This window comes from Roseomonas populi, from assembly GCF_024594815.1.
In the GTDB taxonomy this organism is placed as follows: domain Bacteria; phylum Pseudomonadota; class Alphaproteobacteria; order Acetobacterales; family Acetobacteraceae; genus Roseomonas; species Roseomonas populi.
Genome location: NZ_JANJOU010000003.1, coordinates 379,025 through 433,384 on the forward strand (window position 1 = coordinate 379,025; position 54,360 = coordinate 433,384).

A 54,360-nucleotide genomic window follows, 5' to 3' on the forward strand; every position below is an offset into this window, starting at 1 on the left:
CGGCTCCGCGCCGATGCGCGCCGAGTTCCCGGCCGGCCTGGGCGTCCTCATGCCGATGAGGGTCTGAACGCCATGGATCAGCTGCCGCTGGACCTGCTCACCGGGTCCGAGGACATGGTGACCGCCTCCCGCCCATGGCCGGAGGAGTGCACGCCCGCGCTGCGGCGGGTGCTGGAGAAGGCGCGGTCGTGCGGCTGTGTGCGCCGCGCCGGGATCTACGCGGACCGGCCGCAGGAGGACGCCGCCAAGGAGCCGGGCTTCGACTGGCAGACGCCGATCGACCGCTGCGTGGCGCTCGGTTGGCTCAACGCCGGCGAGGCCTTCAACACCTACGTGCTGACGGCGCAGGGCAGCGCGCAGCTGGCCAAGGCCGCCGATGACGTTGGAGGCGCCCCATGAGGCTGGCCGAAGCCCTGGCCTGGATGGGCGCCCTGGCCCTCATCATCGCCGCCCCGCTGATCTTCGGGGCGACCTTCATCCAGCTGCAGGAAGGCGCCCGCGCGCTGCTGCGAGGTGCGCTGTGAGGTTCGGATCCGTCTGTTCCGGCATCGAGGCCGCCTCCGTCGCCTGGGAGCCGCTCGGCTACCGCGCCTCCTTCCTGTCGGAAATCGCGACCTTCCCCCGCGCCGTCCTGGCGCACCACTACCCGCGCGTGCCGCTGCGGGGCGACTTCACGGAGATCCAGGCCGGTGAGCATGCTCCAATCGACCTTCTTGTTGGAGGAACCCCTTGTCAGTCGTTCTCCGTCGCCGGGCTGCGGGGAGGCTTGGCCGACGAGCGCGGAAACCTGGCCCTCGAATATCTGCGACTGGCTGATCGACTGCGCCCCCGCTGGGTGGCGTGGGAGAACGTCCCCGGCGTCCTGTCCAGCGTCAGCCACGCCGCGCCCGATCCGTGTGCGCCGCCGCCACCGCTGGATCTGGGACGCGACGGTGCAGAGCTGGAGACTGAAGACGAGTACGGCGCAGAAGAGCTCCACGCCTTCCACTGCTTCCTCGCCGGACTTTCAGAGCTCGGGTATGGGTTCGCATACCGGGTTCTTGACGCTCAGCACTTCGGCTTGGCCCAGCGACGGGCGCGCGTGTTCGTTGTCGGATATCTTGGAGACTGGCGACGTGCCGCCTCGGTTCTACTTGAGCCCGCGAGCCTGCGCGGGGATCCTGCGCCGCGCCGTGAAGCGGGGGAAAGAACTTCCCCGACCCTTAGCGCTCGCACTTCAGCAGGTGGCGGCCTCGGCACCGACCACGACATCAACGGAGGGCTGATCGGACCGGATATCGCGGCGACCCTGCGCGTGCCGTCTCATGGCGCGACGTGGCGCGGTGATGGCTGCGACAACCTCGTGGCAGCTGACACGGCCCGCTGTCTCACGGCGAAGCGCGGCTACCGCAGCGACGGCGAGAGCGAAACCTTCGTTGCCACCACCTTGAGGGCTTGGGCTGGTAGTCGTGGGGTGGAAAGTGACTACACCGACACACTGATCCCATTCGACACGACGCAGATCACCAGCCCCTTGAACCGCAGCAATCCCAAAGGCGGAGATCCGTGCCATCCACTGGCCGCGGGCATGCACCCGCCCGCCGTCGCCTTCGATATCCACGGCGTACCGGCGGCACGGGGCGCGAGCACGACGGAAGTGCACACCGCATTGCGGGCCCGCCCGCCGGGCACCAGTGAGGCCAGCACCACCACCGTCCTTAACACTGGCGCTGCGATCCGCCGCCTCACCCCACGCGAGTGCGAGCGCCTTCAGGGCTTCCCCGACGACTACACCCGGATCCCCGTCCAGCGCCTCCCATCCGAGCCGCGCGGCAAGCACTTCCGCGACTACCCCGACCACTACGAGCGGAATGCCGACGGCAGCTGGACCCGCTTCGCCGCCGACGGGCCTCGGTATCAGGCGCTCGGCAACTCCATGGCCGTCCCCGTCATGCGGTGGATCGGCGCCCGCATCCAGCAGGAGGACAACCGCTGATGAGCGACACCCTGCCCAGCACCCGCAGCAAGGCCGAGATCCGCGCCGACGAGATCGTGGCCGAGTACGAGGCCTGCACCTCCTTCGAGGACGTGCGGCGGACCATGCGCCGCGCCCAGGAATCGATGGATGCCCTGGCGCAGCTGCCGGACACCCGACACTGGAAGCGCGCCGGCGCTGCCCGGGCCGAAGCCTGGCAGCGGTACGCCCCGACGCCGGAGGTGACGCCATGAGGGGGAATGCCCGCCCGCCGGTGCCGCGGCCGCCAGCGCCGGTCCGCCACCCGGACGTGCCCCAGGTTGTCCGCTGGGACGGCCTGGTCCCGGCCGAGCACCGCGGCGCCTTCGCCCACAAGATCACCTCCCAGTTCGGCAGGCCGATGGCCGCGCGCTGGTGCCCCGACATGATCGCGGCCGCGGGCGGCTACTGGTGGGTGGAGGGGCAGCAGGGCGGCCTCTCGCCCAGCCAGGTCTCCGCCAACGGCTGGGCCTATGGCGGGCCGCTGCTCGATCAGGCCCACCGGGACCTGGACGCACGGGTGGAGCGGGCCGCGCATCGGCTATTCAGCGCGGTGCAGGCGTTCCGTGGGCTGCCGATGCTGAAGGGGCTGATCCGCCTGCGCCGCGCGCCGGAGTTCGCCGCGCTGGCCGATACCTGGGCGGACCTGAAGCTCGCGAAGGATGCCCGCGCCATCGCCGGGCACTCGCCCGTCACCGAGATCGAGACCAGCGCTGCCGGCGCCGGCGAAGAGGGAGCCGCGCCATGTGCATGATCGACATTGGCGAGCGCGCCGACGCCAGCATTAGTCATGCCCGCAAGGCCCGCAAGGCGCATCGCTGCTGCGAATGCTTCCGGAGGATTGCCGCCGGGGAACACTACCACGTCGAGAAAATACTTTTCGACGGACGGTGGGACACCTTCCGCACCTGCTCCCAGTGCCGCGTAGCCCAGCTATGGCTAGCTGAGAACTGCGGCGGCTACGTCTTTGAGTGCGCCCGCGAGGAGATGCTGGAGCACGCGCGCGAGTACAGACCCCTCGCGTTCGGGCTGTACCGCGTGGCCGTGGGCATGCGACGCGGGTGGCGCCGCTTCGGGCGCGACGAGATCATGTCGCCTCCCAAGATGCCCGGCAGCATCGCGAGTGTAGTCGAACCCCGCGCCGCGCTAGGCCGCCACGCATGAGCGCCGCCGAGAGCGATGAACTGCTGCGCCTCGCTGAGCGGGTTGAGGCGCTGACGGGAGCGGACGCGCGCTTGGAGGCGGAGATCGACTGTGCCGTCCGGCACCCTCATCTGCGGCCCGCAGAGCCGACCGACTTCGATGGCCAGTACGGCTACAGCCCCGGCAATATTAAGACCGAGCATGGCTTCCTCATGTCGAGCAACTACACCTCCAGCCTGGACGCCGCGCGATCGCTGCTGCTGCCCGATCACTGGATGAGGGCGGAAGGCGTCGGCGCCGCTTGGTATGTCCTCGTGCATCCGACTTGGGATCACGGCCTCGAGTGGGCGCCGACCTATGCTGCCGAAGCGCAGACGTTGGAACTCGCCCTAACCGCCGCCGCCCTCCGCGCCCGAGCAGGCCAGCGCCGAGAGGGGAGCGGGTGATGGCCGTAGCACTGCATGAGGCTGAGCTCTACGCCCGCCTGGACGCCGCCATCGCGGCCGCCGGGGGCAGCCAGGATGCCTGGGCCCGCGCCGCCGGCCTGCCCGCTTCCTACGTGTCGGAGGTGCGCGGCGGGAAGCGCCCCTTCAGCGCCCGTCTGCTGGCGGCCCTGCGCGTCCGTCGCGTCGTCTCCTTCGAGGACATGGGCGAGGCTGGGGACGCCAGCGCCCCAGGCGCCCTGGTGGCGGCGCTGACCGCGAAAGACCGGCAGACGCTGCTGTGGCTCCGGCAGGACGGCACGCCGCGGAAGAGGACCGAGGCGGATCCGAGCGGGTGGCGGCCGCTGCGGGAGGACCTGAAGCGGCTGCAGGCCATGCGCCTGGCCGTGGACGGGCTGGACGGGTGGACCGCCACCGACGCGGGGCAGGAGACGCGCGCGGCGCTGGTGGAGAAGGAGGGTGACGCCCCATGAGCATGATGGGTGACCCGAGCCGCTTCGCGCCGGCGCCGCCGATGGTGACGCTCGATCGGCTGCTGAAGCTGGAGCAGGTGATCGAGATGACCGGCTTGTCGTGCTCCACCATCTACAAGTGGCAGTCCGAGGGGCGCTTCCCCCGCGCCGTGTTGCTCGGCTCACGTGCCGCGCGCTGGGTACAGTCTGAGATCAGCGCGTGGGTGCACGAGCAGCGGACGGAGGGGAAGCGCGCGTCGATCCGGCCCAAGCCGGACGCGCCCGATCTGTCGACGCCACCGGGTATGCCGCAAGCTCAGCGACGTGGACGCGGCCGCCCACGGAAGGCATGATCCGCACCGGCACAGCGCCGACGCTCCAACTTCCTGCCAGCGTCGGCGCGACCGGGTATAATACCGGGTACGAGCGCGGATTAGGGCCGAACGCCCCGCAGAGATAACAGGCACTTAGACCCGGCGGATATTCGGATGGTCCAGCAAGGGCCGGCCGCTGGTGGTCAACTCGCAGTCGGCGGACAACAACGTCGTCGCCGGCGTGATGCTGCCCACGGGGAACGGCAACGCGGTCGAGGTCATCGACGGCGGCCTGGTCCTGATGGGCTGCGACATCTACGGCGGGATCTACCTCTACGACAACGCGGACAACCTGCAGATCCTGGGCTGCGACATGCGGGTCGCCGCCGTGACGGGCCAGAGCGTTGCGGCGATCCAGAAGGCGCAGATCTCCGGCAGCCGCATGAGCAACGCGGTGGGCGTGGCGCGGACCATCGGCGGGCAGGCGGAGCTGGCGGCCATCTCCTCCTCCGGCCTCATCGAGACCCGTCTCTCGGCCCGCGCCGACGGCGTGGTGGCGGTGCACCGGCGCAACGCCTCCTCCGGCGCCATGCTGCGCCTGCACGGCAACGCGGACACGGCGGCCGGGGCCATCAGCGTGGCGGGGACGGATATCTATGTCGCGGGCGATCCGGCGCTGAACCCGAACCCGAACTACATCTTCGGCAATTCCGGCATGACGCAGCCGCTGACGCTGCGGCTGCGCCGCCTCTCGGCCAGCCCGGCCGCGAACGACCGCATCTTCGCGCTGGAGGGCACGGGCCTCAACAGTGCCGCGGCGGAGGTGACCTATGGGCGCGTGGCGACGGTGGCCGAGGGCGTGACGGCGGGGGCGGAGGCCGGCGCGCTGGTGTTCGAGACGCGCGCCGGCGGCGCGATCGCGGAGCGGATGCGGATCGCCTCCTCCGGCGCGGTGACGCTGGCCGGGCCGCTGACCCTGGCCGCCGACCCGTCGCTGCCCCTGCAGGCCGCGACGAAAGGCTACGTGGATGCCAGCTACGTCTCCCGTGCCATGCCGAGCGTCGTCACGGCCGCCGCCACCGCGCTGGGCTTCGGCGCGCACAATGCGCGCATGGTGATCGCCAATCCCGGCACCACCCTCTCCCTGGACTGGTCCGCCACGGGCAACGGCTTCGCCTGCATGGTGGTGAACCGGACGGGCGCGAACCTCGCGATCGCACTTACCGGCTTCTCCGCGGGCATTGTGAACCCGGACGGCTACACGAAGGTCCGGGCCGGGGCCGTGGCGAGCCTGCTGGTCTACACGCCGGATGGCGGGACGACGCGGCTCTGCCAGCTGACCGGAGGGGGGGCCGCCTGATGATCGGATCCACCGGGGTCCTGCACAGCTACGACCAGGGCGGGCCGGCCGGGATCGCTTCCCCCAACGCGCTCGTCTCGGCGGGCAGCCTTGCGTCCGGGGTCACCTTCGCGCGCGCCTCGTCCGGCCTCCTCCTGGGAACGGACGGGGCATCCTGGCAATCGGCGGCCGCCGACGCGCCGCGCTTCCAGGGCGCATCGCGCCGCCTGCTGCTTGAGGGAGCACGGACGAACTCCAATCCGAACTCCCGCTTCGAGGGCGCGCAGAACGGCTCCGGCAATTACGGCACGGGGTGGACGGCCTTCGACCCCGCCACGCCGACGGCCGGCCTGTCCCGGACCTGCCTCGGCAACACGACGATGTTCGGCCTGCCGGGTGTCCTGGTGCAGATCGCCGGCACCACGACCGCGGCGGCAGTGATGGGATTCCAGCTGAACGCACCCATCAACGCCAATCCGGGAGACCTGTGGACGACGAGCATCCATGGCGCGATGGCATCGAGTTCGGGCGCGGCCGGGCAGGCGAGCTTGAGCACATACATCCGCCCGAAGGACGCATCCTTCGCTGACACACAGGGAGGCATCCTGCGCAGCGTGCCGGTTGCGCTGGCGGTTGGGGCACTGGCGCGGGCCATCCACTCCAGTCCCGCCCTGGCCGCCGGCACGAACCGGTTCCAGAGCGGGTTCAGCATCAGCTACCCGGCCGGGGTCACAGTGAACGACACCGTCTTCCTGGCGTGCCACCAGCCGGAGTTGGGGGCCTTCGCGTCGTCGCCCGTCCTCTCCCCGGCCGGCACCATCGCGGCCAGCACGCGCGCGGCGGACGTGGCGGGCTTCGCCCTGTCCGGCGCCGCGGCGGCGCAGGGCACGCTCGTCGGCACCTTCCTGCTGCCGCAGGCCGCCCCGGCCGGCGCCGACCAGGGCCTGCTGACGCTGGACGACGGGACGGCGGGCAACCGCATCGGCCTCCGCAACGCCGCGGGCGGCCTGGCAATCGTCCCTGTGCGCGCCGCCTCAGGGGTGGAGACGGTGGGGGGCACGGCCGGCACCGTATCGGCCGGCACGTCCTTCAAGGCCGCGCTTGCCTGGGATGCGGGCGGCATCGTGGCCTGCGTGGCGGGCGGCGCGGTGCAGTCGCTGCCGGGCGCGCCGCCGGCCCTTACCCGCATCCTCTTCGGGCAGGGCCGGGGTGATCTCGCCTCGCTGCTGTTCGGCGAGATCGGCCCACTCAACCTCCATTCCACGCGCCTGGCGGATTCAAGCCTGCAGGCGCTCACCTCCGGCTGAGGATCGCAGAATGACCGACTACCTGGACCTGCGCTGGCACGGGCCGGCGCGGAGGATGAATGCCGCCCTGGCGGCCCTGCCGCCGGCGGCCGTGCAGGCCGGCCCGCGCGTGCTGGACGGCATCGCCTACGTGCTCCGGCGAGAGAGCGAGGCGCGGCCCCTGCCGGATGGGTTGGAGGTGACCGGCGCCGAGCTCTCGGCCGCCATCGTCGGCGTGATCGCGTGACGGCCGGGGCCGTGCGCCCGGCCGGGCCGCGGCCCTCTACCAGGCCCATCGCGCGGGGACGGCGCGGCGCCGCCGCCCCATCCTGCTCGCCGGCCGGCCCCGCCCGGCGGGCACCCACCCTTTCCCCTAGCGGAGAACCCCCATGTCCGACCTGACCGACTACGCCCGCAACCTGCTGGCCCGGGCCGTCTGCGCCCGCGCCCCGGGCCTTCCTTCTGCCGTCTACGCCGCCCTGGGCACCGCGGGCACGGCCGCGGCGGGGCTGACCGGGGAGCCGGTAGGCAACGGCTACGCCCGCCAGCGCGTGACCTTCACCGGCACCGGCGCCCAGAGCAACGCGGAGGCGCTGCGCTTTGTCTTCTCCGCCAGCACCGGCACGCTGGGCTATGTGGGACTCTATGACGCGGCCACGGGCGGGAACCCGCTTCTCGTCTCCCCGCTCAACACGGCCGTCGCCGTGACCGGCGCGGGGACGGTGACGATCGCGGCCAGCGGCCTTGTCGTGAACCCGACCTGAGGGGAGCAGGGGGAGAGCCTGCGCCCTCCCCCGCTTCTTGACGCTTTCATGAAGATCACCCGCCCGGGGCTTTCGTGTGCTGGGCAAGGTCCCATGATGCGGCGCCTTTTCCGTGGGCGCTTCCTCCGCGGGCCGCGTCAGGGGTGAAGACGACGTCTTGGATCTGATTGCCACCCTTCTCGGCGGCCTCGGGCTTTTCCTGGCCGGGGTGCGCGGGCTTGGCGCCGCGCTGCAGGGGATGGCCGGGCGGCGGCTCCGCAAGGCCGTCGCGCGCGCCACGCGCGGGGGGCTGAGCGCGGCCCTGACGGGCGCGGCGCTGGGCGCGCTGACGCAATCCTCCAACGCCGTCACCTTCGTCGCCGCCTCCATGGTGCAGGCGGGGCTGCTGCCGCTGGCGCGCGCCCTGCCCGTGGTGGCCTGGTGCAATCTGGGCACGGTGGTGCTGGTGCTCGCCGCCTCGCTGGACCTGCGGCTGGCGGCGCTGTGGCTGATCGGCGTCGCGGGCTGCGCCGCCACCTTCGGGCGCGGGGGCGGCGGGCGGTGGAAGGCGGCGCTGGAGGCGGCCTTCCAGCTCGGGCTGCTCTTCCTCGGCCTCGTCATCCTGAAATCCGGCGCCGCCCCGCTGCGCGAGGCTGGGGCGCTGCGCGATGCCATGGAACTGGCCGGCCACGCGCTGCTGCCGCCCTTCCTGCTGGGCACGGTCGTCGCCCTCGTCGCGCAATCCTCCTCCACCATCACCATCCTCGCCATCGCGCTCGCGGAAGTGGGGCTGCTGGATGGTGCCCAGGCCGGGATGGCCGTGTGCGGCGCCTCCCTCGGCTCCGGCCTTTCCGTCCTGCTGCTCGCGGGCGGGCTGCGCGGGGCGGCGCGGCGGCTGGCCACCTTCCAGGCGCTGTTCAAGGCGGCCGGGGCGGCGCTTCTCGCCATTCCCTTCGTCGTCTGGCACGTCGGGCCGGGGCTGCCCGTGCCCTTCGCGGAGATGGACCTGCCGCACCGGCTCGGCCTTCTCTTCGTCGCGCTGCAACTCGTGCCGGCGCTGCTCCTGCCGCTCATCAACCCCTACCTGCCGAAGTTGCTCGAGCGCCTCTCGCCCACCACGCCGGAGGAGACCCTTTCCCAGTCGAAATTCCTCTACGATCAGGCGCTGGACGACGTACCGACGGCGCTGGACCTTGCCGGGCAGGAGCAGGCGCGGCTTTTCGGCCGCCTGCCCTGGTTGCTGGACGGGGTGCGGGAGGAAGGGCGGGGCGGGGCGGACCGCGCCACCGTCTCGGCGGCGGGCGAGGCGGTGGAGCGGCGGATCGCGGCTTTCCTGGCGGAGGCGCTGGCGCGCTGCCCGCGCGAGGAGCTGGGCCGCGCCGTGGCGCTGCAGAACCTGAACGGCGTGCTGGCCCCGCTGCGCGAGGCGTCCGACGAGCTGGCCGCGGCGCTGGAAACGGCGGCGCGGCGCGACGCCGGCGATCCCGTGCACGCGCTGGCCACGCCGCTGGCAGAGGCGCTGCACCTGCTGCTGACGGAGACGCACGAGGCCGCGCTCTCCGGCGATGCGACCGATGCGGGAACCCTGGCAGAGCTTGCGGCGGACCGCTCCGCGATGATGGACGGGCTGCGGCGCCGCATCGCCCGCGCCGGGGCCGACTTGCCGCCGGAAGGGGTGGACCTGCTCTTCCGCGTCACCGCGCTGTTCGAGCGCGCGGTGTGGCTGATCCGGCGCGCCGCCCTCCTCCTGCCGCCCACGCGCGGCGGCTGGGCAGTGCCGGCCGAGGCTGAGGAGGCCGCCTAGCGCCAGTCCCGGCTTGAGGGAAAGGCGGGGTTGCGCGGGTTCGGGCGATGGTCGATGCCGCGCGTCACCTCGTCCGCGCGGGCCATGGGCATGCGCGCGGCGCCTAGGCGATGCAGCCCGTCCAGAAGATCGGAGCGGTCCTCGAGACGTCGGCCGAGGATGTGCACGATCGGCACCGCGGCCTCCTCGTGGCGCTCGATCCGGCCTTCCACCAATAGCAGGCGCGCGGCCACCACGGCGGCGCGGTGGGCGGCGATGGTGTCCTTCTGAAGAACCAGGTTCACCGTGCCGAACTCGTCCTCCAGCGTGAAGAAGACCACGCCTTTCGCGCTGCCCGGGCGCTGGCGCACCAGCACCAGCCCGGCGAAGCGGATAGACTGCCCCTGGCGCGCGGCGGCCACGGCCCGGCTGTCGCGCAGGCGCAACTCCTCCAGCGCGGGGCGCAGCAGGGCCAGCGGATGGGCGCGGAGCGTCAGGCCGGTGGCGCCGATGTCCAGCACCGTTTCCTCCCCGCTCGTCTCGGCGGGCAGGCGCGGCGCCGCCTCGGCCGCGGCGAAGAGCGGAAGGGGTGCCATGTCCCTGGCGGATGCGGCGCGCTCCACGGCTGCCGCCTCCCACAGCGCGCGGCGGCGGTCCAGGCCCAGGCCGCGGAAGGCGTCGGCCTGGGCCAGGGCTTCCAGCGCCGGGCGGTGCAGCCCGGCGGCGGCCAGGGCGGCGGGGGTGGCGCGCCCGCGCAGGGCGATGGCCTTGTTCGCATCCTCCTTCGACAAGCCGGAGACCAGGCGCAGGCCAAGGCGCAGCGCCCATCCCTCCCCTTCCCTCTCCAGCGTGCAATCCCACTCGCTGACGGTGACGTCCGGCGGGCGCACCGCCACGCCGTGCTCCCGCGCATCGCGCACGATCTGGGCGGGCGCGTAGAAGCCCATGGGCTGGCTGTTCAGCAGCGCGGCCGCGAAGACGGCGGGGTGGTGGCACTTGATCCAGGCGGAGACGTAGACGAGCTGCGCGAAGGAGGCGGCGTGGCTCTCGGGGAAGCCGTAGCCGCCGAAGCCACGGATCTGCTCGAAGCAGCGATGCGCGAAGTCCGGCTCGTAGCCGCGCGCGATCATGCCCCCCTCGAATTCCTCCCGGAAGGTGTCCAGCTTCCCGTCGTGCTTGAAGGAAGCCATGGAGCGGCGCAGTTCGTCCGCGCGGGAGGGCGTGAAGCCCGCGGCGACGATCGCCATCTCCATCGCCTGCTCCTGGAAGAGCGGCACGCCGAGGGTTTTTTCCAGCACGGCCTTCAGTTCCGGCTTCGCGTATTCCGGCTTCTCGATCCCCGCGCGCCGGCGGAGGTAGGGATGCACCATGTCGCCCTGGATCGGGCCGGGGCGCACGATCGCCACCTCGATGACGAGGTCGTAGTACTGCCTCGGCCGCATGCGCGGCAGCATGTTCATCTGCGCACGGCTCTCCACCTGGAACACGCCGATGGAATCGCCGCGCGAGAGCATCGCGTAGGTGGCGGGGTCGTCCTGCGGCACCGTGTAGAGCTGAAGGCGCTCCCCCGTGCATCCCTCCAGCAGATCGAAGGCCCGCTTGAGGCAGGAGAGCATCCCCAGCCCCAGCACATCCACCTTCAGCATCTCCAGCACGGCGATGTCGTCCTTGTCCCACTCCACCGTGTGGCGGTCCTCCATCGCCGCCTTCCGCACGATGGCGAGTTCCGTCAGCTTCCCGCGCGCGATGACGAAGCCGCCGACATGGGTCGCCAGGTGGCGGGGGAAGCCGTGCAGCTCCTCCGCCAGGTCCAACGCCATGCCGAGGCGCGGATCGGCCTTCGGGTTCAGCCCGGCCTCGCGCGCCACGTCGCGCAGCCCGTCCATCCCGTCGTGCCAGGAGGCCTTGGCGAGGCGGCCGGTGATGTCCTCGGACAACCCCATCACCTTGCCCACCTCCCGCACGGCGCTGCGGGTGCGGTAGCGGATGAGGGTGGCGGTGATCGCGGCGCGGTCGCGGCCGTAGCGCTCGTAGATGTGCTGGATCACCTCCTCGCGCCGCTCGTGCTCGAAGTCGATGTCGATGTCCGGCGGCTCGCCGCGCGCGTCGCTCAGGAAGCGCGCGAAGAGGAGGCGGTGGTGGTCGGGATTCACCGAGGTGATGCCGAGCGCGTAGCACACCGCCGAGTTCGCCGCCGATCCGCGCCCCTGGCAGAGGATGCCCTTCGAGTCCGCGAAGCGGACGATCTCGTGCACCGTCAGGAAGTAGGGCGCGTAGCCGAGGCGCGCGATCAGCGCCATCTCCTCCGCGATCTGCGCCGCCACCTTGGGCGATGCGCCATCCGGCCAGCGCACCCGCACCGCCTCCGCCACGCGGCGCTCCAGCGTTTCCTGCGCGGTCAGGCCGGGCTCGACGATCTCCTCGGGGTACTCGTAGGTCAGGTCGCGCTTCAGGTCGAAGCGGCAGGCCGCCACCACGCGCAACGTCGCGTCCACGGCCTCCCCGAAGCCCTCGAACAGGCGGCGCATCTCCGCCTCGGGCTTCAGGTGCGCCTCCGCATTGGGCTGGGCGTGCAGGCCCAGCGCGTCCACCGTGGTGCCCAGGCGGATGGCGGCCAGCACATCCGCCAGGCGGCGGCGGGATGCGACGTGCATCCGCGCCCCGCCCGCCGCCAGCAGCGGGGCGCGCGCCGATCCCGCCATGCCGGAGAGCAGCCGCAGGCGCCGCCGGTCGTCGCCGGCAAAGCGGTGATGCGCAGCGAGGAAGAGCGGCAGGGCGAGCCGGCGGCGCATCGCCTCCGCGTCCCGGCGCAGGCGGTGTGCGAAGGACTCGTCCGGCTCATCGGGCGGGATGGCGGCCATCACCTGCCCCTCGGCCGCGGCGATCAGCGCGTCCCGCGCCGGGCGGCCATCATCCGCGGGCATCCGGGCGGCGGAGAGCATGGCGGAGAGCCGTGCGTAGGCGGCGGCGTCCGTGGGCCAGACGAGGTATTCCGCCCCATCCTCCAGCGCCACGCGGCAGCCCGGAACGAAGCGGATCTCGCGGTCCCCCTTCACCTCCGGGTCCAGCCAGCTCGCCGCCATGCCGCGCACCAGCCCGGCGAAGGAGTTGCGGTCCGCGATCCCGATCGCCGCGTGCCCCAGCACCTTTGCCGCCGTTACCAACTCCGAGGGATGGGACGCGCCTTCCAGGAAGGTGAAGTTGGACATGGCGCCCAGCTCGGCGAAGCCGCTCACGGCAGCAGGCCGTGCAGGAACCAGCGCGCCGAGCCCGGCCCGCCCGAGCGGCAGACCCAGAGGCGGCGGCCATCGGGCATCTCCACCCGGTAATAGTCCCGCACCGTCCGGTCAGGCCGGTCCCGCCACCATTCCGGCTCCAGCCGCTCCGGCCCCTCGGCGTTGCGCACGGCCACCCACCTGCCGCGCCAGCGGATCCGGACGGGCGGGTCGTCCGGCAGAAGAGCCATCGCCTCCAGCTGCTCCGGCCGGCGCAGCAGGCGCAGGGGGCGGGGGCGGGCCGACCAGCTCCCCACGGGCGCGACGGCGGCCAGCGGGTCCACCCGCTCCACCGCCCGCTCCGGCCAGTGGCTCTCGCGCGGGCGCAGGCGCCAAGCGGGCAGGCGCTGCAGCACGCGGTCCAGCAGGGCGGCCAGGGCGGCCTCCGCGTCCTCTCCGCCGAGCCCGGCCTGGGCGGCGGCCAGGGGCTCCGTGTCCTCCGCCATCAGGGTGATGCGGTCGAAGCCGAAGCCCGGGGCCAGCCGCTCCAGCCTCGGCCCTAGAAGGCGGAGGAGGTGGCCCGGATCGCGGCTGGCCAGGCCCGTGCCGATCGCCTGCTCCTGCACCCCGCCATCCGTGCGATGGGCGCGCAGCACCAGCCGGCGCAGCCCCCGCCCCTCCTCGGCCAGCCCCGCGCAGAGCCGGCCCAGCAGGTGCTCCACGGCGTGGTCGATGGCCGTGCGGGTGATGAGAGGCTCCTCGAAGTCGAGGGCGGCCTGCCTGTCCGGCAGGGGGCGAATGCTGCGGAAGGGCTCCGGGGCGGCGCCCGTGGCACGGTCCAGGGCCAGGGAGAGGCCCGCCCCGAATCGCCGGGCCAGGGGCGCGCGGGGCTGGGCCAGCACGTCGCCGATCCGGTGCAGGCCCAGCCGCTGCAGCCCGATGATGGTCTTCGCCTCCAGCGGCAGGGCGTGGAGCGGCAGCTCGGCCAGGGCTGCCGCCTCCATGCCCGCGGGAACCCGTCCCTCCACCCCGCAACGGGCCAGGGCCATGGCGGCCGAGGCCGTGCCCGCGACCGCGGCCCGTGCGGCGTGGCCCAGCCGGGCCAGGCCCGCCACCGCGCGGCGCATCGTCCGGTCCTCGCCGCCGGTGAGGGCATCCGTCCCGGCGATGTTCACCAGCAGCCCATCGGGCGGGTCCGGTGCCGCCAGCGGGGCGATTCGCAGGGCCCAGAGGGCGAGCTCCTGGAGTCGCGCCGCCGCCGTTTCCGGCGCCTCCGGATGGGCGGCCACGGTGGGGGCCGCGGCATGGGCATCTCCCAGCGCCTGGCCGGGCCGCACCCCCAGCCCCATGGCCGCCGAATCGGCCGCCACGACCAGCCGTCGATTCCCTTCCATGCGCCAGGCGAGGACGGGGCCGGGCACCCGCAGGACCTCCGTGGCCAGCCAGGGCAGGTGCAGCGCAAGGATGCGCGACTCCGGCTGCGGGCCATGCCCCTCCGCGGCCGGCCGCCCGGGCGTAGCGGCGTGCAGGGCCAGGCGCAGCCTTGGCGGCTGGCAGGCACGGCGCCTCACGCGCGCCTCGTCTCAGGAGAGGCGGAGATCCAACGGCGCGCCGGGAGAACCGAATCGGGGATCATGTTCCCCAAATGTTCTCTTCGGCGCCCGGGCTGGCAAGAGCGGTTCCTGCGCTCTCGCGGGCCCTGGTGGGTCAGCTGTGGGTGGGGGTGGTCCCGTCAGAACCAAAGGCGGCCATGGCGGCCGAGAAGCGCGCGCGCATCCGGATGGCGTCCATCGGGGCGCCGCTGATCGGTGCCTCGGCCAGGCAGCGCTCCAGTTCCGTACGGAGCGAGCGCAGCGCATCCGCCCGGAGTTCCGCGGGCATGCGGGAGAGAATCCGGTCCAACGCCTCGGTCACGGCATTTTCCAGAGCATCTTCGGACGCATCTACGGACTGGATGGACGAAGTTCGTTCCAAGCGCGCTCTCCTCTCACGCCATGCGTGTGCTGGCTGCAACGCAGTGCCAAGCTAGCAGGATCACTGCGACATCCACCACAACATGGTGAGAAGCAATGCAAAAAGGGCTCACCCTTAGCGTTACTGGATCCCGCTTTCCCCGCTCTGTTCTCTCTCCCATTCCGCCCCCAGCCGAATTAATCTACATTTGGTTGCGGCCCGTAACCGCCGCCCACGCTGCAAATCATGGAAGCTGTCATGAGCGAGAGGGGTTCTTCCATCCCGGTCTGGTCGGCGGTGCCTTCCGGCCCAAAACGGCCCGATGAGGGCGTGCTGTCCGCGATCAGCGAGCTGGCTGATCACGCGAGGGCCTACCGCCTCAGTCAGGTTGACGACGTGTTGACGGAACTTCTGGCCCTTCTCTATACCGAACAGGACCGCGCACCGGCTTTCGGCGCTTCTCACCTCTCCTGGAGCGCTCCGTTCCCCGACGGAACCTGATCCCACACGGGGTCTTGCCCGCTCGCCCCGTTCCCGATCGCCGTCGGTCCGGCCCTGAACCGGATCGATGCGGGGCGTAGGGGGTCCCTCATGCAGCCGGCGCCGGCGCAGCGTGACATTCCCGGGAAATCGGGGCCGAGCCGCCATGTGCGCAGGAACCCTGGCGGTCGCACACCTGCCCCGTGCGAGTGGCCCCGTGCGAGGCTGACAACTCATTTTCGGATGGTGGCAAATTCCCGGGCAGGAGTGATGGCCGGGGATGGTGCTGCCAGAGAGGATTGAACTCTCGACCTCTCCCTTACCAAGGGAGTGCTCTACCACTGAGCTACGGCAGCGTACCGAACCGGGCTGGGCCCGCGGGCGAGGCGCTACCTAGCCGCTGCGCCCGCGCCGTGCAACCCTTGCCGTGCGTGCGGACCTTGACGCCGCATCCCCTTCGCCGATTGGTTCCCGGCCATGGACGAGCCCATGAACGAGAGCGAGAGCGACAACACTCCCGGCTCCCCCGCCCCGACCCCGCGCCCCGCGCCGTCGGAGCGCGAGCGGCGCCTGGCGGCCGCGCTGCGGGAGAACCTGAAGCGCCGTAAGGCCCAGTCGCGCGAAAGGGCACAGCCCTCCTCCCCGCCCGAGGAGCAGGAATAGTCACCCGGTTGCCGCCCCGCGGCCCAGGGGCTATCCCGCCCGGCACCTTTGCCCGATCTTCCGGCGCCCGATCCTCCGGGGCGCCGGCCCAAGGACTCCCATCATGCCCATCATGCCCGACCACTGGATCCGTCGCATGGCGGCGGAGCACGGCATGATCGAGCCCTTCGTGGAGGCCCAGCGCCGCCAGGGGGTGATCTCCTACGGCCTCTCCTCCTACGGCTACGACGCCCGGGCCGCCGGCGAGTTCAAGATCTTCACGAACGTGGACAACGCGATCGTCGATCCGAAGGACTTCTCGGAGGAGGGCTTCGTCACCCGCACGGGCGAGACCTGCATCGTGCCCCCCAACTCCTTCGTGCTGACCCACACGGTGGAGTACTTCCGCATCCCCCGGGACGTGCTGGTGATCTGCCTCGGCAAGTCCACCTATGCCCGCTGCGGCCTGATCGTGAACGTCACCCCGCTGGAACCGGAGTGGGAGGGGCAGGTGACGATCGAGATCAGCAACACCACCCCCCTGCCCGCCCGCATCTACGCGAATGAGGGGATCTGCCAGTTCCTCTTCCTGAAGGGAGAGGGGGCGCCGGACGTGTCCTACGCGGACCGGGCCGGGAAATACATGCGCCAGCGCGGCGTGGCTCTGCCGCGGCTGTAAGGGGAAAGACCATGGACCGCATCCGTCTCCGCGGCGGCCGGCCGCTCAAGGGCACCATCCCCGTCGGGGGCGCGAAGAACGCCGCGCTGCCGCTGATGGCCGCCGCCCTCCTCACCGATGGCCCCCTGGTGCTGACCAATGCCCCGGCGCTGGACGATACCCGCACCATGGCCGGGCTGCTGGAGCAGCACGGGCTGAAGGCGGAGCACGACACCAAGGCCCGCACCATGTCCCTCTCCGGGGCGGCCACCAACCTCGTCGCGCCCTATGACCTGGTGCGGAAGATGCGGGCCTCCGTCCTCGTCCTCGGCCCGCTGGTGGCCCGCTACGGGGAGGCGAAGGTCTCGTTGCCCGGCGGCTGCGCCATCGGCACGCGCCCGGTGGACCTCCACCTCAAGGGGCTGGAGCAGATGGGCGCCACCATCGACCTGGACGCGGGCTACATGCACGCCCACGCCCCCGGCGGCCTGAAGGGCGCCAAGATCTACTTCAACCAGGTCTCCGTCGGCGCCACCGAGAACCTGCTGATGGCAGCCACCCTCGCCGACGGCATGACGGAGCTGGTGAACGCGGCCCGCGAGCCGGAGATCGACGACCTGGCCACCTGCCTCGTCGCCATGGGCGCGAAGATCGAGGGCATCGGCACGGACCGGCTACGGATCGAGGGGGTAAAGAGCCTGCACGGCGCCACCCACGCCATCGTGCCCGACCGGATCGAGGCCGGCTCCTTCGCCTGCGCCGTCGGCGTGACGGGGGGCGAGGTGCTGCTCCAGGGCGCCCGGATGGAGCATCTGGGCGCGGTGGCCCGCGTGCTGCGGGAGGCCGGGGTGGAGCTGGAGGAGGTGCCGCCCAACGGCTCGGCCGGCGGAGTGATGGTCCGCCGCACCTCCGGCCTGCGCGGCGTGGACGTGATGACGGAGCCCTTCCCGGGCTTCGCCACTGACATGCAGGCCCAGTTCATGGCCCTGATGGCGGTGGCCGAGGGCGCCTCCATGATCACGGAGACGATCTTCGAGAACCGCTTCATGCACGTGCCGGAGATGAACCGCATGGGCGCCCGCATCAACGTGCAGGGGCGCTCCGCCATCGTCCGCGGCGTCTCCCGCCTCTCCGGCGCGCCCGTGATGGCGACCGACCTGCGCGCCTCCATCTCCCTCATCCTGGCCGGGCTGGCCGCGGGGGGCGAGACGATCGTGAACCGCGTCTATCACCTGGACCGGGGCTACGAGCGGCTGGAAGCCAAGCTGGCGGCAGTGGGCGCCGACATCGAGCGCATTCCCGGCTAACTCAAGAATCCTTCACTCGACCGCCACGGAGGCGGTGCTAGTCTCCCCCATGGACCTCCCGATCACCTCCCCTTCCCTTCCCGGCACCGCCGGCACCTCCGACCTCATCCTGGCGCTCCCCAAGGGCCGCATCCTCAAGGAGGTGCAGCCCCTCCTGGCCCGTGCCGGGCTGGTCCCCGGCGGCGACTTCCACGACGAGGACAGCCGCCACCTCCGCTTCCCCACGAACCATCCCGGGCTGGACGTGGTGCGGGTGCGCCCCTTCGACGTAGCGACCTTCGTCGCCCATGGCGGGGCCCAGATCGGTGTCTGCGGCGCGGACGTGCTGATGGAGTTTGACTATCCGGAGATCTACGCCCCGCTGGACCTGGGCATCGGCCGCTGCCGCGTCAGCGTGGCCGGCCCGGCGGACGACCCGATCGCCGATGAGGCCGCCCGCTGGTCCCGCGTGACGGTGGCCTCGAAGTACCCGGGCATTGCCCGCCGCCACTTCGCCGCCCGCGGCGTGCAGGCGGAGGTGGTGCACTTGAACGGGGCTATGGAGCTGGCCCCTTCCCTCGGCCTCGCCCGCCTCATCGTGGACCTCGTGCAGACCGGCTCCACCCTGAAGGCCAACGGGCTGGTGGAGCGCGAGGTGATCGCGCAGGTCACCTCCCGCCTCATCATCAATCGCACGGCGCTGAAGACGGAGCCGGAGCGGATCGGCGCCTGGCTGGCGCGCTTCCGGGAAGCCCTGACCGCATCATGAAGAGACTGGATACGCGCGATCCCGGCTTCCCCGCCGATTTCGACGCGCTGCTGGACACGGCCCGCGACACCACCGCCCGGGTGGACGGGGCCGTGGCCGAGATCATCGGCCGCATCCGGGCCGAGGGCGACGCCGCCCTGCTGGATCTGACCGCCCGGTACGACCGCTGGGCGCCGAAGGACGCCGCCGCCCTGCGCGTGACGGCGGCGGAGATCGAGGCCGCCACCGCCTCCATCGAGCCCGGCCTGATGGCCGCGCTGGACACGGCGGCGACGCGGATCGAGACCTTCCACCGTGCCCAGATGCCGCAGGACGTGACCGTGCCGGACCCGGCCGGGCTGACGCTGGGCATGCGCTGGGGCGCGGTGGACGCGGCCGGGCTCTACGTGCCCGGCGGGAAGGCGGCCTATCCCTCCTCCGTGCTGATGAACGCCATCCCCGCCCGCGTGGCGGGGGTGCCGCGCGTGGCGGTGGCGGTGCCGACGCCGGACGGGGAGATCAACCCGCTGGTGCTCGCCGCCTGCGCCCGCGCGGGGGTGACGGAGGTGTGGCGCATCGGCGGCGCCCAGGCCGTGGCGGCGCTGGCCTGGGGCACGGCGAGCATCGCTCCCGTGGACAAGATCACGGGGCCCGGCAACGCCTATGTCGCCGAGGCCAAGCGGCAGGTCTTCGGCCGGGTGGGCATCGATTCCATCGCAGGCCCCTCCGAGGTGGTGGTGCTGGCCGATGGCGCCCAGGACCCGGCCCGGGTGGCGATGGACCTGATGGCCCAGGCCGAGCACGACGAGGCCGCGCAATCCATCCTGATCACTGATAGCCCCGAGTTGGCCGATGCCGTGCCCGGCGCGGTGGAGGCGGCGCTGGCCACCCTGCCCCGCGCGGCCATCGCCGGCGAATCCTGGCGTCGCCACGGCGCGGTGATCCTGGTGCGGGACTGGGCGGAGGGCGCGGCGCTGGTGGACCGGCTGGCGCCGGAGCATCTGCAGGTGATGACCGCCGATCCTGCGGCCCTGTTCGGCCGCATCCGCCACGCCGGCGCCGCCTTCCTGGGCCCCTGGTGCCCGGAGGCGCTGGGGGACTACGTGGCCGGGCCGAACCACGTGCTGCCCACCGGGCGCACGGCGCGCTTCGCCTCCGGCCTCTCGGTCTTCGACTTCCTCAAGCGCACCACCTGGATCGCGGCCGAGGAAGCGGGGCTGCGCGCCACCGGCCCTGCCGCCGTGGCCCTGGCCCGGGCGGAAGGGCTGGACGCCCATGCCCGCAGCATCGCGGAGCGCATCGGGCTCTGAAGAGGTGAGGCTCCCGCGCATCGCGGGGCCTCCATTCCGCCCGCGGATGGTTGCTTTCCTTGACCCTGGCGGCGCGGGGCATCATGTTCCCGCTGCTCAGCCCCATCTAGCGCGGCCCGATCGCGGGTCCGCGCCTGTTCGCGTGCCGGGCCGGACGCGCAACCGCGCTGCCCGATGATCCAGCGCCGCCCTAACCCATCGCGGGGCTGCGGCGCCCCCGCCCAGATGCCCCGCGACAGAAAAGGATACGCATGTCGAAGGAAGACATGATCGAGTTCAGCGGCCAGGTGGTGGAGTTGCTGCCCAACGCCATGTTCCGCGTGAAGCTGGACAACGAGCACATGGTCCTGGCCCACACCAGCGGGAAGATGCGCAAGAACCGCATCCGCGTGCTGGCCGGGGACCGCGTGAACGTGGAGATGACCCCCTACGACCTGACCAAGGGCCGGATCACCTTCCGCTTCAAGTAAGGCCACCGATTGTGAGTTCGGACGTGGCGTTGGAGAGCGCCCCGAAGGCCGGGGAGGCCCCGCGCCCGCCCCTGGTGCTGGCGAGCGCCAGCCCGCGCCGCCTGGACCTGCTGGCCCGGCTGGGCATCCTGCCCGACAGCGTGGACCCCGCCGACATCGACGAGACGCCCCGCAAGGCCGAGTTGCCGCGCCAGCTGGCCGGCCGGCTTTCCCGCGCCAAGGCCGAGGCCGTGGCCGCCCGCAGCCCGGGCGCGCTGGTGCTGGCGGCCGACACGGTGGTGGGGGTGGGGCGCCGGATCCTCGGCAAGCCCGCCGATGCCGCCGAGGCGCGGCGTTTCCTCGAATTCCTCTCCGGCCGCCGGCATCGCGTGACCACGGGCGTCGCGCTCGTCACGCCCGATGGCGCGGTGCGGACCCGGCTGGTCGAGACCACCCTCGCCTTCCAGCGCCTGACAGATGCCCAGATGGACGACTACGTCGCCTCGGGCGAGTGGGAGGGCAAGGCGGGGGGCTATGCCATCCACCAGCGGGCGGAGGTTTTCGTCCGCTTCCTCTCCGGCAGCCATTCCAACGTGGTTGGGCTGCCGCTCTTCGAGACCGCGCAGCTGCTGCGCGGCGTGGGGTGGCTGCGGCCCTGAATGGCTGAACCTTCCATCCTCGTCTCCACCTCCCCCGGCGAGCGCCGCGCGGCGCTGTGGCGGGACGGGCGGCTGGAGGCGGCTTTCATTGAGCGACCGGCCCATCCGGACGGGGTGGGCGACCTGCATCTCTGCCGCATCACCGCGCGCGTGCCCGCGCTCTCCGGCGTTTTCGTCGCGTTGGAGGGTGGGGAAAGCGGCTTCCTGCCCGACGCGCAGGGCGGGGAACGGGTCTCCGAGGGCGACATGCTGCCCCTGCGCGTGACGCGCGCGGCGCAGGGCGGCAAGGGGCCTCGGCTCTCCGCCACCGGCATCCCCGCGGACCTGCCCCGGAGCGGCCCGCTGCGCCTCCTGCAACGCGGGCCCGACGCGGCCCTGCGGCTGGCGGCCGCGCACCCGGCCGCCGCCCTGGCGACCGATTCCCCCGCGGAGGCCGCCCGGCTGCGCGCGGTGCTGGACCCGGCGCGGGTGCGGCTGTTGTCCCGCCCGGCTTTCGACGAGGCCGTGGAGGCGGAGTTCGACCTTCTCGCCTCGCCCGAGGTGCCCCTGCCGGGTGGCGGGCGGCTGCTGGTCCACCCCACCCCGGCCCTGACGGCGCTGGACGTGGATACGGGCGCCGCCGCGGGCCGCGATTCCGGCGCCCATCGCGCGGTGAACGCCGCCGCCCTGGCCGAGGCGGCCCGGCAAATTCGCCTGCGCCATCTGGCCGGGCCCATCCTGCTGGACCTGGCGGGCGGCACCGCGAAGTCCCGCGCGGTGCTGCTGCCGGCGCTGAAGAGCGCGGCCGGGGCGGACCCGCTGCTGCGCGTGGTGGGGCTGACGGGGCTTGGGCTGATGGAGATGGTGCGCACGCGCATCCATCCCCCGCTGCACGAGGTGCTGGGCTTCCCGCCCCATCCGCTGACGCTCGGCCTTGCGGCGCTGCGGCGCGCGGCGCGCGAGGCGGCATCCCGCCCGGGTGCCGCCCTGGCACTGCGGGCCCACCCCCGCGTAATCGGGGCGCTGCGGGGGGAGCCGGGTGCCCTGGAAGCCTTCGCCACCGCGGCTGCCCACCCTATCTCCCTTCACCCCGAACCGGCCCTGTTGCCGGGCGACGAAGTGGTCGAGGAGGTGCGACCCCATGCCAAATGAACCATCACCCGCCTGCCCGATCTGCGGCCGGCCATCCCAGCCCGCCACCCGCCCCTTCTGCTCCCCGCGCTGCCGTGCCGTGGATCTCGGGCGCTGGCTGGGCGAGACCTATGCCGTGCCGGGCGAGCCGGAGAGGCCGGACGATCCCGAGGCGGAATAAGCGGAGACGCCCTGGACAGGGACCGAAGCATCGTTTATCCCCCGCCTCCTCAACCGGCGGTGAGAACCGCTGCTGGGCCCAGGTAGCTCAGTTGGTAGAGCATGCGACTGAAAATCGCAGTGTCGGTGGTTCGATTCCGCCCCTGGGCACCATTCCCTTTTCATCCATCTGGATGCCTCCCAAGAGCCTGAACGGCATGGAGATTTCCGGGGTTCGATAGCCCTCACCCCGGACGTATGGCAGGTGGTCTGAGAAGACCAGTTTGAGCACCGCGCGGCGATCCTCAATCCGATCCGAATGCCATAGCAAACAAGGGTTTGCGAGGAACCCGAACGCGGTTCGATAAGTCTCGCCGAAGCTTTTAAGCGGCTTGCCGCAGTTAGCGATCCGCTCCTGCATCAGGGCCTTCTGCGTCTCCAGCTCCTTGATCCGCTTCTCATAGGCCGCGATCACGGACGCGCTCGACGCATCCACGATGCGGTCCAGCAGCTGCGTCACCTTCCGCTCCACTTCCCGCATCTCCTTCTGCAAGGAGCCGCTTTGGATACGGGCGCTGGCCAGCTTCGCGTCCCATAGGTCGCGGAACATCTGGAAGGCCAGATTGTAGAGCCCCTCGGACGGCCTCAGCGCGCAGAGCAGCGCTTCGAACTCGCCTTCGATGACCTCCTTGCGGATCGACTTACGGCTGACCGGGCAGCCGCGTGTATCGCAGAGGTAGTACGGGTAGCGGGCGCTCCGCCCTTTGGACCAGCAGGCGGTCAGCGGCTCGCCGCAATGGCCGCAGGTGACGAACCCGCGCAGCGAGAAGTCGTCGCTCAAGTCCTGGCGGGCTGGCACCTTGGGCGCGCCGCCATTGCGGCGCTCCTGGATCGCCTGCCAGGAGGCCAGGCTGATCAGCGGCTCATGCTTGGCAGGAACCAGGTTCAGGCCCCAGTCCTCATAGGTGATGTAGCCCGCATAGGCAGGTCGAGAGAACATCTCGTTGACCCGCTCGACATGGACCTCGTTGTTCGAGTTGCGCGGATAGGCGGGCTGCGCTTCCAGAAAGCGCTTCACCTCGCTCGGCGTCTCGAACCGGCCCGAGGCATAGCCTTCCAGGGCTTCCGCGACGAGGGAGGCCAGAGGCTCGTCGCGGACCAGCATCTTGCCGTGCCCGGCGACCCGCTCGTAGCGGTAGCCGATCGGCGCGCGCGTAACCCAGTAGCCGTTCATCGCCCGCGCCCGCATCCGGTTCTTGGTCTGCTCGGCATTCTTCTGGCGCTGGTGCTGGGAAACAGACGCCAACAGGTTCTCGACCAGGATCGAGTCCGAGTCCTCGCCGAACTCGATCGACGGGCTTTCCAGCTTGCCGCCCGCCTCGCGCAGGAGGTCGCGCAGATCCCAATGCCCGCGAATGTCGCGGGCGAAGCGGCTGATATCGTCGATGATGACCACGCAGCCCCGGCGCTTGCGCAATGAGGCCAGCATCGCCTTCATAGCCGGGCGGTCGGCGCTGCCGCCGCTGGCATCGTCCCGGAACACCTCAACGACCTCATAGGCCTTGTAGGTGGCGTACTCGCGGCAGCGGGCTTCCTGGCTGCGCAGGCCGTCGCCCTCGCGCACCTGCTTGGTGCCCGACACGCGGCAGTAGATGACAGCCTTTTGCAGCTCAGACTTCTTCATGGTCTTAGCGGCGCTCCTTTCGATCGCCTCCGGCCTGCCCGGCAAAGGCATGGGTCAGGCTCTTGTTGTTTGTGTCTTGGACCGGCTCTGACGCTAGCACGGCATCGTCTGCCGCCTGGCCGTTCAGCAGCTTGCTATCCCCAGCTTTCCGGCAGAGCTGGGCCGGATCATCGCCAAAGGCGCGATCGACGAAGCTGCGCATGATCTGCCATACCGCCTGGAGAAGTTCAGCCTTGCGCACCTCAGACAAATCCAGATGCGCGACATGCTGGCTATAATGGCTTAGGTCCGGCGAGGCCGGAGGCATCACGGCTGGAATTGCCGTTTCGGGAAAGTCGGTGTTCGTATTCATCGCAACGCCTCCTTTCTCGCTATGGCAAACGATGAGGAAACATCTTAGACCATCAGCGCAGTCTTAACAAGAATATTTTCCTATTATGGTTTTCTCTCGCGGTCTGATAGCTGATTGCAGGTCCACCTGAGGCGGTGCCGCAGCTGGCGCGTTGGTCGAGACAATCTCGTTGGCGCGAGATTTCCAGCGTCCATCCGCCTCAGAAGAAGCTGGTTGAGACCGTCTGACCCGCTGTTTGCTGGATGGTCGGGGTGCTCATAGTCATACATGCTAAAGGGCTGATTCAGCGAGGAACTTGCACTCATAGCGCTATAACTCCTGCTTCCGACAGCAGGGTGTGGCATGCCTGAACAGGAGTCAACTCAAAAGTTCTAACTCTTGAGTTCAGCCCGCTTGCTCCGGCTCTGCCGCATCCTTGCGCGGTCCCAAGCTTTCACCTCCTCAGGCTTGGGCTGGTCTAGAGTCGGCGTGATGCGGTCATATCTTTCTTTCAAAGTGGGCAGATTAATCGACGCACGCCCGTACTTCTTCTCCCAGTTTCTCAAGGCCATCTCAGCTTTAGGATCAATGCGCCGAAGATCGGCTCGTGTGAATTCTCCTGTAAGCCAGTCTTTATAGACTCTCTCAATGAAAACCGGGGCACTCTCAGATTTATCTGCGCGCTCAGCATAGGTTTCGTCGTTCGGCGGCTTCTCCGGCACAAGCGGCGCAATTTCCGCTGTAGGCACAGCGCCGGAAGCAATTTCCTTGTAAGCATGAAGCAGCTCTTCCAAATGCCCGCGATGGATTACCTTTCCAAGTAGCTCCAAGGTCTCGTCGCCGAGCTTTCCTAATTCGTCTGCAAGGTACTGAACAATAGCCATACTACGGGCCGCTTCTCTCTGCCCGGCAGGCTCGCGACGTTGAATCCACTCGCGCGAAGATTGCTTTTCTTTTTCTATAAGCCCTTGCGCGACCAATTGATTATATTGCGCAAGAGGAATTTGCACAACTTCAACCGTAGGCTCGGATCGAGGTTCCGCGTCAGCGGTGCCCGCCTCCTTATCTTTGATCCTAGTTGGCATGAGATACCTTCAGCGGCTTAGCCATCGGCCGTTCCGAATTCTAGCTTTAGAGCACGTTAGTGCTGCGATCCGAATATCCCTCTCACACAAGCTCTAATTGCACCTTCCGCCCAACAATCGCCGCCGCCCGCTGCAATGTCTCAAGCGTCACGTTGCCATCGTTGGGGTCTAGCACCCGGTCCACCTGCGTCCGGCTCGTGTGCATCAGCTCAGCCAGCTTGCGCTTGCTCAGGCCACGCTCCTTCATGGCCTCGCCCAGTTGGAAGGCGATGACTTCTTTGATCGCCTTGCCCTGGAACTCGGCCAGCAGCCCTTCGCCTTCCAAAAAGCTGTCGAGCGAACTTCCCTTGTGCTTGTTTTCAGCCATTCTCAATCTCCTTCATCCGCTTGCGCGCCAGTTTCAACTCATCGTCCGGGGTCTTCTGCGTCTTCTTGATAAACCCATGCAGCGCGTAAAGGTCGCCGCCGTGGAAGCAGATCATCACGCGTGAGATGGTCCCATTCGGCAACGAGGTCCGCACTTCCCACAGACCGCCGCTCATGGAACGGCACAGCGGCATCCCAACCGGCCAGCGATACTGCACCCGCTGGAGGTCGAGCCCGACTGCGCGCCGCGCATCTTCCGGCAGCTCCTTGAGCCAGTCCCTGACAGGCTCGTTGCCCCCATCAGTGCGGTAGAAATACAGGTCGATCTTGGGTGGCGTCGCCGGGCTCATCTGCACCTTTTATGATGCCATTGCACCATATAATGTGCCATAGGTCAAGGACGTTGCTCTGACCGATGCCCTCAGACAAGGCACGAAGCCTGGAGACCCCGACCATGTTTGCCCGAAAGCGCGCGAAGCAGCCTGGCCTGTCCATGCGCAACCTGTTCGCCATGGCTGCCATAGCCGGGCTCTTTGCCGGTCGCGGTCTTCAGAAATTCCAGGATGAAGGACAGAGCATCGACCAGGCGATCGCGTCGGCAAGCGACCTCGCTTTCAAGACCGCCGAAGCCATGATGGCGCATGTCGGGGATGACGAGCCTGACGTACCGATGACACCCGGCAAGGAGGGTTTCGCAACGGCGGCCCTGACCGGCCTTTTGGCTGGCGGCGGCGTCCACATGCTCTTTGAGGGGGGCTACAGCGAAGACGAAGTAAAGGAATGTCTGGCCGACCTGAGCTTCCTCTTGGGCCGCGAGATGGACCGTCGCACCAAACTCTCCTGACCGGCGCATCCCCCCATCGCTGACTGCAAGATGTGCGCGGTAATACCGCGCAATCTTGGCAAGGGGGCCGCTGCGCGCCCCCGTTGCATCCCCCAAGCCCAACGTCTGGCCGTTGGATAGCCAGTCAGAGAGCCTTCGTGCTCCCCGACACCCCATGACCAAGGAGCGTGCCTGCCCCTTTGGATACCCAGCCTCTCCCGAGGGGCCAACCCTGCGCGGATTGGATACCGCCAGCGCTTCCCCCGCTGGACCACGACCAAGGGAGACTTCGCTCTCCCCTGGACCCCATCGACTACAAAGCAATCAACTCACCGGCAGGGAAAGGTGAGCCCACCGGGAAACAATCCATGTTTGATCGCGTCATCCATCAGCGATCCTTTCAATAGGATGTTAAACGACTAATCAGCTCTAGCCGCAACAGTCCTACTCTGATTGCGTTCACCATCGTGAACAGACCGTATTCCTTTTACTCCGATGCGAAGAGGCCCAAAGACGGCCTCGAATTGGGCGAGAGCTGCTCGCCTCACGAGCAACGCTTGGCCGCGCCCGAACGCCTCGACGTCGTATGTATCCGGGTCATCGGTGCCGTCCACCCATCGCACTGTCCTCGCAGCGACGCGTCCTGAGCTATCCAGCACATCGAGGAGATTAGAAGGGGATCGTTTCCAACCCAGGTCTCTTAAGGCGAATGGACAGAGCGTGATCACTGCATCACTAATGTCGCCAAAGTAGGGTTGCCAAAGTTTTGAAAAACCAACGCTCTCCTCGGCTCTGTAAGTCGGCGAGGGAACATCGATTGAGTATAACCGCGGAATTGGTGAGAGGTCTTCATCCATATCGTCCAGCGATACCGAAATAGGAACAGAGAACCGCGCAGAGTCGAAACTGGCTCGGTGCGCCCGATACTTAACATAGCGCTCCTCGGCAACAATTAGCCAATCTTCAACGACAGGAACAAACAAGCATTCTTCAGCTTCTTCCAGCCACAGGTGGCCATCAATGCCTCCGTACTGCTTTCTCGGAATTGTCGGCCAACGGACCCATTCTGGACTCCGGCTTGGTTCTGGAGGAGGTGGCTTGATTGAAGGGGCACTGAGTTCGCTCCAAAGAAGCTGAAGTGCGCCCGCATCTATACAATCTGCAGCGACCAGTTCTCCTACAATTTTGGAAAGACCCCGTCGCTCTGCCATTGGCATCAATCGCCGCCAGGGAAACTTCAATTCAAGCCTCTTGAGTGTGGCTGTCACATCTGCTTCAGCCTCGGGGCCAAAAACATGCCGGCCACCTTCTCGCTGCATGAATACAGCACACCTGCGGCGCAGTAATCCAACATCAAATTCGGACGCCCGCGACAACATATGAAATGCCGTTGGAGCCGTCGTGGTCCACGTCCACGGATCATCAGACCACATGGGACGGGTAACCGCCGTCAGCCCTGGCGGCGCATCGAAGTTGTCCTCGCGTCCGGTTTCCTCAAATTTAATGGAGTAGTATGGTGGCAGGGCTTCTTTCACGGAAGTTGCGTGCCCTCCTAAACTCTCAACAACGATCTTGGCCTGGGTTGATACTACATAGTCAGTACTAGCCATGTGACGCTCGGCGAACTCAAAGATTATATGCCGTACCGTCGACACATCGCGTGCCCGCCGGGCAAGACAGATAGCCTCTCGCAGGCCCTCCTCATGCTCCTCCAAACGCAAGAGAAGATGCTGAAAGCAAACCGCCCCATTCGGGTCACGTGCGATAGCGAGCGCAGCTCCTCTAGCATGGTGAGTGAGTTCTGGACAATTGAAACAAAGCGCGCGGCCGATCAGAAAAGCCAACATCTGATCCGAATCATTTACATTCTCGTCCGCACTAACAACCTTTGAAAGGCGATACTCACGATAGTGCCGTAGGTGCTCAATGGTCTCAGTCCACAGGTCGCCGAATGGCAATGTCACCGAGATAGATTCCATAACCTGATCTAAATTCAGGAAGAGCGACGTGCCGCTTGTTTGTCCCGCTGCAAGCTCATCTATCAGTGTATCAAATCCGCTTTCCCGTCCGCTTTCACCGAACAACTCCACCCGAAGCTGTTGCAAGCTGATTTTTTGGCCACCCATAAAGGTGGACCAGTGCCCCGAGAATGCAGCCCGCTCCGCAAGGCCAAAGAGTTCAGTTGCGCGCCTGCGATTTCCTTCTGACAGATTTCGTCGAGCACAGGCTATAAGGAACCGAGCATCGTGCACCAATATCGGACGCTGCAGGATGAACGCCTCTATTTCGACCAAGCTGGCGAATTGAACTAAGGCCTCTGCGGCACGCGCGTAACTATAATCAACGCGCTCTGAATACGAGGATTCGCCACTGCCCTCGAGAAGCAGCTCCTGCAGAGACTGCGACGAAAATTCCTTTGTATAGTCCTGGCTTGTTTCCGACCCAGTCGTTCTACCCCTGACCTGCTCCAACCGCGCTTCTGCTTGTGCGAGTGCAGTGTTCACCGCTACGTCGTCAGGAATGGCAGCAGCGACATCGCTAAGAATTAGGGCTCGCGAGGTTGGAGGCGCCCAAGTCATCACCGCTTCAACAAGACGATGGATCACCTCAGGCCGAATCGTGGTTGCCAGTAGCGAACTTGACAGCGCTGCAGGTAGGAACGAACTGCCTCTACCAGCAAAGGGAACATACAACCGAGCGAAGAGCTCAAGGCACATCTCAGGCCGTGGGTTCTCCGACTTCACGACCGCCGTCAATATGCATTCAACTATTTGGTGCCAAGAAGTAAGGTCAGTCTCGGTTAGCCGTTTCACTATTCCGGCGATAGCTGACATGCTAACTGCGGGCGCGGTTAGAAGGTCTGGAACAACGCGGCGCGCAGTCTCATCTCCCTCTGTGAGGTCCATTCCAATCAAGAACCGTGCAAATTCTAGAGCATGGTCGCTAGCTTTACCTGGACAGGCGGCACAAGCAGTTGTGTACGACCATATCCAGAACTCATATTGGGGCTCCTTTTTCGCTCTAAGCCAATAGCCGAAGGTGTCCTGATGTATGCTGTCTAATGATGCCTGAGCTTCTTCGATGCATCCGATATCGGCGTAAGCTGACGCGATTGCCGCGCGGCTTGACACTACATCCTGCGGGGTTCTTCCGTGCCGTTCCGTGTCCCGAAGGTGACTGATCCTATTGCGTGCACCGTCAACATCGCCATCGATTAGGAACACCTCCTTAGCAAAGGCCAGACGGAAAGCCTCTGATGAGGCGATATTGTTGCCGATTTCGTCGCATCTTTTGTCTATCTCAGCGACTATCCCTCGAAAAGTTTCGGTGCCAATTTTACGAGATATCCTCACAATCAGTGCACAGAACATGGACAATAAGCCGAGGAACTTGTGAGATACGTGATCTCTCCAGTCCGGCTTGAACTGCGAAACATAAGTGACGACTGAAAGAAGACGCCTGGCCAGCATCTTATCATCATTGCCAGACGCACTACTTCGGATCGCTGCGAGTTCTACTATTTTCGCCTGGATTGTGGCAGAGAATGCACCCTCAGGCGGACTCAATGTGTACTTCGTGCCAAGAATGGCCGACAAGGAAAGCACATTGTAGATCAGTATACATTTGTGCTCTAGATTTTCATCACGATCCTTTATCCCTCTCAAATCGACTTCCCCTAAAATCGACGAGGCCAGCATTTTTTCGCTCAAGTCGACAGCGAGCCGTGCAGCTGAAATACGCCATGATAGACCGACATTGGTTTCAGGTAAGTTCAGCAACGCCGTGCGTGCAAGTTCTGAAGCTCCAACTCTCACGCGCTCACTCGCTGCCTCAACTTGTAAGCAAGCTGTGTGTTCCTCGTTCAAGCCGATCTTCAAAGTGAGCTCATCCACGCTTGCGGTGGGACTGTCCGCTATTATTCCCCGCGCCAAGGCAAACTTGATGCGACTTCGCATTTCGTCGCCTTGCCCTTCGCGCACAAAGGCTTCGTCGAAGGGAATATTTTCGATGATGTTGAGCAACCTTTCGAGAGGCCGAAATCTATGCGCCCGCTTAACCCATTCAGAAGCCGCATCGACATCGCGCCAGGTGCTATGACGGTCTCGGCCAAAAAGTAGTTCTAGTGGTTCATTCCTCTCGAATACGCGTCGCGCCAGTTCATACTGTCCATCAGACCAAAGTACATCCACGAGATTGAGCCAACTCGCGGCAGCACCATCTAAGTCTAAAGCGTGCACAACAGCTTTCTCGACATCCCCAAAACGCAGGGAAATGTCAATAAGATCCAAGTCGGTGACAGCCTCTAAGCGGTACTCTACTTCTTTTTCGATCAATAGCGCCCGCAACAAATACTGCCTCGATCGAGTAGGCTTGATGGCCGCGTAAACTAGCCTGAGGTCGACCGCGACGTCCGAGCGGGACCTAAATGCCGCCAGAGATTGCCGGAAGTACTCTGGTGTTCCTATCAGCAACACCTGATCATTTTGCCCGGCTCGAGCGATGTATCGCAACCGCATCCAGTACTGTGGATCATTCTTATCGCTCATCTCGGCTATAGCGGCCAAAGTGCGATTGAATTCTAGCTCTAGGCCTTGGTCCGTCTTGAGGAAGCGCTTGCTAGTCTCAGAAATTATGAAAAGGCGAAAACTGTTGTGAAAGATGCTCAAACGGCAGCCTTTTGCTTCTGATAGCAGAAAACCGGCCTCTTCAAGCATCCCTTCGACGGCTTCATCCCCGACTATAGATGCAAGTTGCTGGGGAGTGAGCCCGCCTTCCGCACGAGCTAGAAGCCCAAGGCCTCTCTTTTGATCAGCTTTTGGGGCGACGGCCTTCCAAACACGCGCATAAATTTGTTCAAGCGCAACACCGATTCCCCTATCATGTGACAGGATTCGTTCAGCTTCTTCTCTAGTGCTTGCTCCCCTTAGAGCGCCAATCAAGTATCGAGCAGTCAGAGGGTGACCCAAGCAAGCCAGATATACATCTTCACGCTCGATATAATGAGGCAGCGGTGCTGCATCTGCCATTGCGAACACGGCAGCACGCGAAAGTGGAGAGATGTCTATGCGGCGCCCAGGGGCTCCAGCCTGCTGCTGGATCGAGGCATGGACATCACTTAGCTCAAGGTGCTGGGAGCCCAGGATGAACAGGATACCTTCCGGGACAGCATGCGCTGCCGGCAACTCGCTCAGAAAACTGGCTGTGGGGTTCTCTTCTTGCGGAATATGGTCAAGACCATCAATAACGATCACTGTCTTGCGGTTGGTCCGCTTAAACTGATTGTGGGCTTGGACAAGTTGCGACTGAAGCTCCGACCTAAGACTTGATAGATCGTCGATCGAATACCGTGATGCTTCAAACCCCAAACTCCGAAGTTCTGCAATCAAGTCGTTAAGGAATTCCCCTGCCTCGGCCCTACCAAGCCCATGCCGATCGTTGGGAACAAAGGCCAAGTACCGGGACACGCTGAAATCTGCGTTTGAGAAAATCGCTCTCTGCAGCAATGTTGACTTACCCGTTCCTGGAGGGCCTAGGAGGGAAAGGTACCCTGAAACATTTTCATTGATCCCCTTTATGAGAGCGTCAGTAGTTGGGTCGTTTTCTTGGAAGTCTTCTGGCACCGGGAAGACGTGGCTATTCCGTTGGCTGAGACGAGACTGCCAACCGAGCTTTTGGACGAGTTCAACTTCTGTCCAGACAGACTTTTCATCCGCCCCCATCACCAAGTCAGGAAGCGTATGCTTAATATCCTCAACAAAGCGCTTTTCGCGTGGCGGAAAGTTTGTGGGAAGGTTCCGCTGAAGTTCGTCCCGGTCGAACAGTTCAATCGAGTTGATAAAGAACAAAAAATCCGCATCGCTCAAATTGCTGAGCTTCTGAAAGGCAGCTAATGTATCACTCCACTGGGAGCCATCAACATCACCTGGCGTCAAATCTGTTCGATTAAGGAAGCGAGCAAACTCGGCACTATGTCTTTTGCCGCCGGACGCGCTTGGATTAGCTAAGCTGACGTCGTTTCTGCTGAAGTATCCACCAAACACGTACCGCAAGCTTACTCGACGACCGCCGGAAATTTTTCCGAGCGAGAGCCAGCTCTCCGCCATATCCACAATCAGCTTATTGTCGATAAGTTCCGTGCGAACATTAACGGATTTCGGATCGACTTCACTCTTCACCTGGGTCGCCGAAAGTGAGGTCGCAGTTGTTATCAGAATATCGTCGAATGGCCCAGCTTCTTCGCACCCGACGATCAACGATTGGAGATCGCCACTTTGCATGTGCCGGTATATGAGACATGCTGCATATTCGTATTGCCGCCCATAACCTCGGATTGCGGCAACTTCCCCGGAGGCGGAGCTTCTTTTCTTGCGTGCCATAGGCCAGTTTTAACACACATTCCCTGATGCTGGGAGCCATGTTGTTGCGAACTAAGTACAGCGAGGCCGCCCATGCGGCGAAGCTCGAGGGCTCATGGCTTTGACCTTGCTGCTCTGTGCTAGCGAGAGTTACTTAGAGCTTCGCCCCCGGCGCGCTGCGAAGCGCCTTCCACCCAGCTTCGGTCGCTTCGCTCCCTGCAGCCGGGTCCCTGCGAAGGCGCTCCTCCGCTTGCACCCCCATTCTCGCCGAAGGGCAGAGGTTCAGACGAGCTGAACCTCTCTCTCAATTCCGCTGCTCATCGGCGAACCGCACTACACCGCCCCGCACGTTCCAGAACTTATGCTTCCAGTAGACTGCATGTGCCTCACGCACGGTCAGACCGCAGAACTGAGCCGCAAAGGCGGCAAACTGCTCCGCATCAATCACGCGCAGCTTCGCCCATTGTGGGAAGCGCAGCCGCGCATCGTGCAAGACAGCACCCGGCCCGAAGTCATCGGCCTGCGCCGCATCCTTGAACACCTCATAGGCGAACAGCGCGCAGGCCATGACGGGGAAGCGCTCCCGGTCAATCCCGAACACCGCTTCTTCTTCCGCCGAGAGCTGCCACCAATCCGAACCCACATAGGAGGCCGGGTCGCAGGCAGCCCATTCCTCCATCTGGCGGCGCACGTTGGCTTCGAACCGTCCGGCGAGTCCAACCACGTTGCCCATGGTCAGCGCTCCCTGCCAGATACAAGGGAAGCTGCTTCCGGCTGCGCGGACAGGCGCGACAGCCAGCCATGCTTGTCCGGCCTTTGCCTTACGTCCCGCAGCAGCCCGGCCATCTCAGGCCGCTGCCAGAACTCCGGCATGTCCACCACGAAGAACCCGGCATCCCGCGCATCGAGCAGCCCGCACTGGCCGCCCGTCGCCTCCCTGATATCCTCCACCTGGAGCAGCGGGCGGGCCTGCTCTACCAGATTGTCACCGGAGCCGTTGACCTGGTTATTGTTGTGATTGAACCCACGGACCATCACGGACGTGCGCCCCGAGCGATGCTCGATATCCTTCAGCGTGTCGGTATCCGGCAGGCCCCGATATAGCGTGTGCGCGACCGCCTTCTTCCAGATGCGGGCGGTCTCCCGCCCGTAGCGCGTCTCCACTTGCGCCGCCGCGTTCTGGAACACGCCGAGGAAGTTGATCCCGCCCTGCCGGTAGAGGGTCAGGACTTCATAGAAGTTCGAGACATAGAGCTGGCCCCACTCCTCCCCGACCAGCAGCGCCCGCAAGGGGCCGTGCGCGTCGGCGAAGCGCTCAATGATTGCTGCCGTCATTGCGCCCACGAAGGCCCGGCTGGTATCGGATCGCGCTGAGCCGATCACGAACAGCGCTGTCCGCTCCTGCTTCATGCTTGCCGGATCAAACGAGTTCCGGTCCGTTGCCGCCCGCGCCGCCGCGCCGGGCTGATAGCCCTGCAAGCGCTCGATGATGGTTGAGGAATAGGCGTTCCACTGATCCCGGCTCTCGGTCAAGTTGGCGACCAAGCGACACATGCCGGAGTCTTCCTCCATCGCGCCGAGGCTGGCCCATAGCAGCAGATCGTCGGCGACCTCCTGCCGCCCCCGCCCGTAGAAGTCCCACAATCCGCCCGGCGTGCAGGGCCAGCGCTCGGATGGATGAAGAGCCGCGATCTTGTTGTAGAGCGCGAAGCAGGTTCGCACGCCCTGGCCGATCCATTTATGCCCCGGATGCGGATCGACCGGCACCAGATAGCTTGCGGCGTCATAGGCGGCTTCGCCGACGATGGACCGAAGCCCCGGCTGCGCCGCCACCTCCAGCAGCTTTGTGTTGAAGTTGTAGGTCTCGGATGGATAGCCGTAGAGCCCGCCGGGATTGATGAACCGCACCCAATAGCCCTGCCGCTCCAGGGTTTTCCAGGACACCCAGGCCAGCTCGGCGTCCTTGGGATCGGTGATGATCTTGGAGAGATGCGCCGTGCGCGGCGAGACCAGGTTGACGCCGAGGAACCGGGTCAGCTTGCCTTTTCCGGCCTGGGCGTCGATCGCCACCGGCTCAGTCCCGTCATAGATCAGCGGCTGGCCTTCGTAGAAGCCCAGCTCGATCCCCCGGCGCAGGCCGGGGCGCGGCATCGGAACGGGCGGGCTCATAGCAGGCCGCTCCGCTCCAGCGCGTCCCGGTCATTAAGGCGCGCATGGCCGAGCGCCCCGGACGGGTTGGCAAGCAGCATCGCCCGCATCTGCTGGGCGGCCTGCGCTTCGGCCCGCATACGGGCGATGCGGGCTTGCGCCGCATCCTCCCATGCCAAGCGCTGCTGGGCATGGGATTCGAACATCCAGAAGAACTGGTAGAGTTCAACGAGGCGGCCCAGGCTCATTTCCGGGTCTCCTCCTCGTCATCCCAGCTGGCGTAGCGGAAGGGCTCCTGGGGCTGGCGCGGCAGTGGGCGCTGAGAGGCTGGAGGCGCAGCCGAAGGCTGCGGCGGCAGGATGACCATATTGCCCGCGTCCTGCGCCTGCGCTGGCTGATCCTGCGCGGTCAGGATTTCAATGCCCAGCGAACCGGCGGCGTAGCCCGCGATCAGCAAATAGCCCCAGGCCTGATCCACGATATACACATTGAAAACCACGGCGCAGAACATGACGAAGGCCGGGAGGAAAACCATGCCAGCGAGGCCGCGATAGACGAACCGCCGAGCCTCCTCCGGCTCCAGCCTGAACTTGCCAATGACGAGCGGCTTGTTCCAGGCGACAATCGCCATCGCCGTGAAGATCAACGACACGAAGGCGATCAGCGCAAAGATAATGGCCGCGAATATAATCGCGAAGCCGCCGATAAAAGCGATCCCGATAGCAAGTCCTGAGTTATCGTTGCTGTTGTTCGAAGACATGGCAAAACACTCCTTTGTTGAAAAGAGGATTACCGTTCGAGGCGCAGCCCTCGGCTGCTGCCAAGATCGCGCTGCTGCTCGGCAGCGCGGTCCCGTTGCTTGGTGAATGAGAGGAACCGGCCCACGTCCTTGCGCAGCTCCAGAAGCTGCCGGGCCTGCTCCTGACGCAGCGCCTTGAACTTCTCCTGCAAGGCCGCGCGTTGCTCGCGCTGCGCGTCGATCAGCGCCTGGCGCTCGCGCGCCTGCCGCTCTTGGGAGCGCAGCGCTTCTGCTTCGTTTTGCGCCCGCACTTCCTGGTATTTGCCGGTGATCCGGTGCCACAGGCCGCGCAGTCCCTTCGGGACGCGCTCCTGGCGCACCTTGGTCTCGGCCCGCCACTCGGCTTCAAGCCGCTGATCGAGCGCGGTGCGGGCATTGCGATGCGCTTGCGTCAGCTCGGCCTTTTGCTGGCCGAGCGCGCCCGAGCGTTTGAGGAACCGGCTTCGGCTCTCCTCGACATGGCGGCGGATCGCGGGCGTCATCCGCTCACCGATCAGCTTTTGAGTGGCCTCGACGCTGGCAAGGTCGGCCCCGTCACCCAGCCGGGCGGCGACCTCCTTGGTCTTCAAGCCCAGCTGGCGGGGCAGCGAATAGACCTCGCCATTGAAGTCCAGGACGACAAAGCTGCGCTTGTCGCCTTTGGCGAGAAAGAAGCCGCGCTCTTCGACGGCGCGCCCGAACGCCTTGGCGTTGTCGGACGCACCCCAGGCTTGTTGCAGCGTCTCTTTGATCCAGCGCGGATCGACGCCTTGGCGCTTGGCCTGCTGCCATTCCGCCAGGCTGAAATTGGTGGGATCACGGCTCCCAGCAGACTCGATGCCCTTCGGCATGGTCCAGCCATGCTCCAGGTACAGGTCGCGGGAGACTGCCATCAGCTTCTTCTTGAAGAAGGAGAGCTGGCAGGCGGTCATGGTGCCAGCGTCGATCCGGCTCCAAACGCAGTGCGCATGCTGCCTGCCTTCCTTCTCATGGAAGACGATGGCGCGCGGCTGGCCCTCCAGGCCGAGCCGGTCCTCGATCCGGTCGATCGCGGCCTCGAAGGCTTCCGGGCTGACCCTCTCCTGCTCAGGCGGGCTTAAAGACAGGGAAAAGAGATATTGGCGGCAGCGTGTGCCCCGGCTGATCGCCTCCGCCTCCTTGAACGCGCCTCTGAGGTCTTCCGAGAGGAAGCCGCGCAACTCGTGCAGCCGGACATGCTCGTTGTCGTCGGTGCGCATCAGGTGGGCGGCCAGGTCCTGGCCGCCGCCGCGCTGGCTGGCCTTCAGGATCATGGCGCGCCCTCCGGCTTAAGGCCGAGCGCCGCCATCAGCAGGCGGCGCAGGTCGCGTAAGTACTGGACGGCCTCGCGCAACTCTTCCTCGATCTCCGGCGAGACCGGGAGCGCGCCGATATGCGCCAGATGGGCGAGCTGGTTGAGGTTGCTGGCGATCCGGGAGGAGCCCAGCGCGGCCAGAACCTGGCCGAGCGCCTTGCGGTCTTCGACCGGCAGGCCACTCCGGCGCAGCCGGACCGGCACCCCATCACCCAGGATTTTGGCTTTGATGTAGGAGCCGAGCGGAGCGCCCGCGGCCTCAACAGCCAGGCGGGCGCGCTCGTTCGGCGTCAGGCGGATACTGAACGGGCTTTGGCGCTTAGAACGAGGGTTGCCCGGCGCGGCAGCAGCCGCGCTGAAGGTCTCCATCAATGACATGGCCGCCCCCGCTACAAAGAGGGCGGGCGCGGCTGCGCCAGCGAGGTGTCCTTAAGGATGTGCTCCCATTCGGCCAGTTCGTCGAATATCCGGTTTGTGTCGTCACCGGATAGGCGCCCACGGCGCCCTGCACGATCGCCTGGTCCACCGCGATCACGCGCAGGTCGCGCAGCACCGTTTCCCCGAACACGCGGCGGTAGGCGGGCACGGCCTCATCGTTCACTTGCTGTGTCAGCAACAGGTCCACCCGGTCGCCGGGCCAGATCAGGCCCGCGGCACCAGTGGTGGCATCCACCGAGACGGCGAAGGCCCGCATGTCGGGCGCGAGGACGGCGGCCAGGAAGCCGCGCTCGCCGGGCCGCAGCACGTCGCCCGGCCGGATCGGCTCGCCCTGCGAGATGGCCCGGCGCGCCATGGCGCCGGTGACCTCCGCGCGCGCCTCGGGCCCGTCGCGCACGGCACCGGGCGGGGCAGCTGCGATCTCCGTCTCGACGGAGCCGAGGTCTTCCGTCCGGACGAGGGCGCCGGCGCGGACCGGGCGCGCGGCGACGAGGAATCGGCCGCGCGGCGCCTGCTCCTGCGCGGCCGGCGCCGGTGCGTCGGGCGCCGGCGCCAGGCCGAGCCAGGCCACGCCGGCAGTGGCCCCGCCCGCGAGGAGGATGAGAAGGAGGAGCACGCCGCGCATGGCGCTCTCAGCCCCGGTCCAGGAGGGAGACGACGGTGCCCGCGCCGATCGCCAGGGCGTAGGGCAGCGGGCCGCCGCGCCCGATCCGGCGCAGCTCGCTCGCCAGATCCTCGCGACGCGCGCCACGCCGCGTGCCGGCAGCGCGGGCGGCCAGTGGCGGCCGATGAGATAGGGCAGCGCGAGCAGCCCGCCCGCCAGCGCCGTCGCGGCAAGGAGCAGGGGCACGCCGGCCGCGCCCGCCACGAGGGCGCAGGCGCCGAGAAGCTTCACGTCGCCGCCGCCCAGCGCGCCCAAGCGCCAAGCCAGGGCGGCGCCGAGAAGGACGAGCCCGGCGGCGAGCAGGCTGCTGCCGAGATCGCCGAGGGTGAGATGGGCAGCGGCCCCTCCGGACGCCAGCGCAAGGGCGATGCCGTCCGGCAGCAAGCGGGTGGCCAGATCGTGCCAGGCAGCGAGGAGAAGCAGCGCCACCGCTACCAGGGAGAAGGCCCCGGGCAGAAGGTCTATCGCAATCCTCTCCATCGCCGTTTTCCTCTCAGATCGGGCGGCGGTCGGCCGCGCCCAGTTGGGCCCAGCCGCCTGGGGCGGCCACTTGCGCGGTCAGTTCAGGGCTGTCGTGATGCGCCCGAAGACGCCCGACAGGGCGCTTGCCAACGACGGCACGGCGGTGATCAGCACGACGGAAATGGCGGCCGCTATCAGGCCGTACTCCAGGGCGGTGACGCCCTTGCGATCCTGCAGCAGGGCCTTGGCGGTCCTAAGTATTCCGATGACGTCGCTCATGCTTTGAAGTCCTCTCTGGGGTTGCTCTGCTCTCCTGCACCCCGCCCGGAGTGGGGCGAGCGACGTCCTGTCGAGTGCGACACGCTTTGGAATTGTCTCAAAAATTGCGCTCAACTGCCGAAGCGGCCCAGGGAGCACGGCCTTTGTCAGAGGCGCCTGGATCGCTTCGTCACCACCATTCTTGGCCTGCGATGGTGAACGGATCGTTGCCGGGCGCAGCTTTCAGCCTCCGGGCTGAGGAGACGCCCTCAGCGCCGTCCCGGCATGATCGTCACGATGCCGGGGACATGCCTTGAAGGGGTAAGTGCAGCGGGGGTGAAGACCTGGACTCGGGCCGAGGCCGGCAGAAAGCGCATCACGCTGGATTCCCGTCCCCCGCCGTCGGCAGACCCGGGACTCGGTGGGGCGGACGCGGCGGAAGGGGCTCCCGTCCAGGCGAGGTTCACGCGCCGAAGATAGCCGGAGCCACGCACGGGATCGGCCGAGTGGTAGCCGGCGATGGCTGCGGGCCACTCCCCGTGGCGGAGCCGCAGCTCCGTCAGGAAGCGGATCGCGTAGGCCACGTTGGCGCGCGGCTCGAAGGCCTCCTCGAGCGTGGCGAAGGCAGCAGGATGGTGGCGAAGGTTGATCTGCATGCAGCCCACGTCCACCGACAGGATCCCGCGGGCGAGAAGCTCGCGGACACGCGCGACGGCTTCCTCGCGCGAGGTGAAGTGGGCACCGACTCCGGCCGCGTTGATCGTCCATGGCCAGGCGGCGACCCGCCGGGTGAGGGGATCCGGCCGGCCGCTCTCCGTGCGCGCGATCGCGGAGAGGAGGCCGGCCGGAAGGCCGGACCCGGCCTCGGCGGCCGCAATCGCCTCCTCGCAGCCCTCCACCCCGCCGGGCTGCTGCGCGTGGCCGGGCAGCGGGGCCACGAGGAGGAGCAGCCACGCTGCCCCGGCCCTTCCTCTCCTGCTCTCCTGCACGGCGACACCTTGCGACCCTGGTCCGCTCCGGAATCGCCCAGGGCGGTTAAGATCGGGTGAGCACGGGCTCCTGGATGGCCCTGGCCTAGGGCGCCCCGAGCCGCCGCAGCCCGCCCGCCCCCGCCAACACCGCGAAGAGGAGGAACAGCGCCCCGGCAGCCAGGCCCAGGGGTGGCAAGCCGAGCCAGGCCGCGGCGCTCCCCGCGACCGCCGACCCCGAAACGTCCCCCATGTTCAGGGCCGCCATGAACAGGGCGAAGCGCGTGGCCGCCGCGGGGCCGAGGCTCGCCCGCATCACGGCGGGGGCGAGGGCCACGAAGAGCAGCGCGGGCAGCACCGTGGACAGGCCGAGCGCGAGCGGCCCGGCCAGCGCGGCCCAGCGCGGCTCCGGCACCAGCAGCAGGGCGCCCGCTAAGACGTGGGCGGCGCCGCAGAGGCCGAGCAGGACGGCGAGCGCCCGCCGGGGGCCGGCGCGGTCCGTCCACCAGCCGATGGCGAGCGCGCCGAGCGTGCCGGTGACGAGCCCCATGCCGGCCTGTAAGCGCGAGAGCGCCTCCGCCTCCCAGCCGCGCGCCTGGATGAGTTCCACGCTCAGGGGCAGCCGGAAGATCGCGGCGGCGAAATCGGTGGCGAAGCAGAACAGCAGCAGAAGCGGCGTGGCGCCGCCCCGCAGGCTGGCGGCGAGGCGGCGCAGGAGCGTTGGGAACCCCTCCCCCGCCGCGCTGCGCCCGAGATCGCGGCGTAGTGAGAGACGCGCATCGCCCGCGCCTTCCCGCACGAGGAGCTGGAGCGCCAGCACCGCCCCGCCGAAGGCGAGCAGCACGAGCGCCGAGGCGTGCAGCCCGTGCGCGGGCAGCATCCAGGCGAAGAGTGCCGCCCCCACTGCCCCGCCGGTGACGAACCCCGTGCGGGTGACGGCATTGGCCGTGCCCAGCCGCTCCGGCGGCACGTTGTCGATGATCATGCCGTCCGTCGCCGTGTCGTTCAGCGCGGCGAGGGCACCTTGCAGAAGAAAGACGGCGCTGATGGCGGGCAGCGTGGCCGCGCCGCCCTCCTCTACCAGCAGCAGCCGGGCCAGGGCGAGGAGCGAGGCGGTGAGCGCCGCGGCCACCCAGAAGCGGCGCCGCCCCATGGCAAGGCCACCGAACCGGTCCACCACCGGCCCCCAGAGGGGCTGCAGGATCCAGGGCAGCCCGACTGTCGCGACATGGGCGCCGATCTCCCCGGTGGATGCGCCCAGCGCCGCAAAGTGGTTGGGAATGGCCGTCAGCGCGAAGCCCGCCACCAGCCCCTGATGGGCGTAGAGCGCGGCGATGAGGACGTAGCGCCAGCCCGGGCTGGCGATCAGCGGGCCGGGACGGGCGGCCTCAGCCCGCATCCGGCGCGGCGGTCAGGACGCAGAATGGGATCGCCAGCACCAGCCCCGCGACCGCCGGCAGCCCCGCGAGCACGGCGAAGACGGAGCCGGAGGCGAGCAGCAGGCCGAGGATCACCAGACCCGCCAGGGTGTGCGGCCAGAGGAAGGCGGCCGCCTCCGCCCAGGGAATGCGCCGCTCCTCCCGGCTCTGCGACGGCCAGCCGGCCTGGGAGAGGCCGAGTGCGTGGGAGAGCACGACGACCGTGTTGTGGAAGGCGATGATCGGATCGAAGAGGAGCAGGAAGAGGCTCTCCGACACGGCGAGGCGAAGATAAGCCAGGCGCCCGCCCGGCGGGGTTCGCAGCAGCGCCGCGACATGCCCGGCCAGGCGCGGCGTGTGCAGCGCCGCATAACCGAGGAGGAGCAGCGCGACCAGGGCGCCGCGCGGCGTCCCCTCCGCGTCGAAGGCGGCGTTCAGCGCGGCCAGCGGCAGCATGGCGAACCAGAGCGGGGCGAGGAGGTAGTGCAGGATCGCCTGCAGCATCTGGAACCGCCCCACCCGGCTCAACGAGCGGTCCCGCAGCAGGTGGCGGTACTGCAGGTTCCCCGCCGCCCAGCGGCGATCCCGGACGAGGAAGGCGAGAAGGTGCGGCGGCGCGGATTCGAGCGAGCCGCCCGCCCCGTCCCGCATGTCCGGCAGCACGCGCACGCCCCAGCCCGCCGCGTGCAGCCGCGCCGCCTCCACGTGGTCGTGGGAGAGGATGTGGGATCCGTCCGGCAGCGGGCCGAGGCGGCAGTGCTGCCGGAAGGGCGCGATGCGGATGGCGGCGTTGTGGCCCCAGAAGGGTCCTTCGTCGCCCTGCCACCAGCCCTGGCCCAGTGTCCAGGTCTGCCCGCCCGCGCGGTGGCCGGCGTTGAACAGCCGGCCGAAGGGCGCGGCGGCCGGGCGGCCGGCGATGGGCGATTGCAGCAGGCCCAGGCGCGGCTCCGCCTCCATCGCGCGCACCAGCCGCAGCACGGAATCGGGCGACATCTCGGAATCCGCGTCCAGCAGCACCATCAGGTCGAAACCCTCGGCGTGGTGGTCCAGGAAGTCCATCACGTTGCCGGCCTTGTAGCCGGTGTTCTTCGCCCGGCGGCGATAGAGCACCCTTCCCCCGGGCCGCCCGGCGGAGAAGGCCGCCACCGCCGCTTCCTCCGCCGCGGCGCGGGCAGGATCGGTGGTGTCGGAGAGGAGCACGAGGGCGAAGCGGTCGCCCCAGGGCGCCAGCCCATCCATCAGCCGCGCGAGCGGCGGCAGGACCTCCCCCATTGCCTCGTCGCGCACGCAGACGGCGATGGCGGTGCGAAGGGTCACGGGCCCATCCGGCTCCGGCGCCGCCCCGCCGCGCAGGCGCACGATCAGCCCGACCGTGCCGGTGGCGGCGGCCAGGGCGATCCAGGGCAGGTTCCCGATCAGGCAGACGAGAAGCAGCACCTCCCACACCGACCACCCGCCCGGCGCCAGCACGCCGATCCCGAGCGCCAGCAGCAGGGTCGCGATCCCGATGGCGAGGCCGGCGAAAGCGGCGCGCCGCCGCCGCCGGGCGGCGCGCCGCACGGCTTCCTGGCGCGCGCTCATCCTCCTGCTCTCACGCGTGGGCACGCTCGGCGGGCTGGCCCGGCAGGAGCGGCGGAGCGGCGGGCCGCCCCTCCCAGGCCAGGGCGTCGCTCACGATCCGATCCAGGCTGTCGTGCATGGGATGCCAGCCGAGGAGCTGCCGCACGCCGTCCGCCACCGCGATCACGGCGGGCGGGTCCCCCGCGCGGCGCGGCGCGATCCGGTGCGGCACGGGGCGCCCGGCCGCGCGCTCCACCGCGCGCAGCACGGCCAGCACGGAGTGGCCCCGCCCGTAGCCGCAGTTCAGCGTCAGGCTCCTCCCGCCCTCCAGCAGGTGCCGCAGCGCCGCCACATGCGCCGTGGCGAGGTCGGCGACATGGACGTAGTCCCGCACCCCCGTGCCGTCCGGCGTGTCGTAGTCGTCGCCATACACCGTCACGGCGTCTCGCCGGCCCAGCGCCGCATCGCAGGCCACGGCGATCAGGTGCGTGGCGCCCGGGCGGCGGCGGCCCGTGCGCCCGGCGGGGTCCGCCCCTGCCACGTTGAAGTAGCGCAGCGCGACGAAGGAAACGCCGTGCGCGGTGGCGGCATCGCCGATCAGCCGCTCCGCCGCCAGCTTGCTCGCGCCATAGGGGTTGATGGGGCGGCAGGGCGCGTCCTCCCGCACCGGCAGGGTGTCGGGGATGCCGTAGACGGCGGCGGTGGAGGAGAAGACGAGGCGCCGCACCCCGGCCGCCACGCAGCCCTCAAGCAGTCCCAGCGTGCCCGCCAGGTTGTTTCGCCAATAGGCCAGCGGCTGCGCCACGCTCTCCGGCACCACGAGGGAGGCTGCGAAGTGCATCGCCGCCTCCGCCCGGTGCGCGCGCAGGGTGCTGGCAACAAGATTGGCATCCGCCACGTCGCCCACCACCAGCGGTACGCCCTCCGGCACGGCTTCCCGCAAGCCGGTGGACAGGTCATCCAGCACCACTGGCTGATACCCCGCGTCCAGAAGCGCGAGGACGGCCTGGCTGCCGATGTAGCCGGCGCCGCCCGTGACAAGGACCCTGGTCATGCTCGCCCCCCGTCCAGCAGCGCCGCGGCGACCCCCAGCGCTTCCGCGATGCGCGCGGGCACGGCGGGGCTGGTGCAGACATAGGTCGGGCTGGGATGCGGCATGGTCAGCACGGGCAGGCCCGGGCGGGCAGCGCGCAGCACGGGCTCCGCCGCGGCGGCGAAGCGCCCGGCCAGCACGGCGACGCGGAGGTTCGGCATCACCTCCAGCAGCGGCGGCACCCATTCCAACCCGGCGCGCAGTTCCGCCGTGCGGGGCGCACGGTTGAGGGCGCCGGGCTCGTGGATGATCCAGGGCACGGCGTTCCAGATCAGCATGTCGCGCCGGTCGATCCGCGCAGCGTCCAGGAAGCGGCGCAGGTTGGCGCCGGTGCCGCCGGACTTGTCACGGGAGACGATGGCGTTCTCGTGCGAGAGACGCGGGCCGGGTGTTTCCAGCAGCAGGAGAAGCCGCGCCTCGGCGCCGCCATCCAGCGGGTCCGGCTCCGGCACGGGGCGGCCGGTGGCCTCGCGGATGCGCTCGGCCAGGATGCGGATCGGGGCGGTGTGCGGGGCGTCGCGCAGCAGGGCGTGGCGCGCGGCCAGCTCCGCAGGATCGGAGAGGGCGCCCGCGTGTGGGCCGCGGCGTGACGCGGCCATCATGCGGCCCTTGCCAGCACCGGCGCCTCGCCCTGAACGCGGGCGCGCTCGCGGCCCTCTGTCGTGGCCAGGGCGCGGGCCAGCCCCTCCGGTCCACCGAACTGGTAGCCGAGCTGGGTGGCATAGGCCGCGCAGGCCGCGTGCTTGGCGGCGGGATCGGTGGGCAGCTCGGTCTCGGGGAAGCGATCCATCATCGCGACGAACGGGCGGCGGGGCGTGTCGGCGCGCGTGATGTAGGGAAAATCCCGCCACCACAGGATTGGCGCGCGCGGGTCCAGCAGCTGGATGGCGCGTACGGTCAGCACATGGTCCACATGCCCGCCGATCGCCTGGGGTGCGAGGATGAGGTCCGGCCGCGCTTCCTGCAGGAGCGGCGCAATCGCGTCATGAGCCTGGAGATGCGCCATGTCGTCGGAGCGCGGCGCGGCGAAGAGCTCGGCCGCGGAATGGTAACCGCGGTGCGGCGCCTCGCGGAGCGGCAGGTGGACAGCACGTGCGCCGAGCGCAGCGCAAGCGTCCAGGTCCTCCGCGCGGCGGATGGCCATGTAGTCGGCCTCGGGCGGCAGGCCCTTGTCGGTCTGGCAGGCCAGGGCGAAGCCTCGTGGCTCCGGCACGGTGGCAGTGAAGATCGTCGCCACCACCACCTCCCACCCCTCCCCCGCCATCCGTGCCAGCACGCCGCCGGCCGAGAAGGCGGCGTCGTCCAGGTGCGGGGAGAGGGCGAGGGCGAGCGGCATCAGAGCAGGTGCGGTGCCGCGCGGAAGCGGCACTCGGCCATTGGCAGGACAGGGTCGAAGGCAGTGTCGGGCGCGGTGCCGCGCACCTCCTCGTAGATCCCCATGATCTGCCGGCCTACGGCTTCCCAGGAATAGGTGCGGCGGCACTCATCCAGCGCATTCGCCGCCAGGCGCGCGCGGAGGGGCGCATCGGTGATGATGCGCCGAAGATTCGCCGCCAGCGCCGGCACGTCGCCGGGCTGGGAGAGCAGGCCGTTCTCCTCGTGCCGGAGGCAATCCCGCACGCCGACCGCGTCGCAGGAGACAGAGGCAAGGCCGCTCGCCATCGCCTCCAGCACGGTGTTGGAGAAGCCCTCGGCATAGGTAGGAGAGACGAAGACGTCCGCCTCCCGGTACAGCGCCGGCGTCGCATCGTAGTCGGCATAGCCGGAGAAGCGCGTGCCGAGCCCCAGTTCCGCATCGCGCGCCACGCAAGCATCGAGGTCGGGGCCGATGCCGCTGATCGTAGCGGCGAAGGGCACGCCCTGCGCGCGGAGCATCGCCAAAGCGTCGAGGAAGTCCAGCGCGCCTTTCCGGCGATCCACTCGGCCGTGGTAGAAGAGGCGCACGGGATCGGCGGCCCGCCCCGGCACATAGCCCGGGGCGGGATGGAAGCGGTCCACCTCCACCGCGCCGGGGACGATGGTGAAACGCTCGCGCGGGACGCCCAGGCGGTCCACCACCTCCTGCGCGAAGCTGTCGCAGCCGATCAGCAGCCGGTCCGCGTGGTTCAGCACGCGCAGCATGGCCTGCCGGTGCGTCTCGCAGCAGGAACCCACCCAGTGGCCGTCGCCGCCCTGGATGGAGACGACGGTGGGCACGCCGATCCGCTGCGCGGCCAGCAGCACGGACCAGCCATTGGGGTAGCCGTACTGGGCGTGCAGCACGTCGAAGGGCTTGCGCGCGTGCTCGGCCAGGATGGTCTGCACCATGTCGTCCACGTCGCGCTCGAAATCCGCGCCGCCGGGCCCGGCGAAGGCCTCCTCGCCGAGGGAGCGGCGGCCGATCACGCGCACGCCCGGCACCTCCGGCGGCGGGCCGCCGCCATAGACCCGCGTGCCCGCGGGATCGCCGCGGTACTGGCTGACCATCGTTACGTCGTGCCCGGCCGAGACGAGCTCGCGCAGCAGGTTCACGGCATAGACGCTCATCCCGCTGATCGCGGGGAAGAAGCGGCGGGAGAGGAAGAGGACCCTCACGCGGCCCTCGCGGCGCGGGCGTTGCGCAGCCACTGCAGGGATTGCGGGATCATCGTATCGGCGCGGTGGCTCTCGCGGGAGAGCTCTACGCAAACGAGGCGGGAGAAGCCGATCCCTTCCAGCGCGTCCAGGCAGGCGGGGATGTCCATGTCGCCTTCCCCGAAGGGCAGGTGGATATGGACGCCGCGCGCCATGTCCTCGATCGCGACCGTGCCGATATGCGGGGCGAATTCCCGCACCGCCGCGGCCGGATCGCGCTCCCCCGTCACCAGCAGGTGGCCGAGGTCGAGCGCCAGGGTCAGGCCGGGCAGGTCCAGGGCAGACCAGTCATCCACCGTCTCCACCAGCATGCCCGGCTCCGGCTCCAGCGCCGCCGTCACGCCGCGGGACTGCGCGTGCTCCAGCACCCGCGCCACGCCCTCGCGCAGCCAGGCCTTGGCCTGCCCATGCTCCACGCCCGGGCGCGGCACGCCGGCCCAGAAGGAGACGGCCTCCGCGCCCAGGATGGCGCCGATGTCGGTCGCGCGGTTCAGGAAGGCCACGCGCCTGTCCCGCCCCTCCTGGGATGGCGTCAGCAGCGTCGGCTCGTGCTTCGCACGAGGGTCCAGCAGGTAGCGCGCGCCCGTCTCGATCACGCAGCCCAGCTTGCGGGCGGAGAGGTCGCGCGCCAGCACCTCCGCGCGCCGCTCCCACCCCTCCTCCATCGGGTCCAGGTGGTGGTGGTCCAGCGTCAAGGCCACGCCGTCGTAGCCGGCGTCGGCGATGATCGCGACGGCATCCGCCAGCCGGTGGTTGGCCGCGCCGTTGGTGTTGTAGGCGAAGCGGAGGGTCATGCCGGCACCGGCTCCCCGCGCCGCGCCGCGAGGGCGAGCTGGGCGGAGAAGGTCCCGCTCTCCCGGTACAGCGGATAGAGCGTGCCGACGATCTCGTCCGCCAGCTTGGCATTGAACCAGGCCGGCCCGCCGACGCGCGCCTCGTCCTCAGGCCGCAGCAGCACCCGCTTCGCGCCCTCGCGCGGTGCATCCAAGATCAGCGGGTCGTTGCGGTCGCGCAGGCGGCGCACGCCGCGCCAGCCGACGCGGTGATAGCTCATCGTCTCGCTCTCCAGCCCGGGCACGATCACCTTCACCACGCGGATCGCGCGGTCGGGCGGGGAGCAATCGACGGTCAGCACCTCCAGCCCCTCCGCCGCGAGGCGATCCACCAGCAGCGCCAGCCGGTCCTTCGAGTTCGCAACCGCCGAGGCCGGCACGGTGGGCAGGGAGGAGAAGGGCCGATGGCTGCGGGCCGAGAGGACATTGTCCGCCAGCCGCGTGCGCAGCACGGAGGCGTCCTTGTCCATCCACTCCACCATCGCTTCCAGGGCGCGGTTCTCCTCCTCCTCGTACACGGCCACGCCGATCTGCCGCTCCACGTAATCGGCCGGCAGGGCCTGGCGCAGCAGGGGGATGGGGCCGTGGGTGGCCGCCTTGCGGGCGCGGGAACCGCAGAACTCCAGCAGCGCCTTCCGCAGGGTCCGCTCGCGGTCCGGGCTCACCGCCTCGCCACAGGAGGTGATCTGGATGGGCGCGGTCGGCTCGCCCCTGTCGTCGCCCACCACGTAGAGGTTCGCCATGCCCAAGTCGGTCGCGGCCAGCTTCACCATCACGTTGATGTCGAGGGACTTCAGATGGTCCAGCAGCCCGCGCACCTGCGGGTCCGGCACCGCGTCCATCTCCACAACCGCGCCCTGGTCCAGCGCGCGGTAGGAGACGACGTTCCCGTCGCGCTGCAGCGCCTCCATGATACCGTGGGCGATGGCGTGCTCGATGTCGAAGCCCGCGCCCAGGCCGTTGGTGATGGGCGTGATCAGCCTCGGCGCCTCGCCGAGCTGGTAGGGATAGGCGGCCACCCATTCGCGCGGCACCAGCACCGTCTCGCCCGAAGGCCAGCGCTTCGCCTCAACCCAGGGCAGCACCATGTCCGGCGTGTAGTCGCAGCCGGCGGGCAGGCAGAGGGTCAGCGGATCGGCCACGGCACGCGTCCGGGAGAGCTCGGCGTAGCTGCCCGTCACGCGCGGCAGCACCTTGATCGCCGCGCCGCAATGCACCTCCTCGCACAGCTCGCCCAGCGCGCCGACCTCCGCCTCCACCTCGGTGAAGCCGTAGCCGTAGCCCGTGGTCGCCGGCTCGTCGTCCAGGATCAGGTTGGCCTGCACCACGGGGATGCCGGTGCGGTCCAGGTGATCGATGCGGAAGACGGTGATGTTGGCGCCCTTCGGCATGGTGGCGCGGAAGGCATCCGCCACCCGGCGCAGCTCGTCGCTCATACAGCTCTCTCCCCAGCGCGGCGGCGCAGCTCATCCATCGGAATGTGTCGCACGCCCGGCGGGCCGCGCAGCTGGTCATCCAGCACGGCTAGCGCGACCTCGCGCGTGATGCCGCGCGCGTGCTCGAAGGGCGTGCAGACCGTGTCGAATTCTACGCTGCCGATCACGTCCCGGTACTTCCGCACCTCGCCCGGCGAGAGCGGGATATCCTTGTGGAAGGCCTTGTGGGTGGAAACCGCCAGATTCTCGCCGTCCGGTCCCTGGTCCACCTTGAAGGCATCGCCGCAGAACAGCGTGTTCCGCGCCGCGTCGTGCAGCACCGCCTGGCCCTCGTAATGGCCGCCGACATGCATCAGCACCTGTCCGGGCCGCAGCTCCAGCGCCTCGTCATAGGGCCAGGTGACGCGGAACGCCTTGGTCATCCGCAGGTCGTCCTTCTGGATGGCCAGCACCTCCGGCTGGAACACGTCCTGCAACTGCCAGAGCGCGCCGTAGCCGTGGCAATGGCTGGCAGCGAGATAGCGGATGCCGCCTAGGCGGCGGATCTCCTCCAGCATGTCGGGCGTGTAATAGGGCGCGGCCTCGAAGGCCGTGTTCCCGTCCTCGTGCAGCAGCAGCCAGCCCGTGCCGTTCAGGCCGAAAGGCGGGGAGGTGGTGAAGGCCACCATGTCGCGGTCCAGGCGCTTCCACGAGCCTGTCAGCCGCGCCGCCACCTCCTCCTCCCGCAGGAAGTGCCAGCCGTCATGCGGCAGGTCGTTGCGCGTGTCCTCGCAGACCGGGCAGCCGCGCGGCTCGAAATGCTTCTGCCAGAAGCCGCAGTTCGCGCAGGCCCAGGGTGTCAGCGGCATGCCGGGTCCTCCGCATAGGCCCGGTGCAGCAGGCGCATGGTGTGCAGGTCCCGCGACGCGCTGAAGACCGAGCGGTCGCCGCCGGACAGCGCGCGGCCGAAGGCCGCCATCTGGCGCGCGAAGGGAGAGGTATCCGCCTCCGGTACGTCCAGCGGCACGCTGCGCCCCGCCGCGTCCGTGTGCGTCACGCGCCCACCGGCATCCTGGCCCATCGTGTTCTCCGCCAGGACCTGTCCCGTGCTGCCCAGCACCTCCAGCCGCCGGCGCGGCAGCGCGTCCGGGCAGTTGTAGGCGACGTGCAGCTGCACCAGCACGCCACCGGAAGTGCGGCCGATCAGCAGCGCACCGTCATCTACCGCATAGGACTGCACGCGGCGCTGGGTGAGCGCCGCGATCTCCTCGATCCGCTCGCCCAGCAGATACTCCGCCAGGTCCAGGCCGTGCGGTGCCAGGTCCATCAGCGCGCCGCCTCCGGCGCGCGCGGGATCGGCGCGCCAGTTGTCGCCCTCTCCCGTCACCGTCCAGTCCGCGCCCAGCCAGCAGGCGTAAGCGATGCGGATTACGGTCGGCGTGCCGATCAGGCCGCACTGCACCGCCGCGCGGATCGCTTCGTGGGCGGGATGGTGGCGCTGGTCGAAGGCGGTGCCGTACAGGATGCCCGCGCTCTCGGCCGCGGCCGCCATCGCTTCCGCATCCTCCAGCGTCGCGGCCATTGGCTTCTCGCAGAGCACGGCTTTCCCGGCCGCCGCGACGGCCTCCACCGCGGCGCGGTGCAGGTGGTTCGGCGTGGCGACGTAGATCGCCTCCACCTCAGGGTCGTCCAGCATGGGGGCCAGGCTGTCGTGCAGCCCGGCGCCGGGATGCGCGGCCCGCGCCGCCTCCAGCGCGGCCGGAGTGGGATCGCAGACGGCGCGCACGGCGTGCCCGGCGGCGAGGATGGCAGGCGCGGCGTAGTCCCGCGCCACCCAGCCGTAGCCGACGATGCCCCAGCCGATGCTGCGCGCGGGAAGCGGCGCCTCCGGCATCACCAGCGCTCCGGAAGGTCGAGCAGTTCGCGCCGCATAGCCCATTCCGCTGTGGCGGTGCCGGCGATGGCGCGCTCCGGGGCGGTGGGGTGCGCCGGGTAGGTGGCGCGCGGCCCGTACTCGCGCTCGTAGCGCTCGGACGGCCAAGCGATGATGCCGTCGCGGTAGAGGGGATTGCGCCGCAGCGCCGCACCCTCGGGCGGCAGGGCCAGGGCGCCGCTGATCGGGCGCGCGGGCACGGCACCCGGCCCGGCGACCACCGAGAAGGCCTCCGCACCCGTCAGCGCACCGGGCGGGGCGGCGCGCGGCGCGCGGCGCTCCACGGCGGCGCGCGTCAGCTCCGCATCGTCGTAAACCGTGCCGTCAGGGAAAAGGGCGGCGATCTCCTCCGCCGTCACCGACGCGCCGGCGGAGAGATTCGGCCATTCGCGGTTGTGGACGTGGCCGATGGCCAGCCACCCCTCCCCAGCTAGCCGCCGCAGCCGGTCGAGGATCGGGCCCTTCGGCTCCAGGAAGTAGAAGGCGTCGTGGCAGGCCACGAGGTCGAAGCGGCGATCCTCGGCCAGCGGCCAGGGTGTCACGGAAGCGTCCAGGCAGATCAGCTCCGCCTCCGGCGCCACCCAGTGGCGCGCCACCCAGAGCTTGGCGAAGACCACGTCCGCCCCCGCCGCCGCCACGCCGCGCTGGGACAGGGCGCGCAGGTACTGCCCGATGCCGCAGGCCAGTTCGAAGGCCGTGCGCGGGGCGGTCCAGTGCGCCTCCATCAGCGCGAGGCCCGCCAGAAAGGTCGGGTCGCTCCAGCGATGCGCGAAGTAGTCGCCCACCGGGCCCCAGGCGAGATGCGCCATCGCCTCGCGCAGCGTCAGCCGCGTCCGGTCCCGCAGCAGGGCGCGCAGGGATGCCTCGTCGGCCGTCGGCCCGCGCCACCAGTCGTCCTGGTCGGCCAGCAGCAGCACCAGCGCACCGTCGCGATCCCCCGCGTCCAGCCGCGCCAGCGCCTCGCCGGCCAGCTCGGGGCGGGAGGCGCGGGCGAAGGCAATGCCGTCGATCACGGGCCAGCGCCGGCCGGCCGCGTCGCGCAGAGAATGGGCCGTGTCCGGCGTCACGCGAGAAGCCCCACCCCGGCCAGCAGCCTGTCCTGGAAGCCCCGCACGGGCCCGGCATGGACCAGCTCCATGTCGTGCAGCACGTAGTGCATCGTCGCCTTGCCCGCGCGCAGGTGCTGCTCGATCTGCAGCACGCGGTCCAGCGTGTCGGCGGCGTGGAAGGCGCGGCCCTCCGGCGTCTCCGCGTCGGGCAGGATGGCGCGGGCCTCGCGCACGCGATCGGCCAGGGCGGAAGGCAGTTCCGCCAGCGCGATCTCCGTCGCGCGCACGAAGGCGGGCTCCAGGTGCTCGCCCAGCAGTACCTCGCCCGCGAAGCCGGAATCCGGGATCAGCGCGTTGTGCAGGTGGTGCGCGAGGGAGGCGAGGAACACCGCATCCGCCCGCGCGCCGTAGAAGGGCGAGAGGATCACGCCGTACACGGCCGTGACAAGGCAGTGCTCCGCGTGGTTCTCCGGCGGCTCCAGCAGAAGGCGCGGCTTGCCCGGGCAGGTCACGCCTGCGCGGGGCTGGCGGGCCAGCTTCGCGACGAAGGGCGGCGCCGTGCCGGGCGCCAGCACCGGCGCGCCGCGCAGCCCCTCCAGCGCCGCCGGCGGCAGTTCCTCCGCGGCCTCGTCCACCGCGCGGTCGATGATGGCCTGCGCCTCGTCGCCCTCCACGCCGATCGCGGAGAGGATGCCCCGGTCGATATCGCCCAGCCGCGTGGCCGCGAGGGCGGCGGCGGTGGTGGCGCGCATCACCGCCCCGACATCCTGCCCCGCCATCAGCGCGCCCCAGGCGGCGGCGAAGAGGCGCTCGGCGATCGAGCCCTCCTGCGCGGCGGAACGGATGCGCTTCAGTTCGCCGAGTTCACGGAACGGCCCGAGGACCCGCGCCGGCGGCGCATCCGCCGCCGGCGCGATCCCGTCATTCACTGGTTGAAGCCCTGCGGCGCCCCCAGCCAGTCCATCAGCATCGTCTCCTGGGCGTGGAAGGCGTGCTCCGGCGCGTGGCCGTTCGCCACCATAGGCGCCTTGAAGAAGATCGAGAGCTGCTCCTGCACACCGCCATCGCCGCGCTGATGCGCAAGGTCCAGCACGCGCGCGATCTCCAGCGCGAGCGGCGCCGCGAGCACGCTATCCTTGCAGAGGAAGTTCACCTTGATCTGCATCTTGTGGCCGAGAAAGCCGGAGACGTCGATGTTGTCCCAGGCCTCCTTGTCGTCGCCGCGCGGCCGGTAGTAGCGGATGTCCACCACATGATCCTCCACGTGGTAGCCGAGGATGCTGTCCAGCACGTTCCCCTTGGTGTCCAGCTTCGACGCCAGGCTGCCCGGGTCGCGCAGCGCCTCGCCGTCGCGGTTGCCCAGGATGTTCGTGCTGAACCAGCCATCCACGTGCAGCGCGCGCGACTTCAGCGCGGGCGCCAGTACGGTCTTCATCATGGTCTGGCCGGTCTTGCCGTCCTTGCCCGCGATGGGGACGTTGCGCTGCTTGGCGAACTGCTTCAGCGCCGGCGCGTCGGCGGCGAGGGAAGGCGTGAAGTTTCCGTACGGCACGCCACTCTCGATGGCGGCATAGGCGTAGAGCATCGCCGGGCCGATCGAGGGATCGTTCTGGTCCAGCGCGCGCTCGAAGGCGTCCAGCGAGTGCAGCGCCTCGTCATCGCCCGGCGTGCGCTCGGTGGAGGCGAGGTTGATCATCACGATCCCGTCCGCCTCGCTCTTCTCGCGGAAGCGGCGGAGGTCGTCGGAGATCGCCTTGATCGCGGCGCGGTGGCCGGCCGCCTCGTGCTTGTTCGCACCGTCAACGCCGCGGCAGAAGGCACCGCTGCCCACTGCGGGCCATGGCCGGATGGCCGAGAGCGCCTCGCCCGTCTCGGCGATCTGCGCCTCGCTGAGCACGCGGTGGTGGCCAGCGGCGGCGGCGAGGTCGGAGCCGTCGAGATCCCAGCCACCGAAAGTCATGTCGCGGTAATCGACAAGACCGGGAACAGCGACATCCGCCAGGGGCAGCCCGTCCAGCCGGTTCGCGCCGCGCCGGATCACTTCGATCCCCGCAACCGCCGTCGTGGCGACCGCGCCGCCGAGTCCCACCACTGCGACGCCCAACCTGCGCCCAGTTCCCGTCATCGACATAAAAAGCGTCCCGTCCCGTTCCCGAAGTTAGATGGACCGGTTCCCAGACGCGCCAATCACGAACCTGTGTGCTTTGATCACGATATCCAAACGAAGCTCTCTGGCCCGCTGCCGGGCCCGATGGATCGCGTTCTGATCTTCGGACTCCCGATCGCCAAAGGCGGGCGGCCGGGACACGCCCTTGCATCGTTCCCGAAGGGCAGGTTCAAATCCTCTGCCGCGCACGGCACCGGCGCGACGCATGAGGACGGCGAGGAAACGAATGGGATCGCAGAGCCGCCGGCAGGACCGGCCCCTTGCCGCTGTCCGACCTCCCCGCTCAAGGTTTGCCTGATGCCTGTTCTGCAAAGTGCGTTGGACACACGCGCGCCCGAGTTCGCGGAGAATGCGGCGCGCATGCGGGCGCTTGTGGACGATCTGCGCGCGCAGGCCGCGCGCGTGCGCGAGGGGGGCGGT

56 protein-coding genes, 2 tRNA genes and 1 pseudogene (1 of these 59 running past the window's edge) are annotated in these 54,360 nt (G+C 68.7%); 27 read left to right on the plus strand and 32 right to left on the minus strand.

Annotated features, from left to right (window positions below; translation table 11 throughout):
• The 15 genes from dnaN to NRP21_RS07200 all read left to right on the plus strand — a co-directional run.
• Positions 1 to 67, plus strand: the 3' end of a protein-coding gene (gene dnaN / locus NRP21_RS07130; RefSeq protein ID WP_257715480.1) for a DNA polymerase III subunit beta. Its footprint begins 1,145 nt before the window's first position; 67 of the gene's 1,212 nt are visible here — the last part of the coding sequence; its start codon lies off the left edge, out of view; its stop codon occupies positions 65 to 67.
• 5 nt (positions 68 to 72) lie between these two features.
• Entirely contained in the window at positions 73 to 399 is a 327-nt protein-coding gene (locus NRP21_RS07135; protein ID WP_257715481.1) for a hypothetical protein, read from the plus strand.
• Positions 396 to 524 (plus strand): hypothetical protein, encoded by a 129-nt coding sequence (locus NRP21_RS07140; protein ID WP_257715482.1) that lies wholly within the window; start codon positions 396 to 398, stop codon positions 522 to 524. Before NRP21_RS07135 ends, NRP21_RS07140 begins: the two co-directional genes overlap by 4 nt.
• Positions 521 to 1,975, plus strand: a complete 1,455-nt coding sequence (locus tag NRP21_RS07145; RefSeq protein ID WP_257715483.1) for a DNA cytosine methyltransferase — start codon at positions 521 to 523, stop codon at positions 1,973 to 1,975. The genes NRP21_RS07140 and NRP21_RS07145 overlap by 4 nt, the downstream gene beginning before the upstream one ends.
• Complete coding sequence (locus NRP21_RS07150; protein ID WP_257715484.1) at positions 1,975 to 2,208, plus strand: hypothetical protein; 234 nt, start codon at positions 1,975 to 1,977, stop codon at positions 2,206 to 2,208. Before NRP21_RS07145 ends, NRP21_RS07150 begins: the two co-directional genes overlap by 1 nt.
• A complete protein-coding gene (locus NRP21_RS07155) occupies positions 2,205 to 2,747 on the plus strand; it encodes a hypothetical protein (protein ID WP_257715485.1) in 543 nt (180 codons plus the stop codon). The genes NRP21_RS07150 and NRP21_RS07155 overlap by 4 nt, the downstream gene beginning before the upstream one ends.
• Complete coding sequence (locus NRP21_RS07160; RefSeq protein WP_257715486.1) at positions 2,744 to 3,157, plus strand: hypothetical protein; 414 nt, start codon at positions 2,744 to 2,746, stop codon at positions 3,155 to 3,157. The genes NRP21_RS07155 and NRP21_RS07160 overlap by 4 nt, the downstream gene beginning before the upstream one ends.
• Positions 3,154 to 3,582 (plus strand): hypothetical protein, encoded by a 429-nt coding sequence (locus NRP21_RS07165; RefSeq protein ID WP_257715487.1) that lies wholly within the window; start codon positions 3,154 to 3,156, stop codon positions 3,580 to 3,582. The genes NRP21_RS07160 and NRP21_RS07165 overlap by 4 nt, the downstream gene beginning before the upstream one ends.
• Positions 3,582 to 4,052: a hypothetical protein gene (locus NRP21_RS07170; protein WP_257715488.1), complete on the plus strand. Its 471-nt coding sequence runs from the start codon at positions 3,582 to 3,584 to the stop codon at positions 4,050 to 4,052. Before NRP21_RS07165 ends, NRP21_RS07170 begins: the two co-directional genes overlap by 1 nt.
• Positions 4,049 to 4,384, plus strand: coding sequence for a helix-turn-helix transcriptional regulator (locus NRP21_RS07175; protein ID WP_257715489.1), 336 nt, complete (start codon positions 4,049 to 4,051; stop codon positions 4,382 to 4,384). Before NRP21_RS07170 ends, NRP21_RS07175 begins: the two co-directional genes overlap by 4 nt.
• A 160-nt stretch (positions 4,385 to 4,544) precedes the next feature.
• On the plus strand, positions 4,545 to 5,705 hold the full coding sequence (locus tag NRP21_RS07180; RefSeq protein WP_257715490.1) for a hypothetical protein: 1,161 nt from the start codon (positions 4,545 to 4,547) through the stop codon (positions 5,703 to 5,705).
• Entirely contained in the window at positions 5,705 to 6,991 is a 1,287-nt protein-coding gene (locus NRP21_RS07185; RefSeq protein ID WP_257715491.1) for a hypothetical protein, read from the plus strand. The genes NRP21_RS07180 and NRP21_RS07185 overlap by 1 nt, the downstream gene beginning before the upstream one ends.
• A 10-nt stretch (positions 6,992 to 7,001) precedes the next feature.
• On the plus strand, positions 7,002 to 7,217 hold the full coding sequence (locus NRP21_RS07190; RefSeq protein ID WP_257715492.1) for a hypothetical protein: 216 nt from the start codon (positions 7,002 to 7,004) through the stop codon (positions 7,215 to 7,217).
• A 142-nt stretch (positions 7,218 to 7,359) separates the two neighbouring features.
• Positions 7,360 to 7,734, plus strand: coding sequence for a phage tail fiber protein (locus tag NRP21_RS07195; RefSeq protein WP_257715493.1), 375 nt, complete (start codon positions 7,360 to 7,362; stop codon positions 7,732 to 7,734).
• 157 nt (positions 7,735 to 7,891) lie between these two features.
• Complete coding sequence (locus tag NRP21_RS07200; protein WP_257715494.1) at positions 7,892 to 9,517, plus strand: Na/Pi symporter; 1,626 nt, start codon at positions 7,892 to 7,894, stop codon at positions 9,515 to 9,517.
• Here the strand turns inward: NRP21_RS07200 and NRP21_RS07205 are convergent.
• The 3 genes from NRP21_RS07205 to NRP21_RS07215 form a co-directional block, all read right to left on the minus strand.
• The gene (locus NRP21_RS07205) at positions 9,514 to 12,732 is read right to left on the minus strand and encodes an error-prone DNA polymerase (RefSeq protein ID WP_257715495.1); all 3,219 of its coding nucleotides are present in this window, start codon (positions 12,730 to 12,732) and stop codon (positions 9,514 to 9,516) included. The two genes, NRP21_RS07200 and NRP21_RS07205, sit on opposite strands and share 4 nt — an antisense overlap.
• Positions 12,729 to 14,282 carry a Y-family DNA polymerase gene (locus tag NRP21_RS07210; RefSeq protein WP_257715496.1) on the minus strand — a complete coding sequence of 518 codons (1,554 nt, stop codon included), beginning with the start codon at positions 14,280 to 14,282 and terminating at the stop codon, positions 12,729 to 12,731. The genes NRP21_RS07205 and NRP21_RS07210 overlap by 4 nt, the downstream gene beginning before the upstream one ends.
• A gap of 136 nt (positions 14,283 to 14,418) precedes the next feature.
• Positions 14,419 to 14,625, minus strand: coding sequence for a hypothetical protein (locus NRP21_RS07215; RefSeq protein WP_257715497.1), 207 nt, complete (start codon positions 14,623 to 14,625; stop codon positions 14,419 to 14,421).
• A 297-nt stretch (positions 14,626 to 14,922) separates the two neighbouring features.
• Between NRP21_RS07215 and NRP21_RS07220 the strand changes: the two genes are divergently transcribed.
• Positions 14,923 to 15,165 carry a hypothetical protein gene (locus NRP21_RS07220; protein WP_257715498.1) on the plus strand — a complete coding sequence of 81 codons (243 nt, stop codon included), beginning with the start codon at positions 14,923 to 14,925 and terminating at the stop codon, positions 15,163 to 15,165.
• Positions 15,166 to 15,425: 260 nt separating this feature from the next.
• Here the strand turns inward: NRP21_RS07220 and NRP21_RS07225 are convergent.
• Positions 15,426 to 15,500, minus strand: a tRNA-Thr gene (locus NRP21_RS07225).
• A gap of 121 nt (positions 15,501 to 15,621) precedes the next feature.
• Between NRP21_RS07225 and NRP21_RS07230 the strand changes: the two genes are divergently transcribed.
• From NRP21_RS07230 to NRP21_RS07275, 10 genes are all read left to right on the plus strand, one after another.
• Entirely contained in the window at positions 15,622 to 15,807 is a 186-nt protein-coding gene (locus tag NRP21_RS07230) for a hypothetical protein (RefSeq protein WP_257715499.1), read from the plus strand.
• Between the two features lie 103 nt (positions 15,808 to 15,910).
• Positions 15,911 to 16,465, plus strand: coding sequence for a dCTP deaminase (gene dcd, locus NRP21_RS07235; RefSeq protein ID WP_257715500.1), 555 nt, complete (start codon positions 15,911 to 15,913; stop codon positions 16,463 to 16,465).
• Between the two features lie 11 nt (positions 16,466 to 16,476).
• Complete coding sequence (murA, locus tag NRP21_RS07240) at positions 16,477 to 17,751, plus strand: UDP-N-acetylglucosamine 1-carboxyvinyltransferase (RefSeq protein ID WP_257715501.1); 1,275 nt, start codon at positions 16,477 to 16,479, stop codon at positions 17,749 to 17,751.
• 49 nt (positions 17,752 to 17,800) lie between these two features.
• Positions 17,801 to 18,499 (plus strand): ATP phosphoribosyltransferase, encoded by a 699-nt coding sequence (gene hisG / locus NRP21_RS07245; protein ID WP_257715502.1) that lies wholly within the window; start codon positions 17,801 to 17,803, stop codon positions 18,497 to 18,499.
• Positions 18,496 to 19,788 (plus strand): histidinol dehydrogenase, encoded by a 1,293-nt coding sequence (hisD, locus tag NRP21_RS07250; RefSeq protein WP_257715503.1) that lies wholly within the window; start codon positions 18,496 to 18,498, stop codon positions 19,786 to 19,788. Before hisG ends, hisD begins: the two co-directional genes overlap by 4 nt.
• 251 nt (positions 19,789 to 20,039) lie before the next feature.
• Positions 20,040 to 20,258 (plus strand): translation initiation factor IF-1, encoded by a 219-nt coding sequence (gene infA / locus NRP21_RS07255; RefSeq protein ID WP_007003972.1) that lies wholly within the window; start codon positions 20,040 to 20,042, stop codon positions 20,256 to 20,258.
• An 11-nt stretch (positions 20,259 to 20,269) separates the two neighbouring features.
• Positions 20,270 to 20,896 (plus strand): Maf family protein, encoded by a 627-nt coding sequence (locus tag NRP21_RS07260; protein WP_257715504.1) that lies wholly within the window; start codon positions 20,270 to 20,272, stop codon positions 20,894 to 20,896.
• On the plus strand, positions 20,897 to 22,027 hold the full coding sequence (locus tag NRP21_RS07265; RefSeq protein WP_257715505.1) for a ribonuclease E/G: 1,131 nt from the start codon (positions 20,897 to 20,899) through the stop codon (positions 22,025 to 22,027). It abuts the gene before it with no gap.
• Positions 22,017 to 22,187: a DNA gyrase inhibitor YacG gene (locus NRP21_RS07270; protein WP_257715506.1), complete on the plus strand. Its 171-nt coding sequence runs from the start codon at positions 22,017 to 22,019 to the stop codon at positions 22,185 to 22,187. Before NRP21_RS07265 ends, NRP21_RS07270 begins: the two co-directional genes overlap by 11 nt.
• A 76-nt stretch (positions 22,188 to 22,263) precedes the next feature.
• A tRNA-Phe gene (locus tag NRP21_RS07275) sits at positions 22,264 to 22,339 on the plus strand.
• A 493-nt stretch (positions 22,340 to 22,832) separates the two neighbouring features.
• On the opposite strand, the pseudogene NRP21_RS28015 reads toward NRP21_RS07275, so the two are convergent.
• The 5 genes and pseudogenes from NRP21_RS28015 to NRP21_RS07300 form a co-directional block, all read right to left on the minus strand.
• A pseudogene (locus NRP21_RS28015) lies at positions 22,833 to 23,900 on the minus strand (recombinase family protein); the annotation flags it as partial.
• Positions 23,854 to 24,201 (minus strand): hypothetical protein, encoded by a 348-nt coding sequence (locus NRP21_RS07285; protein ID WP_257715508.1) that lies wholly within the window; start codon positions 24,199 to 24,201, stop codon positions 23,854 to 23,856. The gene NRP21_RS07285 and the pseudogene NRP21_RS28015, both read right to left, overlap by 47 nt.
• Positions 24,202 to 24,572: 371 nt before the next feature.
• Positions 24,573 to 25,265, minus strand: a complete 693-nt coding sequence (locus NRP21_RS07290) for a hypothetical protein (protein ID WP_257715509.1) — start codon at positions 25,263 to 25,265, stop codon at positions 24,573 to 24,575.
• Between the two features lie 82 nt (positions 25,266 to 25,347).
• Complete coding sequence (locus NRP21_RS07295) at positions 25,348 to 25,632, minus strand: helix-turn-helix domain-containing protein (protein ID WP_257715510.1); 285 nt, start codon at positions 25,630 to 25,632, stop codon at positions 25,348 to 25,350.
• Positions 25,625 to 25,981 (minus strand): type II toxin-antitoxin system RelE/ParE family toxin, encoded by a 357-nt coding sequence (locus NRP21_RS07300; protein ID WP_257715511.1) that lies wholly within the window; start codon positions 25,979 to 25,981, stop codon positions 25,625 to 25,627. Before NRP21_RS07300 ends, NRP21_RS07295 begins: the two co-directional genes overlap by 8 nt.
• Before the next feature lie 104 nt (positions 25,982 to 26,085).
• Here NRP21_RS07300 and NRP21_RS07305 point away from each other — a divergent pair, with 104 nt between their 5' ends.
• Positions 26,086 to 26,475 (plus strand): hypothetical protein, encoded by a 390-nt coding sequence (locus NRP21_RS07305; protein ID WP_257715512.1) that lies wholly within the window; start codon positions 26,086 to 26,088, stop codon positions 26,473 to 26,475.
• A 398-nt stretch (positions 26,476 to 26,873) separates the two neighbouring features.
• On the opposite strand, the gene NRP21_RS07310 is transcribed toward NRP21_RS07305, so the two are convergent.
• From NRP21_RS07310 to NRP21_RS07420, 23 genes are all read right to left on the minus strand, one after another.
• Positions 26,874 to 32,831: a P-loop domain-containing protein gene (locus NRP21_RS07310; protein ID WP_257715513.1), complete on the minus strand. Its 5,958-nt coding sequence runs from the start codon at positions 32,829 to 32,831 to the stop codon at positions 26,874 to 26,876.
• A 283-nt stretch (positions 32,832 to 33,114) separates the two neighbouring features.
• Positions 33,115 to 33,543, minus strand: a complete 429-nt coding sequence (locus tag NRP21_RS07315) for a hypothetical protein (protein ID WP_257715514.1) — start codon at positions 33,541 to 33,543, stop codon at positions 33,115 to 33,117.
• A 2-nt stretch (positions 33,544 to 33,545) separates the two neighbouring features.
• On the minus strand, positions 33,546 to 34,979 hold the full coding sequence (locus NRP21_RS07320; protein WP_257715515.1) for a type IV secretory system conjugative DNA transfer family protein: 1,434 nt from the start codon (positions 34,977 to 34,979) through the stop codon (positions 33,546 to 33,548).
• The gene (locus tag NRP21_RS07325; RefSeq protein WP_257715516.1) at positions 34,976 to 35,206 is read right to left on the minus strand and encodes a hypothetical protein; all 231 of its coding nucleotides are present in this window, start codon (positions 35,204 to 35,206) and stop codon (positions 34,976 to 34,978) included. The genes NRP21_RS07320 and NRP21_RS07325 overlap by 4 nt, the downstream gene beginning before the upstream one ends.
• Positions 35,203 to 35,718: a hypothetical protein gene (locus NRP21_RS07330; RefSeq protein ID WP_257715517.1), complete on the minus strand. Its 516-nt coding sequence runs from the start codon at positions 35,716 to 35,718 to the stop codon at positions 35,203 to 35,205. Before NRP21_RS07330 ends, NRP21_RS07325 begins: the two co-directional genes overlap by 4 nt.
• Positions 35,719 to 35,747: 29 nt before the next feature.
• Positions 35,748 to 37,028 (minus strand): relaxase/mobilization nuclease domain-containing protein, encoded by a 1,281-nt coding sequence (locus tag NRP21_RS07335; protein WP_257715518.1) that lies wholly within the window; start codon positions 37,026 to 37,028, stop codon positions 35,748 to 35,750.
• A complete protein-coding gene (locus NRP21_RS07340) occupies positions 37,025 to 37,438 on the minus strand; it encodes a MobC family plasmid mobilization relaxosome protein (protein WP_257715519.1) in 414 nt (137 codons plus the stop codon). The genes NRP21_RS07335 and NRP21_RS07340 overlap by 4 nt, the downstream gene beginning before the upstream one ends.
• Positions 37,389 to 38,651, minus strand: a complete 1,263-nt coding sequence (gene cpaB, locus NRP21_RS07345) for a Flp pilus assembly protein CpaB (protein WP_257715520.1) — start codon at positions 38,649 to 38,651, stop codon at positions 37,389 to 37,391. The genes NRP21_RS07340 and cpaB overlap by 50 nt, the downstream gene beginning before the upstream one ends.
• 78 nt (positions 38,652 to 38,729) lie before the next feature.
• Positions 38,730 to 38,912 (minus strand): Flp family type IVb pilin, encoded by a 183-nt coding sequence (locus NRP21_RS07350; protein WP_257715521.1) that lies wholly within the window; start codon positions 38,910 to 38,912, stop codon positions 38,730 to 38,732.
• A 248-nt stretch (positions 38,913 to 39,160) separates the two neighbouring features.
• Positions 39,161 to 39,880: a transglycosylase SLT domain-containing protein gene (locus tag NRP21_RS07355; protein ID WP_257715522.1), complete on the minus strand. Its 720-nt coding sequence runs from the start codon at positions 39,878 to 39,880 to the stop codon at positions 39,161 to 39,163.
• 85 nt (positions 39,881 to 39,965) lie between these two features.
• Positions 39,966 to 41,258 (minus strand): MFS transporter, encoded by a 1,293-nt coding sequence (locus NRP21_RS07360; protein ID WP_257715523.1) that lies wholly within the window; start codon positions 41,256 to 41,258, stop codon positions 39,966 to 39,968.
• Positions 41,248 to 42,858 (minus strand): glucans biosynthesis glucosyltransferase MdoH, encoded by a 1,611-nt coding sequence (gene mdoH / locus NRP21_RS07365; RefSeq protein WP_257715524.1) that lies wholly within the window; start codon positions 42,856 to 42,858, stop codon positions 41,248 to 41,250. The genes NRP21_RS07360 and mdoH overlap by 11 nt, the downstream gene beginning before the upstream one ends.
• 10 nt (positions 42,859 to 42,868) lie before the next feature.
• Positions 42,869 to 43,891 (minus strand): UDP-glucose 4-epimerase GalE, encoded by a 1,023-nt coding sequence (galE, locus tag NRP21_RS07370; RefSeq protein WP_257715525.1) that lies wholly within the window; start codon positions 43,889 to 43,891, stop codon positions 42,869 to 42,871.
• A complete protein-coding gene (locus NRP21_RS07375; RefSeq protein WP_257715526.1) occupies positions 43,888 to 44,532 on the minus strand; it encodes a uracil-DNA glycosylase in 645 nt (214 codons plus the stop codon). The genes galE and NRP21_RS07375 overlap by 4 nt, the downstream gene beginning before the upstream one ends.
• Positions 44,529 to 45,266, minus strand: coding sequence for a PIG-L deacetylase family protein (locus NRP21_RS07380; RefSeq protein WP_257715527.1), 738 nt, complete (start codon positions 45,264 to 45,266; stop codon positions 44,529 to 44,531). The genes NRP21_RS07375 and NRP21_RS07380 overlap by 4 nt, the downstream gene beginning before the upstream one ends.
• A complete protein-coding gene (locus NRP21_RS07385) occupies positions 45,266 to 46,504 on the minus strand; it encodes a glycosyltransferase family 4 protein (protein ID WP_257715528.1) in 1,239 nt (412 codons plus the stop codon). The genes NRP21_RS07380 and NRP21_RS07385 overlap by 1 nt, the downstream gene beginning before the upstream one ends.
• A complete protein-coding gene (locus tag NRP21_RS07390) occupies positions 46,501 to 47,337 on the minus strand; it encodes a sugar phosphate isomerase/epimerase family protein (protein ID WP_257715529.1) in 837 nt (278 codons plus the stop codon). The genes NRP21_RS07385 and NRP21_RS07390 overlap by 4 nt, the downstream gene beginning before the upstream one ends.
• Positions 47,334 to 48,812 (minus strand): YcaO-like family protein, encoded by a 1,479-nt coding sequence (locus NRP21_RS07395; RefSeq protein ID WP_257715530.1) that lies wholly within the window; start codon positions 48,810 to 48,812, stop codon positions 47,334 to 47,336. Before NRP21_RS07395 ends, NRP21_RS07390 begins: the two co-directional genes overlap by 4 nt.
• Entirely contained in the window at positions 48,809 to 49,660 is an 852-nt protein-coding gene (locus tag NRP21_RS07400) for an MBL fold metallo-hydrolase (RefSeq protein ID WP_257715531.1), read from the minus strand. The genes NRP21_RS07395 and NRP21_RS07400 overlap by 4 nt, the downstream gene beginning before the upstream one ends.
• On the minus strand, positions 49,651 to 50,685 hold the full coding sequence (locus tag NRP21_RS07405; RefSeq protein WP_257715532.1) for a Gfo/Idh/MocA family protein: 1,035 nt from the start codon (positions 50,683 to 50,685) through the stop codon (positions 49,651 to 49,653). The genes NRP21_RS07400 and NRP21_RS07405 overlap by 10 nt, the downstream gene beginning before the upstream one ends.
• Positions 50,685 to 51,791 (minus strand): class I SAM-dependent methyltransferase, encoded by a 1,107-nt coding sequence (locus tag NRP21_RS07410; protein WP_257715533.1) that lies wholly within the window; start codon positions 51,789 to 51,791, stop codon positions 50,685 to 50,687. The genes NRP21_RS07405 and NRP21_RS07410 overlap by 1 nt, the downstream gene beginning before the upstream one ends.
• Positions 51,788 to 52,702, minus strand: a complete 915-nt coding sequence (locus NRP21_RS07415; RefSeq protein WP_257715534.1) for an HD domain-containing protein — start codon at positions 52,700 to 52,702, stop codon at positions 51,788 to 51,790. Before NRP21_RS07415 ends, NRP21_RS07410 begins: the two co-directional genes overlap by 4 nt.
• Complete coding sequence (locus tag NRP21_RS07420; protein ID WP_257715535.1) at positions 52,699 to 53,904, minus strand: inositol-3-phosphate synthase; 1,206 nt, start codon at positions 53,902 to 53,904, stop codon at positions 52,699 to 52,701. Before NRP21_RS07420 ends, NRP21_RS07415 begins: the two co-directional genes overlap by 4 nt.
• Between the last annotated feature and the right edge of the window lie 456 nt (positions 53,905 to 54,360).

What these genes read in the sequence shown, in the direction of transcription:
- NRP21_RS07135 (WP_257715481.1), top strand. Translation starts at nt 73, where the DNA reads ATGGATCAGCTGCCGCTGGACCTGCTCACCGGGTCCGAGGACATGGTG.
- NRP21_RS07140 (WP_257715482.1), top strand. Translation starts at nt 396, where the DNA reads ATGAGGCTGGCCGAAGCCCTGGCCTGGATGGGCGCCCTGGCCCTCATC.
- NRP21_RS07150 (WP_257715484.1), top strand. Translation starts at nt 1,975, where the DNA reads ATGAGCGACACCCTGCCCAGCACCCGCAGCAAGGCCGAGATCCGCGCC.
- NRP21_RS07155 (WP_257715485.1), top strand. Translation starts at nt 2,205, where the DNA reads ATGAGGGGGAATGCCCGCCCGCCGGTGCCGCGGCCGCCAGCGCCGGTC.
- NRP21_RS07160 (WP_257715486.1), top strand. Translation starts at nt 2,744, where the DNA reads ATGATCGACATTGGCGAGCGCGCCGACGCCAGCATTAGTCATGCCCGC.
- NRP21_RS07165 (WP_257715487.1), top strand. Translation starts at nt 3,154, where the DNA reads ATGAGCGCCGCCGAGAGCGATGAACTGCTGCGCCTCGCTGAGCGGGTT.
- NRP21_RS07170 (WP_257715488.1), top strand. Translation starts at nt 3,582, where the DNA reads ATGGCCGTAGCACTGCATGAGGCTGAGCTCTACGCCCGCCTGGACGCC.
- NRP21_RS07175 (WP_257715489.1), top strand. Translation starts at nt 4,049, where the DNA reads ATGAGCATGATGGGTGACCCGAGCCGCTTCGCGCCGGCGCCGCCGATG.
- NRP21_RS07185 (WP_257715491.1), top strand. Translation starts at nt 5,705, where the DNA reads ATGATCGGATCCACCGGGGTCCTGCACAGCTACGACCAGGGCGGGCCG.
- NRP21_RS07190 (WP_257715492.1), top strand. Translation starts at nt 7,002, where the DNA reads ATGACCGACTACCTGGACCTGCGCTGGCACGGGCCGGCGCGGAGGATG.
- NRP21_RS07195 (WP_257715493.1), top strand. Translation starts at nt 7,360, where the DNA reads ATGTCCGACCTGACCGACTACGCCCGCAACCTGCTGGCCCGGGCCGTC.
- NRP21_RS07220 (WP_257715498.1), top strand. Translation starts at nt 14,923, where the DNA reads ATGAGCGAGAGGGGTTCTTCCATCCCGGTCTGGTCGGCGGTGCCTTCC.
- NRP21_RS07230 (WP_257715499.1), top strand. Translation starts at nt 15,622, where the DNA reads ATGGACGAGCCCATGAACGAGAGCGAGAGCGACAACACTCCCGGCTCC.
- dcd (WP_257715500.1), top strand. Translation starts at nt 15,911, where the DNA reads ATGCCCATCATGCCCGACCACTGGATCCGTCGCATGGCGGCGGAGCAC.
- murA (WP_257715501.1), top strand. Translation starts at nt 16,477, where the DNA reads ATGGACCGCATCCGTCTCCGCGGCGGCCGGCCGCTCAAGGGCACCATC.
- hisG (WP_257715502.1), top strand. Translation starts at nt 17,801, where the DNA reads ATGGACCTCCCGATCACCTCCCCTTCCCTTCCCGGCACCGCCGGCACC.
- hisD (WP_257715503.1), top strand. Translation starts at nt 18,496, where the DNA reads ATGAAGAGACTGGATACGCGCGATCCCGGCTTCCCCGCCGATTTCGAC.
- infA (WP_007003972.1), top strand. Translation starts at nt 20,040, where the DNA reads ATGTCGAAGGAAGACATGATCGAGTTCAGCGGCCAGGTGGTGGAGTTG.
- NRP21_RS07265 (WP_257715505.1), top strand. Translation starts at nt 20,897, where the DNA reads ATGGCTGAACCTTCCATCCTCGTCTCCACCTCCCCCGGCGAGCGCCGC.
- NRP21_RS07270 (WP_257715506.1), top strand. Translation starts at nt 22,017, where the DNA reads ATGCCAAATGAACCATCACCCGCCTGCCCGATCTGCGGCCGGCCATCC.
- NRP21_RS07285 (WP_257715508.1), bottom strand. Translation starts at nt 24,201, where the DNA reads ATGAATACGAACACCGACTTTCCCGAAACGGCAATTCCAGCCGTGATG.
- NRP21_RS07290 (WP_257715509.1), bottom strand. Translation starts at nt 25,265, where the DNA reads ATGCCAACTAGGATCAAAGATAAGGAGGCGGGCACCGCTGACGCGGAA.
- NRP21_RS07295 (WP_257715510.1), bottom strand. Translation starts at nt 25,632, where the DNA reads ATGGCTGAAAACAAGCACAAGGGAAGTTCGCTCGACAGCTTTTTGGAA.
- NRP21_RS07300 (WP_257715511.1), bottom strand. Translation starts at nt 25,981, where the DNA reads ATGAGCCCGGCGACGCCACCCAAGATCGACCTGTATTTCTACCGCACT.
- NRP21_RS07305 (WP_257715512.1), top strand. Translation starts at nt 26,086, where the DNA reads ATGTTTGCCCGAAAGCGCGCGAAGCAGCCTGGCCTGTCCATGCGCAAC.
- NRP21_RS07310 (WP_257715513.1), bottom strand. Translation starts at nt 32,831, where the DNA reads ATGGCACGCAAGAAAAGAAGCTCCGCCTCCGGGGAAGTTGCCGCAATC.
- NRP21_RS07315 (WP_257715514.1), bottom strand. Translation starts at nt 33,543, where the DNA reads ATGGGCAACGTGGTTGGACTCGCCGGACGGTTCGAAGCCAACGTGCGC.
- NRP21_RS07320 (WP_257715515.1), bottom strand. Translation starts at nt 34,979, where the DNA reads ATGAGCCCGCCCGTTCCGATGCCGCGCCCCGGCCTGCGCCGGGGGATC.
- NRP21_RS07325 (WP_257715516.1), bottom strand. Translation starts at nt 35,206, where the DNA reads ATGAGCCTGGGCCGCCTCGTTGAACTCTACCAGTTCTTCTGGATGTTC.
- NRP21_RS07330 (WP_257715517.1), bottom strand. Translation starts at nt 35,718, where the DNA reads ATGTCTTCGAACAACAGCAACGATAACTCAGGACTTGCTATCGGGATC.
- NRP21_RS07335 (WP_257715518.1), bottom strand. Translation starts at nt 37,028, where the DNA reads ATGATCCTGAAGGCCAGCCAGCGCGGCGGCGGCCAGGACCTGGCCGCC.
- NRP21_RS07340 (WP_257715519.1), bottom strand. Translation starts at nt 37,438, where the DNA reads ATGGAGACCTTCAGCGCGGCTGCTGCCGCGCCGGGCAACCCTCGTTCT.
- cpaB (WP_257715520.1), bottom strand. Translation starts at nt 38,651, where the DNA reads ATGGAGAGGATTGCGATAGACCTTCTGCCCGGGGCCTTCTCCCTGGTA.
- NRP21_RS07350 (WP_257715521.1), bottom strand. Translation starts at nt 38,912, where the DNA reads ATGAGCGACGTCATCGGAATACTTAGGACCGCCAAGGCCCTGCTGCAG.
- NRP21_RS07360 (WP_257715523.1), bottom strand. Translation starts at nt 41,258, where the DNA reads ATGCGGGCTGAGGCCGCCCGTCCCGGCCCGCTGATCGCCAGCCCGGGC.
- mdoH (WP_257715524.1), bottom strand. Translation starts at nt 42,858, where the DNA reads ATGAGCGCGCGCCAGGAAGCCGTGCGGCGCGCCGCCCGGCGGCGGCGG.
- galE (WP_257715525.1), bottom strand. Translation starts at nt 43,891, where the DNA reads ATGACCAGGGTCCTTGTCACGGGCGGCGCCGGCTACATCGGCAGCCAG.
- NRP21_RS07375 (WP_257715526.1), bottom strand. Translation starts at nt 44,532, where the DNA reads ATGATGGCCGCGTCACGCCGCGGCCCACACGCGGGCGCCCTCTCCGAT.
- NRP21_RS07380 (WP_257715527.1), bottom strand. Translation starts at nt 45,266, where the DNA reads ATGCCGCTCGCCCTCGCCCTCTCCCCGCACCTGGACGACGCCGCCTTC.
- NRP21_RS07390 (WP_257715529.1), bottom strand. Translation starts at nt 47,337, where the DNA reads ATGACCCTCCGCTTCGCCTACAACACCAACGGCGCGGCCAACCACCGG.
- NRP21_RS07395 (WP_257715530.1), bottom strand. Translation starts at nt 48,812, where the DNA reads ATGAGCGACGAGCTGCGCCGGGTGGCGGATGCCTTCCGCGCCACCATG.
- NRP21_RS07400 (WP_257715531.1), bottom strand. Translation starts at nt 49,660, where the DNA reads ATGCCGCTGACACCCTGGGCCTGCGCGAACTGCGGCTTCTGGCAGAAG.
- NRP21_RS07405 (WP_257715532.1), bottom strand. Translation starts at nt 50,685, where the DNA reads ATGCCGGAGGCGCCGCTTCCCGCGCGCAGCATCGGCTGGGGCATCGTC.
- NRP21_RS07420 (WP_257715535.1), bottom strand. Translation starts at nt 53,904, where the DNA reads ATGTCGATGACGGGAACTGGGCGCAGGTTGGGCGTCGCAGTGGTGGGA.